Origin of the sequence: Streptomyces sp. NPDC050546 (assembly GCF_044457425.1) — a bacterium.
In the GTDB taxonomy this organism is placed as follows: Bacteria; Actinomycetota; Actinomycetes; order Streptomycetales; family Streptomycetaceae; genus Streptomyces.
Window position 1 is genome coordinate 168,934 of the sequence record NZ_JBITGX010000017.1, and the last position, 42,059, is coordinate 210,992.

The 42,059-nt window shown below is 69.8% G+C and carries 27 protein-coding genes and 6 pseudogenes (1 of these 33 running past the window's edge); 20 read left to right on the forward strand and 13 right to left on the reverse strand.

The annotated features are described in order from the left end of the window. The 8 genes from ACIBK5_RS34575 to ACIBK5_RS34610 all read left to right on the forward strand — a co-directional run. Positions 1–3,379, forward strand: the 3' portion of a protein-coding gene (locus ACIBK5_RS34575) for an amino acid adenylation domain-containing protein (RefSeq protein ID WP_399025889.1). The gene continues 125 nt to the left of window position 1, outside the view; the window shows 3,379 of its 3,504 coding nt (coding positions 126–3,504); its start codon lies beyond the left edge, outside the window; its stop codon occupies positions 3,377–3,379. After that, the gene (locus ACIBK5_RS34580; protein ID WP_399025891.1) at positions 3,372–6,185 is read left to right on the forward strand and encodes a beta-ketoacyl synthase N-terminal-like domain-containing protein; all 2,814 of its coding nucleotides are present in this window, start codon (positions 3,372–3,374) and stop codon (positions 6,183–6,185) included. The genes ACIBK5_RS34575 and ACIBK5_RS34580 overlap by 8 nt, the downstream gene beginning before the upstream one ends. Beyond that, a complete protein-coding gene (locus ACIBK5_RS34585; RefSeq protein ID WP_399025893.1) occupies positions 6,182–8,275 on the forward strand; it encodes an amino acid adenylation domain-containing protein in 2,094 nt (697 codons plus the stop codon). The genes ACIBK5_RS34580 and ACIBK5_RS34585 overlap by 4 nt, the downstream gene beginning before the upstream one ends. Then, entirely contained in the window at positions 8,272–9,054 is a 783-nt protein-coding gene (locus tag ACIBK5_RS34590) for a thioesterase II family protein (protein ID WP_399025895.1), read from the forward strand. The genes ACIBK5_RS34585 and ACIBK5_RS34590 overlap by 4 nt, the downstream gene beginning before the upstream one ends. Positions 9,055–9,070: 16 nt before the next feature. Further along, positions 9,071–12,784, forward strand: a complete 3,714-nt coding sequence (locus tag ACIBK5_RS34595) for an amino acid adenylation domain-containing protein (RefSeq protein WP_399025897.1) — start codon at positions 9,071–9,073, stop codon at positions 12,782–12,784. Positions 12,785–12,843: 59 nt separating this feature from the next. Next, positions 12,844–14,052, forward strand: coding sequence for an acyl-CoA dehydrogenase family protein (locus ACIBK5_RS34600; RefSeq protein WP_399025898.1), 1,209 nt, complete (start codon positions 12,844–12,846; stop codon positions 14,050–14,052). Positions 14,053–14,130: 78 nt separating this feature from the next. Continuing rightward, on the forward strand, positions 14,131–15,249 hold the full coding sequence (locus ACIBK5_RS34605) for a serine hydrolase domain-containing protein (RefSeq protein ID WP_399025900.1): 1,119 nt from the start codon (positions 14,131–14,133) through the stop codon (positions 15,247–15,249). Between the two features lie 185 nt (positions 15,250–15,434). Then, on the forward strand, positions 15,435–16,109 hold the full coding sequence (locus tag ACIBK5_RS34610) for a class I SAM-dependent methyltransferase (RefSeq protein ID WP_399025902.1): 675 nt from the start codon (positions 15,435–15,437) through the stop codon (positions 16,107–16,109). A gap of 93 nt (positions 16,110–16,202) precedes the next feature. Here the strand turns inward: ACIBK5_RS34610 and ACIBK5_RS34615 are convergent, their stop codons facing one another. Both ACIBK5_RS34615 and ACIBK5_RS34620 read right to left on the reverse strand, forming a co-directional pair. Continuing rightward, positions 16,203–17,243, reverse strand: coding sequence for a VWA domain-containing protein (locus tag ACIBK5_RS34615; RefSeq protein ID WP_399025904.1), 1,041 nt, complete (start codon positions 17,241–17,243; stop codon positions 16,203–16,205). 76 nt (positions 17,244–17,319) lie between these two features. Then, positions 17,320–17,691, reverse strand: coding sequence for a hypothetical protein (locus tag ACIBK5_RS34620; protein WP_399025906.1), 372 nt, complete (start codon positions 17,689–17,691; stop codon positions 17,320–17,322). A gap of 197 nt (positions 17,692–17,888) precedes the next feature. Between ACIBK5_RS34620 and ACIBK5_RS34625 the strand changes: the two genes are divergently transcribed. From ACIBK5_RS34625 to ACIBK5_RS34635, 3 genes and pseudogenes are all read left to right on the forward strand, one after another. Further along, on the forward strand, positions 17,889–18,167 hold the full coding sequence (locus tag ACIBK5_RS34625) for a hypothetical protein (RefSeq protein WP_399025908.1): 279 nt from the start codon (positions 17,889–17,891) through the stop codon (positions 18,165–18,167). A 93-nt stretch (positions 18,168–18,260) separates the two neighbouring features. Then, a complete protein-coding gene (locus ACIBK5_RS34630; RefSeq protein WP_399025910.1) occupies positions 18,261–19,583 on the forward strand; it encodes an aldehyde dehydrogenase family protein in 1,323 nt (440 codons plus the stop codon). Between the two features lie 180 nt (positions 19,584–19,763). Next, positions 19,764–21,088, forward strand: a pseudogene (locus ACIBK5_RS34635) (phytase). Positions 21,089–21,095: 7 nt separating this feature from the next. Here the strand turns inward: ACIBK5_RS34635 and ACIBK5_RS34640 are convergent. Further along, complete coding sequence (locus tag ACIBK5_RS34640; RefSeq protein ID WP_399025913.1) at positions 21,096–22,160, reverse strand: fatty acid desaturase family protein; 1,065 nt, start codon at positions 22,158–22,160, stop codon at positions 21,096–21,098. A 687-nt stretch (positions 22,161–22,847) separates the two neighbouring features. Between ACIBK5_RS34640 and ACIBK5_RS34645 the strand changes: the two genes are divergently transcribed. Together ACIBK5_RS34645 and ACIBK5_RS34650 are read left to right on the forward strand one after the other, a co-directional pair. Further along, on the forward strand, positions 22,848–24,026 hold the full coding sequence (locus ACIBK5_RS34645; RefSeq protein ID WP_399025914.1) for an NlpC/P60 family protein: 1,179 nt from the start codon (positions 22,848–22,850) through the stop codon (positions 24,024–24,026). A 241-nt stretch (positions 24,027–24,267) separates the two neighbouring features. Beyond that, positions 24,268–24,470 (forward strand): annotated as a pseudogene (locus tag ACIBK5_RS34650) (GNAT family N-acetyltransferase); the annotation flags it as partial. 41 nt (positions 24,471–24,511) lie between these two features. Here the strand turns inward: ACIBK5_RS34650 and ACIBK5_RS34655 are convergent. The 5 genes and pseudogenes from ACIBK5_RS34655 to ACIBK5_RS34675 form a co-directional block, all read right to left on the reverse strand. Continuing rightward, a pseudogene (locus ACIBK5_RS34655) lies at positions 24,512–24,772 on the reverse strand (transposase); the annotation flags it as partial. Positions 24,773–24,805: 33 nt separating this feature from the next. Continuing rightward, positions 24,806–25,390, reverse strand: coding sequence for a DinB family protein (locus ACIBK5_RS34660; RefSeq protein WP_399025916.1), 585 nt, complete (start codon positions 25,388–25,390; stop codon positions 24,806–24,808). A 407-nt stretch (positions 25,391–25,797) separates the two neighbouring features. Continuing rightward, positions 25,798–26,295: a peptidylprolyl isomerase gene (locus tag ACIBK5_RS34665; protein WP_399025918.1), complete on the reverse strand. Its 498-nt coding sequence runs from the start codon at positions 26,293–26,295 to the stop codon at positions 25,798–25,800. A gap of 881 nt (positions 26,296–27,176) precedes the next feature. After that, positions 27,177–28,358 (reverse strand): alpha/beta hydrolase family protein, encoded by a 1,182-nt coding sequence (locus ACIBK5_RS34670; protein ID WP_399025920.1) that lies wholly within the window; start codon positions 28,356–28,358, stop codon positions 27,177–27,179. A gap of 706 nt (positions 28,359–29,064) precedes the next feature. Next, positions 29,065–30,069, reverse strand: coding sequence for a ketopantoate reductase family protein (locus tag ACIBK5_RS34675; RefSeq protein WP_399025922.1), 1,005 nt, complete (start codon positions 30,067–30,069; stop codon positions 29,065–29,067). A 304-nt stretch (positions 30,070–30,373) separates the two neighbouring features. Between ACIBK5_RS34675 and ACIBK5_RS34680 the strand changes: the two are divergent. Next, positions 30,374–30,637 (forward strand): annotated as a pseudogene (locus ACIBK5_RS34680) (transcriptional regulator); the annotation flags it as partial. On the opposite strand, the pseudogene ACIBK5_RS34685 reads toward ACIBK5_RS34680, so the two are convergent. Together ACIBK5_RS34685 and ACIBK5_RS34690 are read right to left on the reverse strand one after the other, a co-directional pair. After that, positions 30,624–31,040: pseudogene (locus ACIBK5_RS34685) on the reverse strand (transposase family protein); the annotation flags it as partial. The pseudogenes ACIBK5_RS34680 and ACIBK5_RS34685 sit on opposite strands and share 14 nt — an antisense overlap. A gap of 43 nt (positions 31,041–31,083) precedes the next feature. Then, the gene (locus ACIBK5_RS34690) at positions 31,084–31,680 is read right to left on the reverse strand and encodes a hypothetical protein (RefSeq protein WP_399025924.1); all 597 of its coding nucleotides are present in this window, start codon (positions 31,678–31,680) and stop codon (positions 31,084–31,086) included. A 134-nt stretch (positions 31,681–31,814) separates the two neighbouring features. Between ACIBK5_RS34690 and ACIBK5_RS34695 the strand changes: the two genes are divergently transcribed. The 5 genes and pseudogenes from ACIBK5_RS34695 to ACIBK5_RS34715 all read left to right on the forward strand — a co-directional run bounded on the left by ACIBK5_RS34695 (position 31,815) and on the right by ACIBK5_RS34715 (position 36,320). Beyond that, entirely contained in the window at positions 31,815–32,645 is an 831-nt protein-coding gene (locus tag ACIBK5_RS34695) for a S1 RNA-binding domain-containing protein (protein WP_399025925.1), read from the forward strand. A gap of 150 nt (positions 32,646–32,795) precedes the next feature. Beyond that, positions 32,796–34,394 carry a TIGR03086 family metal-binding protein gene (locus ACIBK5_RS34700; RefSeq protein ID WP_399025927.1) on the forward strand — a complete coding sequence of 533 codons (1,599 nt, stop codon included), beginning with the start codon at positions 32,796–32,798 and terminating at the stop codon, positions 34,392–34,394. A gap of 245 nt (positions 34,395–34,639) precedes the next feature. Then, positions 34,640–34,848: pseudogene (locus ACIBK5_RS34705) on the forward strand (aldehyde dehydrogenase); the annotation flags it as partial. A gap of 238 nt (positions 34,849–35,086) precedes the next feature. Further along, positions 35,087–35,542 (forward strand): carboxypeptidase regulatory-like domain-containing protein, encoded by a 456-nt coding sequence (locus ACIBK5_RS34710; protein WP_399025929.1) that lies wholly within the window; start codon positions 35,087–35,089, stop codon positions 35,540–35,542. 55 nt (positions 35,543–35,597) lie between these two features. Then, positions 35,598–36,320: an N-acetylmuramoyl-L-alanine amidase gene (locus ACIBK5_RS34715; RefSeq protein ID WP_399025931.1), complete on the forward strand. Its 723-nt coding sequence runs from the start codon at positions 35,598–35,600 to the stop codon at positions 36,318–36,320. 1,385 nt (positions 36,321–37,705) lie between these two features. Here ACIBK5_RS34715 and ACIBK5_RS34720 read toward each other — a convergent pair. Then, positions 37,706–38,563, reverse strand: a complete 858-nt coding sequence (locus ACIBK5_RS34720; RefSeq protein WP_399025932.1) for a hypothetical protein — start codon at positions 38,561–38,563, stop codon at positions 37,706–37,708. A 491-nt stretch (positions 38,564–39,054) separates the two neighbouring features. On the opposite strand from ACIBK5_RS34720, the gene ACIBK5_RS34725 reads away from it, so the two are divergent. Beyond that, entirely contained in the window at positions 39,055–39,534 is a 480-nt protein-coding gene (locus ACIBK5_RS34725) for an HIT family protein (protein ID WP_399025933.1), read from the forward strand. Positions 39,535–40,033: 499 nt separating this feature from the next. Here the strand turns inward: ACIBK5_RS34725 and ACIBK5_RS34730 are convergent, their stop codons facing one another. Together ACIBK5_RS34730 and ACIBK5_RS34735 are read right to left on the reverse strand one after the other, a co-directional pair. Next, positions 40,034–40,639: a dihydrofolate reductase family protein gene (locus ACIBK5_RS34730; protein WP_399025934.1), complete on the reverse strand. Its 606-nt coding sequence runs from the start codon at positions 40,637–40,639 to the stop codon at positions 40,034–40,036. 346 nt (positions 40,640–40,985) lie between these two features. Then, positions 40,986–41,303, reverse strand: a complete 318-nt coding sequence (locus tag ACIBK5_RS34735) for a hypothetical protein (protein ID WP_399025936.1) — start codon at positions 41,301–41,303, stop codon at positions 40,986–40,988. Positions 41,304–42,059: the final 756 nt, after the last annotated feature.

A 42,059-nucleotide genomic window follows, 5' to 3' on the forward strand; every position in this document is an offset into this window, starting at 1 on the left:
CGGCTCATCGCTCCAGGCGTATCACCTGGTGGCGCTCGGCGAGCGGCGGCTCGGCCGGGCCCTGGACCTGAAGCTGCTGCTGAGCGGCGCCCCGCTGGGCGACGTACTCGCCTCCGCACGGCCGGTCGCCGGCCGGCCCGTGTCGGTGCCGCCTCCCGGTGACCGGCCCCTGCTGCCCGGCCAGTCGCAGATGCTGACGGCTCAGCTGGCGGGACGTGACGCGGCATACCGGCTGATGTTCTCCGTGGAGGCCCCGGACCTCGACGCCTCCAGGGTCGCCGCGGCGTTGCGGGCGATGGCCGCCCGGCACGAGTCCCTGCGGACACGGTTCGTCGCCCAGGGCGACGCGTTCGCCCGGCGGGTCCTTCCGCAGTGGCGGGTCCCGCTGCGCGAGTGGGAACTCCCGTCGAGCGGCGGCAGCCCAGCCGAGCGGATGGAGGCCCTGGTCGGACCGACCGCCGGACGGCTCCTGCGGCCCTTCGAACAGCCGCCCTGGTGCGCGTTCATCGGCCGCTCCGCCGACGCCGGCGACGTCCTCACCCTGGTGTTCCACCACGTGATCGTCGACGGATGGAGCATCGGTGTCCTCCTGCGCGAGTTCGCCGAGTGTTACGGCAAGGGCCGGATCGAGGACCCGAACACTCCCGCCCCCGACTCCTCGCTGACCCGGTACCAGGCCAGGGCGGACTCGGGCCGGCTGGCCGAAGACCTCGGCAGGGTCGCCGAGCGACTCTCGGGAGCGCCGAGCGACCTCCGGCTCCCTTGGGCGGCCGGGGAAGAGGACGGGTTGTTCGACCCCGACGGCGGTCGGCTGCCCTTCGTGTTGCCACCCGATGTGCGGGACGCGGTCGAGGCCGTGGCGCGACGGGCCGGTGTGCGCCGTCCGGTCGTCCTGCTGACGGCCTGGGCCCTGGTGCTGGGGCGCCGCGCAGGCGTCGAGGACCTCGTGCTGGGGATGCCCACGAGCGGCCGATTCCGCGCGGACCAGTTCGACGCGGTCGGTCTGCTGACCCGGGTGGCACCGGTCCGGCTCCGGCTGGAGCCGGAGCTGACGGTCGACGGCTGCATTCGCCGGGCGGCCGCCGACTACGACGCCGCGATCCGGGACTCGGAGGCCCCGTACGAGGACATCGTGCGCCACCTCGGCGCGCGCCCGGTCCGCGGCTCCAACGCGCTGACCCAGTTCGCGTTCGCCGCGCACGACGAACTCGTCCCGGCCGCCCTCGACCTCGCCGGAACACCGGCTGAGGTGGTCGAAGGGCACTGCCGCGGCGCGGTGTTCGACGCGATCCTCTACCACCGGCGCTGGGGGAGCGATCCGGCGTTCGCCCTGGAGTACTCGCACTCCCGGGTCGGCCCGCAGACCGCCACCGCGCTCGCCGGCGCCCTGCTGGCGACGCTGCTCGACTTCGAGCGGACCCCGGACGCACCGATCGGCCGACTCACCGGACTGTCCGCAGTCGAACGAGCCCGGATCGCCGCGCCGACGCACCACACCCCCGACACGGCGGACGGACCCGAGAGTCTGTGGGAGCGCTTCGTGTCGACAGCCCGGAGGAGTCCCGACGCCGTCGCCGTCACCGATTCCGCCGACGGTCACACGCTGACCTACGGCCGGCTCGAACGGGCCGCGGCGCGCTACGCGTCCGTTCTGCGGGAGGCGGGTGTCCGAGCCGGGGACCGGGTGATCATCCAGGTCGACCGCTCGGCCGCTGAGGTCGTCGCCGTGCTGGCCGTCCTGCGGACGGGAGCCTGCTACGTCCCGGTGCCACAGCAGACGGCCGGCACCTGGCGCGACGAGGTGCTCCGCGTCACCGGAGCCACCGTGGCCGTGGCCTTCGCCGCTCACCGCCGGGACTGGCCGCGGCAGGTGCGGCTGGTGGCACCGTGGTCCCCCGGGGCGGCCGAGCCAGAGGAGACCGGGGCGATCGCGGAACCGCACCCGCGTGCCGGGGACACCGCGGCCTACATCTCGTTCACCTCCGGCACCACGGGTACGCCCAAGGGAGTCGAGATACCCGACCGTGCGGTGATCCGCCTGGCCGCGGACACCGGCCTGCTGCGCCCGGCGGACGACGAGGACCCCGGTCGCCGACGCTCGATGCTCCGCATGGCCCCCCTGGCCTTCGACGCCTCGACCCTGGAGCTCTTCCACCCGCTCCTCAACGGGGACCGGATCGCGATCCTCCCACCCGGCCCCGCCTCGCCCCAGGCGATCCGAACCTTCCTGCGGGACGAACAGGTCACCCACGCCTGGCTCACCGCGGGGATCTTCCGCCTGGTGGCCCAGTACGACGCCGCTTCGCTCGGCTCGCTGCGCCAGCTGCTCACCGGCGGGGACGTGGTCTCACCGCACCATGTCCGGACCGTCCTGGAGGCCTCGCCCGGACTGTGGATCACCAACGGGTACGGCCCGACGGAGAACACGACGTTCACCACCGTCCACCATGTCACCTCCGCGGAGGAGGTCGGCGACACCGTTCCCATCGGCAGGCCCGTCGCCGGCACCGGGGTTCTCGTGCTCGACGAGAAGGGCCGACCGGTCCCGCCCGGGGCCGACGGCGAGCTGTACGCCACCGGCCTCGGCCTGGCCCACGGTTATGCCGGGGACGCCGAGCGGACCGCCGCGGCCTTCGCCCCCGTGCCCTGGCTCACGGGGACACGCGCCTACGCCACCGGGGACATCGTCTGCTGGAACGAGTCCGGAGAGCTGCTGTTCCGCGGCCGCCGTGACCGGCAGATCAAGGTCCGCGGCCACCGGGTCGAGCTGGCGGCGATCGAGTCTCGCATCAGATCCTGGCCGGGTGTCGTCGACGCGGACGTGAGCGCCGTCGGCGACGACCACACCGACCGGGCCGTCATCGCCTCGGTCGTCGGCCCCGACCGGCCCGCCCTCCAGCGGCTCATCCCTTCGCTGGCGGACACCTTCCCGGCGTACTCGCTGCCCGCCCTGTGGTGCCTCGTGCCGTCCCTGCCCCTGAGCCGCAACGGCAAGGTGGACACCGAGGCGCTGGCGGCCCGGGCGCTGACGACCGAGCGTTTCCTGGCCGAGAGCCCCGCACCGGCCGACCCGCCGGCACCGACCGCACACATGCCGGCCGAAGCCCCGACGGCACTCCGCCCGCCCTCCCCGGCCCCGGCCGAGGACGCTCTGGTGGAGCAGGTCGCAGACGTCTGGCGGGACCTCCTAGGCGGCGACGAATTCCACTATGACGAGGCGTTCTTCGACGCGGGCGGCGACTCGCTGCAACTGACCGAGATGCGCGACGCGCTGCGCAAGCGATTCCCGGGGGTCCGGATCACCTCGGTCGACATCTACCGGGCCCCGACGGTCAACAAGTTGGCGGCGCACATCAGGGAGGGCATGCGCGGTGCGTGAAGCGGAGACCGAACCGATCGCCGTCATCGGCGTGTACGCCCGTACCCCGGGCACGGGAGACGATCTCGAAGCCTTCTGGCACATGGTGGCCGAGGGCCAGGAGGCGGTGACCACCCTGTCCGGCACCGGGCCGACGGAGGAAGGGACAGCCGCCCCTGCCGACGGCAGCCGGCCCGGCCGGGTCACCCGGCGCGGAGTCCTGGCGGACATCGGGCAGTTCGACGCCGCGGCCTTCGGCATGCCGCCCCGGGAGGCCGAACTGACCGACCCTCAGCACCGGCTGCTGCTGGAGGCCGCCTGGGTGCTGCTGGAGCGGGCCGGGCACGGCACCGGCGGCGAGCGCGACGGCCGCGGCACCGGCGGACGCATCGGCGTCTTCGCCGGTGCGGGCCTGAACTACTACCTGCTGCGCCACATCCTCACCGATCCCTCGATCGAGCAGGCGGAGGGACTGCTGCCCCTCGTCCTGGCCAACGACCGGGACCATCTCGCCGCCAAGATCGCCTATCGGCTCGGTCTGACCGGCCCGGCGATGACCGTGCAGACCGCCTGCTCGTCGTCTCTGGTCGCCGTGCACCAGGGTGTTCGGGCGCTGCGCGGTGGGGACGCCGACCTGGTGCTGGCCGGTGGGGTGAGTGTCGAACTGCCGCAGGACGAGGGCTACTCGGTGACCTCGGGCAGTGTGCTCTCCCGCAGTGGACGCTGCCGCCCGTTCCAGACCGGCCGGGACGGCTCCGTGCCGGGCAACGGTCTCGGCCTGGTCGCCCTGCGGCGGCTCGGGGACGCGATCGCCGACAACGACACCGTCCTGGCCGTGATCCGCGGTTCGGCGGTGAACAACGACGGCGGCGACAAGGCCGGCTACACCGCTCCGGGGTTCGCGGGCCAGGTCGACGTGTTGCGCACGGCCTACCGGGACGCCGGAGTCGACCCCGCGACGGTCGGCTACCTGGAAGGCCACGGCACCGGCACCGAGGTCGGCGACGACATCGAACTCGCCGCACTCGCCGAGGTGTTCACACGCGGTGGGGAGGACGAACCGCTGCCGCTCGGCTCGGTCAAGGCCAACATCGGGAATCCGGGCGCGGCCGCCGGGGTGATCGGTCTGATCAAGACGGTGCTGGCCCTGCGCCACGGCGTTCTGCCGCCCCTGGTGGGCGCCGGCGACGACGCCGCGGCGGACGACCTGCCGGACGGCTTCGTGCTGGACCCCGTCGCACGGCCGTGGGCCCCACAGCCGGGTCCGCCGAGACGGGCCGGGGTCAGCTCGTACGGCATGGGCGGCACCAACAGCCATGTCGTGGTCGAGGAGTACCAGCCGTCCCGGCCCGCGCCGGAGCGGGACCTGACGGCGGCGCTGATCCCGCTCTCGGCGGGGGAACCGGAAGGCGTACTGCGCTACCGGGACGCCCTGGCGGACCACTGGGCGGCCGGTCCCGTCCGGGTCGGCGATGTCGCCCGCACCTTCACCTCCGGCCGGCGCCGCTTCCCCGTGCGCCTCGGCGCGGTGCTCACCCCGGACGGCCTTGCCCGCGAGTCCCTCCAGGACGTTCCCCGTCGGGCACCGAGGAAGGCACCCCCGATCGTGTGGGCCTTCGGCGGCCAGGAGTCCGACGTGCGCGGCACGCTGGCGGGCCTGTACTCCCGTTACGCGGTGGTGCGCGATCGAGTGGAGGAGGTCGTCGCCCACCTGGGTGAGGAGGACGGATCGAGGATCCGCGCCGTCCTGCTGGACGAGACCGACGCGACCGACGGGATCGACAGGACCGACAGGACCGACGCGACCGACAGGACCGACGCGACCGACAGGACCGACGCGACCGACAGGACCGACGGGACCGACGGGTCCGACAGCGCGGCACCTTCGGCCGAACTGGCCCAAGTCTGCCTGTATGTGACCCAGTTGGCCCTCGCCGATCTCCTGGCCTTCCTGGGCGTCGCGCCCGCCGCCGTACTGGGCCACGGCGTCGGGGAGTTCGCCGCGGCCTGCCTCGCCGGCGAGTTCTCGGCCGTAGCGGGCGCCGACCTGCTGGCGAAGCCCTTCCCGGAGGCTGCCGGGGGTGTCGCCCTCAAGCCGCCCGCCCTGCCCGTCGTCTCCACGTGCACCGGCGGGGCAGTGGATCAGCACAGCGGCCGCGACTCCCACTTCTGGGCCGCCGGGCCGCCGCGCCCCGTGCGCTTCCCGGACGCCGCACGCACGCTCACCGGCATGGTGAAGGGCGCGCTCGTCGTCGAGATCGGGCCCGGGCGGTCGCTGAGCGCCCTGCTGCGCCCGCACGTCCGGGACGACGGCCTCTGCGACGTGCTGCCGCTGCTGCCCGCCGCAGGCCTGGTGCCCTTCCTCACCCAGCTCGGCCGGCTGTGGTCGGCGGGGGCCGGGGTCGACCTGGAACGGGCCAACGGTGCCGAGGGCTACCGCCGGGTGCCCCTTCCCACCTACCCGTTCGACCGGCGGCGGCACTGGATCGAGGCGCCCCGCCCCGGGGCACCCGACACGACGGTCCGGCAGGGCGGGAACGACAACCTCGCGCCGCCGGAGGCCGAGGCAGCGGCCGGGACGCTGTCCGTGGTGCTCGGCGCCTGGGAGGAGACGCTCGGGTTCACGGACATCGAGCCGGACGCCGACCTCTACATGCTCGGCGGGGACTCTTTCACGCTGGTCCGGCTGGCCGTCCGGCTGTCGAAAAGCTGCGGCCTGGAGATCACGGCGAGGAACCTGCTCGGCGTCGACCTGACGCCCCGCGCCATGGCCGACCTGATCGACGAGATGACCGACGGTACGCAGGGAGAAGCGAGCCGACCGTGACGCAGCACGAAGTGATCGAAGCACAGCGCGTCACGGTGGAGGCCCCCGACCGGGCCTCGGCCGCCCTGGCGGCCGCCGCCGTGGCGGCGCGGGTCTGCCACACCGGGCACGTCACCGTCCGGGTCGGTTCGGACGCCTCGGCCAAGGGGGCGAACAGCGTGCCCCTGGCGGACGGCGGGCACGACGCGGTGACCCGGCTCGCCGAAGCGATCGACGAGTGGTGCCGACGTGGCACGGTCCGCCTCGACGTGCACTGCGACAGCTGCCGCGATGGCGCGGGAGACCACCGGCCCTGCCGACTGGAACTGCCGGACAGCGGGCAGGACGGACTGCCGACGGTCGTCCACGGGTGCGGCGGGACCTTCACCCGATGGGCGCCCGAGCGGACAAGGACCGTCCTGGAGCGACTCGCCGCCACTCCCGGGGCCGGTCTGGACCGCCTGGTGGTCGCCGGCCCGGAGGAGCGCCGGATGCTCCTGGCCCTCGGCGGAGCACGCGTGCCCCGCCCGCCGTCCTCGCTGCACGAACTGATCGTGCGCACGGCCGAGCTCCACCCCTCGCGGGTGGCGGTCACCGCCGGGGAACAGTCGCTCACCTACACCGAGCTCCTCGCCCAGGCCCGCGCGTTCGCCGGCCGGCTCCGGGCCGAGGGCGTCCGCCGGGGCGACGTGATCGCTGTGAGCACCTTGCGCCGCGTGGAACTGCCCGGGGTACTGCTGGGCATCCTCCTGGCCGGCGGCGCGTATCTGCCGCTCAGCCCCGAGGCACCGCCCGCCCGGCTCCGCACCATGATCGAAACGGCTGCGGCGCGGATCGTCGTATGCGCCGAAGAGGCCGTGGAAAAGGTGCGGCAGGCCGCGCCGGACGTGACCTCGCTGGCTCTTTCCGGCGTACGGCTGTCAGGGCCGCCCTCGGCCGGGCCGGTTCCCACAGCGGCGGACGGGCTCCGGGTCCGGTCGGACGACCCGGCGTACGTCCTGTTCACCTCCGGCTCGACCGGCCGCCCCAAGGGCGTCGTCGTGCCGCACGGCGCCATCGTCAACCGTCTGCTGTGGATGCAGGAGCACTTCCGTCTCGACGGATCGGACACCGTCCTGCAGAAGACCCCGTTCGACTTCGACGTGTCCGTGTGGGAGTTCTTCTGGCCGCTGCTCGCCGGGGCCCGCCTCGCGATGGCCCCGCCGCTGGCGCACCTCGATCCCGAGGAGATGGCCGAGACCGTCATCCGGGAGGAGGTCACGGTCGCCCACTTCGTGCCCTGCGTCCTGGAGCAGTTCCTGCGGGAGCCACGGGCGGGGGAGTGCGCCCGGCTGCGCCTGGTGGTGTGCAGCGGCGAGGTGCTCCCGCCCGCGCTGGCGAACCGGGCGGCCTCGACGCTGGGGGCCGGCGTGCACAACCTCTACGGACCCACGGAGGCGGCGGTCGACGTGACCGCCTGGGACTGCCGTACACCCGAGCCGGGACCCGCCGTACCGATCGGTGAGCCGATCGACAACGTCAGCGCCTACGTGCTGACTCCGCACGATGAACCCGTGCCCTTCGGAGCGGTCGGGGAACTCCATCTGGCCGGGGTCTGCCTCGCCTCGGGCTACGCCGGTGCTCCGGAGCTCACCCGCGAGCGATTCGTTCCCGACCCCTTCGCGACCGCTCCGGGCGACCGGATGTACCGCACGGGCGACCTCGTCCGATGGTCCACTTCGCTGTCGTCCGCCGACGGCCGCGCGGTCCTCGACTACCGGGGGCGGATCGACCAGCAGATCAAGATCCATGGGGTGCGGATCGAGGCGGGGGAGGTCGAGCACGTTCTCGACCAGCACCCGAAGGTGCGGTCGAGCGCCGTCGTGAAGATCGAGGAGCCCGGCGGGGACCGACTGGTCGCCTGGCTCGTCGCCGACCCCGACGACCCGCCCGGCCGGGCGGCGCTGCGCCGTCACGCGCTGGCCCATCTCACACCCGCCATGGTCCCGACCCGGTTCACCCTCCTGGACCGGTTCCCGATGACCGCCAGCGGCAAGATCGACCGCTCGAGGCTGGGCGAGCTCGGCCGGCAGGGCGGCTCCGAGGCACAGCAGGAGGCGTTCCCGGCATGAGTTCCGTTCTCTTCCCGCTCGACCCCGAACGCCGGGGGCAGGAGCCGCCGTCCGGACTCCCGCTCGTGGCCGTACCGCACGCGGGCGGGACCGCACACGCCTTCCGCGGCTGGACGGCACCGGCCCGGGCCCGAGGGCTCAAGATGATGGGCACCCGCACGGTGACGCCCGCCGCGGGGTCCCCGGCGCCGACCGTCCAGGACCGGGCACACAGGCTGGCCCGGTCCCTGGCCGAACTCGGCGAGCCCTACGTCCTGGTGGGCCACAGCCTCGGCGGACTCATCGCCGCGGAGGCGGTCCTGTATCTGGAGGAGCACCATCCCCAGGCGGCCCCCGCGCTGCTCGCCGTCTGCGCCACCAACCCGCCCCAGCTGCACCGGCCGTTGCCCGTGCCCAACGGGACCGAAGCGGAAGCGGTGGACTTCCTGCGCAGCGCCGGCGGCACACCGGCGGAGGTGCTCGAGGACCCCGGCATGCGCGAACTGGCCGTCGCGATGCTCCTGAACGACCTCGCGTCGCTGCGCGGCTTCGCGTGGGACGGCCGTCGTCTCACCACCCCCACCGCCGTGTACGCGGGCCGCACCGACCAGCTCGCCCCGCCCGAGTCACTCGCCCGCTGGACGGGCGCCGCCGAGTCGGTGACCACGCGGGACTTCGACAGCGGTCACTTCTTCCCGCACGACCGGACCGCGGAGGTGCTCGACGCGATCCGGCTCGATCTCGCCGGCCGCGACGCACCCCGGACCGTCGCTCGCCCCCACCACGCCCACCGGCCCTGACCTCTGGAGCTCGTGTATGTCCCGCATCGAGACGCCGCTGTCCTACGGCCAGCAGCGCATCTGGTTCGTCGAGCAGGTCGCGCCCGGGAACGTCGCCTACATCAACCCCGACGTCAGGATTCTGCGCGGTGCGCTCGTGGCCGACGCGCTCGGCGCCGCCGTCCGGACGGTCGTCGAGCGGCACGACGCCCTGCGTACCAGGATCACCCCCGCGACCGGCGCCCAGGAGCCCATGCAGTGGGTCGAGCCGGGGGCCGGACAACCGCTGGAAGTGGTGGAGATGTCCGCGGCGGACCTGTCCACCGACGCCCTGCGGCCGGACATCGAGGCCTTCGTCCGGGAAGCCGCCGCCCGGCCGTTCGACCTGGCGTCCGAGTCGCCGATGCGCACCTATCTGCTGCGCTGGAGCCCGACGCTGCACGCGCTGGTCGTGATCGGGCACCACATTGCGCTGGACGGCTGGTCCCTGACCAACGTCATCGAGGAGATCGCCCTCTTCTACAACCGCGAAGTCGGCGCCACGGACCGCAAACCCCGGGAAGTGACGGTCCAGTACCCCGAGTTCGCCGCGTGGCAGCGCGAGCACCTGGACGAGGACCGGGTCCGGGAGGAGGTCGAGTTCTGGCGAGGCTATCTGGAGGGGGCCCCCGCGGAGATCGAGCTGCCCTGGGACCGCCCGCGTCCCGAACGCCGCGACATGACCGGCTCCATGATCAACATCATGCTGCCCGACGAGATCCACGACGCGGCCCGGCAGCTCGCGTCCACGGCACGCTGCACCCTGTACATGGTTCTGGCGGCGGCGCTGTCCGTGGTGCTCACCAGGTACTCCGACCAGCGCGACGTCGTGCTGGGCACGCCGGTCGCCGGACGGACCCGGACGGAGTTCGAGTCCACCGTCGGACTCTTCCTGAACCTGATCTCGGTCCGGGTCCAGGTCGACGACGAGGCCTCCTTCCTGGACCTGCTCAAGTCCACCCGCGGCTCCAGCCTGAAGGCGATCCAGCACCAGGAACTCCCGTTCGACCAGATCCTCCAGGGCCTGTCGGTGCAGCGGCAGGAGAACGTCTCGCCGGTCTTCCAGGTCTCGCTGTCCGTCGCCAACCTGCCCGACCTGCCCTTCGAGCTGGCGGGTCTGGAGGCGACCGAGCACATCTGGGTCGAGCTGAGCGGCGCGCGATATGACCTCACGACGACGTTCGTGCCCGAGGCCGGGGGCCTGCGGCTGCGCCTCCAGTACGACACGGCCCGCTTCGACGAGAGCACCATGCGCACGCTGGTCTCCCACATCGGCCAGGTCCTGCTCCAGGCCGCCGGCACCCCGACGGTGCGGGTGGCGGACCTCGACCTCGCCTGCGAGGAGGAGAAGAACCGGGTCGGCGAGTTCTCCGGGCTGGGCACCGTCGAAGCCGCCGCCCGGCCCGTGCCGGACATCATGACGCGGTTCGCGGAGGCGGTGCGGAACTCGCCCGACCGGGTCGCCGCACGATCCTCGGACGACGCCCTGACCTTCCGTCAACTCGATGGCAGAGCCGACTCGTTCGCCGACGCCCTGGCCGCCGAGGGCATCGGCCGCGGCGATGTGGTCGCGGTCCGTCTGCCGCGCAACCTCGACTTCCTGGCCACCGTGCTCGGCGTCTGGAAGCTGGGCGCGGTCTTCCTCCCGCTCGACGCCACGCACCCCGCTCAGCGGATCGCGTTCATCCTCGACAACGCGAGCGCCCGGCTGGTGGTGACCGACGAGGACACCGAGGCCCTGTCCGGGGTCCGCACGGTGAGCCCGGCCGGCCTGCGGGATCGTACGGCCGAGCGGGCCGCCCGCCCGGAAACCGGGTCGGAGATGACCGCGTACATCATGTACACCTCGGGTTCCACGGGGGATCCGAAGGGCGTGGCCGTCGCCCGCACCGCGCTCTCCGCCTTCTGCGAGGCAGCCGTCGACCTCCTCGGGTTCACCTCCGACGACATCTCGCTGAGCCTGACCACCACCTCGTTCGACATCTCCCTGCTGGAGTACCTGGTGCCGCTGCTGGCAGGCGCCTCCGTCCACCTGCTCGAGGAGGGGGCGACCGACCCGGCGGCGGTCGGGCGGGCCCTGGCGGCGACTCCACCGGTGACGTACGTCGGTGGCACTCCCACCGTGTGGAAGTCCCTGCGCGAGGCGGGAGTCGAGGTCGCCGCCGATACCAGGCTGATGCTCGGCGGCGAGCCGCTGCCCGGCGAGTTCGCCGCCTACCTGGACGCGCGCGGTCTCACGTACTGGAACTTCTACGGACCGACCGAGGCCACGGTCTACTGCACCGTCCAGAGGTCCGGCGGGGACGGAAAGGCTCACGCCGCTCCGGTCGAGACGACCTCCTGCGTCGGCGCCCCCTTCGGCCTCAACCGGGCCTACGTCCTGGACGCGTCCTACCGTCCCTGCCCCGTCAACGTCCCCGGCGAGATCTTCCTGGCAGGCCCCCAAGTGGCCCAAGGGTATGTCGGGCAGCCGGAGCTCACGGCCAGCCGCTTCCCGCTCGACCGGATCGCGGCGGACGGCTACCGCCGCTACCGGACCGGGGACGCGGGGCGCTGGGACGCCCAGGGACGACTGCGCTTCCTGGGGCGGCTCGACACCCAGGTCAAGGTGCGCGGCTTCCGGGTCGAGCTGGAGGAGATCGAGAAACGGCTGGCGGAGTGCCCCGGCGTCGCCGACGCGGTCGTCGGCGTCGATCAGGAGAGCGCCGACCGGTTGATCGCCGGCATCATCCCCGACGGCGACGACCTGCCGGAGACGGCCGAACTGCGCGAGCAGCTCTCCCGGACGCTGCCCGCGTACATGATCCCGTCCCTCTACGTCAGGCTGGACGCGCTGCCGATGTCGGCCGCCGGTAAGCTCGACCGCCGCGGCCTGGCCGACACCACCAAGCCGGCGCCGGTCGCCGACCAGGACGGCGGCTCGCCCCACGAGCAGCTGATCCGCGGCGTGTTCCGGGACCTGCTGGGACGCGACGACATCGGACGCGACTCCAACTTCTTCGACCTGGGCGGGCATTCGCTGCTCGCCGTGCAGATGGTGCTGCGCTTCCAGGACATGTTCGGCGTCACCCTGGAGACGGCCGAGGTGTTCCGCTACCCGACCCCGCGGACCTTCGCCGAGCGGCTCGGGCGTCCGGAGTTCGTTCCGGAGCCGTCCGTCCCGCTGCGGACCGCGGGCGGCGAGCCGACGGTGATCTGCCTCCCGCCCGTCAGCGGCACGGCATGGAGCTTCGTGCAGCTGCTGCCGTATCTCCCGAAGCACATGCCCGTCCACGGTGTCCTGTCGCCGCTCCTCGAGGCGGACGGGCGATCCGCCGACCCGGCCGCCGTGCTGGAGGAGTTCGTCTCGGCCGTGGAGGACATCGACGTGCTGGGACCGGTCGTGCTGGTCGGCTGGTCCATCGGCGCGGCGCTGGCACCCGGCGTGGCGGCCGAACTCCAGGAGCGCGGCCATCAGATCGAGCACGTGGTGATGTTCGACGCCGCCGACCTCGACCTCGCCGGGCCGCCGCCGAAGGTGTCCTGCGGTCTCACCCACTTCCTGGCCGCCGACCGCACCTCCGTCCTCGACGGGCGGTACTGGGAGAGCCTCTTCGAGGGCGAGAAAGACACGATCGAGACCTCCGCACCGCACCTGCGCATGCTCGACCCGGACAAGCTGGCCGAATCCGGGCCCCGCCTGCGGAAGACGCTCATGGAGTTCGGTGACTGAGCCGACAGGGCCGACAGCCCCCGCCGAGCCGCTGACAGCACCCACGTACGGAAGAGGCCATGACTGAAGCCCTGGAAGGCACGCAGCACACCGACGACAGCGCGGACCTCCTGCCCCTGCGCGAACGGGTCGCCGCAGCCGTGGAGGCGGCCCGCACCCACGCCGAGGACGTGGACGCCGAGGGCCGCTTCCCGGCCGAGGCCGTCGCCGCGCTGAAGCAGCACCGGCTGCTGGCCCCCGAGCCCGTCCCGGGCCAGGGACTGTGGACCGCGCCGCAGGTCGTCGCGGTGGCCCACGCGCTCGGCCAGGCATGCGCCTCCACCGCCATGATCTGGGCGATGCACCAGGGGCAGATCCAGGCGGTCGCCCGCCAGCCCAAGACCAGTGACCCGGTGCGGGAGTTCCTCGACTCCGCGTGGGAGACCCAGCCACTGGTCGCGAGCCTGATGTCGGAGACCGGCGCCGCCAGTCCCCGCGAGAGCCGAGCCCACTGCCGCGAGGACCCGGACGGCAGCGGCGGGATCGTCATCGACAAGAACGTCTCGGTCTCCTCCTACCTCCAGCACGCCGACGCCGGACTGCTGGTCGCCAGGCGCTCGGCCGACGACGCGGTCACCGAGGGGGCGTTGGTGCTGGTGCACCGCGACGAACTGGTCATAACCCAATGGCGCGACTGGCAGGCGCTGGGCATGCGGGGCACGGGCAGCGGCGGCGGCCGGGTACGGGCCCGGACGCATCCCGACCGGATCCTCGAGGAGTCGTTCAGCGAGGCCTCGGCCCGCGTGATCATGCCCCTGTCGAACCTGGGCTGGGCCGCGTGCTGGCTGGGCATCGCCGAGTCCGCGTTCGCCACCGCACAGGACGCCTTCCGGCGCCAGCAGAGCAGGACCGCACCCGACGTCCTCACGGCCAGGACCATGCGGCTGGGCCGCGCGTCGGACACCATCGACGAACTCACCGAGCAGATCCACTCGCTCGCCGGCCGGTACGAGGAGCTGCGGGGCACCGCGAGCGACACCATGGTGCGCCGCTCGAACGCCCTGCGCCTGACGGCCGCCGCCCGGGCCAACGAGAGCGTGCTGGACTCCTTCCAGGTCATCGGAGTGGACGCCTACCGGGAGCCGACGGCGAGCAAATGGAGCCTGAGCCGTCAGATACGCGATGTGCTCTCCGCCCGGGTCATGATCAGCGAGGACCGGATCCGCCTCGGCAGCGGCCAGCTCGCCCAACTCCCGCGCAGAAGCAGCCTGCAGGACGCGATCGGCTGACCCGGCGGGACCGGACCGCCCGGCGTGCGGGGCGGCCGGACAGAGAACACATGTGCCGACAGGCGGCGGAGGACAGGCGTGGACGCAGTGACATCGCGATACGGCGGAGAGGTCCTGGAAACCGGCGAGCGGACCCTGGACCCCTGGGAGGGCGTGGACGCGGCGGCACTCGCGCGGGCCGTGCGCGAGCAGGCGGAGCGGGCGGTGGCGGGCATCGACGACATGGCGTCGTATCTCGCCCGCCAGGTGTCCGACACATCGCACCGTGAGGTCGTCGGCCCGCTCCTCGACGGACAGGGGGCGAGCGGTGTGGTGGTCCGGGCCGGCACGGTGCTCGCCTCATGGGGCGACCCCACGCGCGCCGAGATGGCCTACAGCGCCACGAAGAGCGTGCTGTCGCTGGTGGCGGGCATCGCCTACGACGACGGGGCGCTGCGTCTGGACGAACCAGTGTGCAAGACCGTGGACCTGCCCCAGTTCGACACACCCCACGGGCGGTCGATCACCTGGCGCCACCTGCTGGACCAGACCAGCCAGTGGGAGGGTGAGCTGTGGTCCAAGCCGACCTGGGTGGACGCGCAGAGCACCCGTGAGGGAACCGAGTCGGCGGGCGGACCGCCCGGCGCCGGCTGGGCGTACAACGACGTGCGCGTCAACCTGACCGCCCTGGCGCTCACGGCCCTGTTCCGCCGCCCCTTGCCGGACGTTCTCCGCGACCGCGTCATGACACCGGCCGGTGCCTCCGACGGCTGGTCCTGGCACGGCTACGACCACGCCGTGATCACCCTCGACGGCACCGAGGTGCCGGTGGTCTCCGGCGGCGCGCACTGGGGCGGCGGACTGTGGATCAGCGCCCTGGACCTGGCCCGCGTCGGCCTGCTCTGCCTGCGGGGCGGGAGGTGGGGCGGGCGGCGCGTCCTGTCGCGGCACTGGATCGAGGAGTTGTGGACGCCCTGCCCGGTCAAGCCCGAGTACGGCCTGTCCTGGTGGCTCAACGACCACGGAACGGTATGGCCCCGGGCCCCGCGCACCGGCCGCTGCGCCCGCGGCAACGGCGGCAACCACCTGCTGTGGGTGGACCCGGCACGCGACCTGGTGATCGCCTCACGCTGGGGGAGCGAGGTGGAGCAGTTCCTGACCGAGGTGTCGTCGGCGGTCCGGCCCTGTGCGCCTCACTCGGGGAGTACACCCGGGTGAACAGGGCCCGGGCCGGCAACGAGATCCGCTGGAAAGACGTTGATGTTAGGTTCCGTCAGGGAACCTTCCCCTGACCGTCGAGGGAGCCTGCCATCCCCACCGTCCCGCACATCGCACTCGACTCGGCCGGACCCGCGACCATCGACGGCCGCCACATCCGGGCACTGACCTTCCAGTCCGTACGGATGGAGTACCTGCGGCGCGTGCTCGAGGAGCTGAACCTCGCGGCGGCCGGCAGCCGGGCGCTCGTCGTCGGCAGCGGGCGCGGCCTCCTGGCCCGAGGCCTCGCCCGGCTCGGATTCGAGGTCGTAGCCGCCGATCCTTCCTCCGCCGCGACCGCCCTGGCCAGGGAAGCGGACGCCGGGCTGGGCGTCACATACCTGACGACGCCCGCCGAGGAACTCGACGTCCCCGACGACTCCTTCGACCTCGTGTACTGCGCCGACACCCTCGAGATCACCGAACGGCGGGACGCGGTCCTCCGCGAAGCGGCCCGTGTGCTGCGCCCCGGCGCGGCCTTCGTCTACGACACGGTGAACCGCACCCCCTTGTCCCGCCTCGTCTACCTAGGTGCCTTCCAAGCCTTCCCGGGCACACGGATCATGCCCCGGGGCCGATACGCCGCGCACCGGCTGCGCCGCCCGGCGGAACTTGCCGAGTCCCTCGACCGGGCAGGACTCGCCGCGAGGGACGTCTCGGCGTTCAAGCCGCGCGACGCACGCCGCCTGATGCGCGCGACGCGCGGGCGCAGGCGCGGCACGCTGACCGACGACCAGCTGCCGGAGCTCGTCGACATGGTGCTCGAACCGGAGGGCAGCCCGGTGGTGACGTACCTGGGATACGCGGTTCGCCGCGCATGAGCCACGGCCGGCCCCACGGACGGACGGCGTTGCGTCGGGTTCCGCGGGGTCGATCGCGAAGCAGCGCACCCGGTGCTGGGCCTCACATCGAAGTCAGATCATGAGCAGCAGCCGTGTATGCGCCACGAGTTTCCGGTTGACGCTGGTGCTCTGCACAAAGATGGTGAAGTGGTCGTTGTGGTCTGGCTTGACGCGAACTTCCGTGTCGGGCAGGCCGAGCAGAGCCCGGGCTTCGGGTCCCGTGTACACGCGGTCCGTCTTCTTCTCCAGGACCGCGATCTGCTTCTGCGCCTGGATCTTCTCCGATTTGCTCAGCTGGTAGAACGCCCCACCGGTCCGGTAGGCGTGTCCGCATTCGACGACCCATTCCTTGATGGCCGCGTCGCGAGAGACCGGGATCAATTGATACTTCGACGGATCGACCGGGCTGAGGCCGGCTGCCTTGATGGTGTTCTCGTTGACCGCTTCCGCGCCGGTGGAGAACACCGCGCGCGATCCCCGAATGCCCTGGGCGCGGCCCATCATGAAGTTCTCCGTGGCCTGCCGGATGACCTGCCCGGCCTCCTCCAGGCCCTGTGTGCTGGTGGCGTCCCATATGGCGATGTTGTCCTTGGGGAAACCGCACTGCATGGCCTCGCGCTTGCCCATCTGGTCGGGCACCAGGACGGCCAGCGTCCAGTTGTCCTGCTGCGTCGCGATCATCTCGGCCACGGCCTGGACCAGTTGGCGTGGGTTCTGGCCGGAGAAATCCCCGCAGCGGTGGCTCGCGTTCTCCTGACCGTCGGTGAGCACGAACGTCAAAAAGCTGTGGTCGCCATACAGTTGCGCGGTCTGCGCCAGCTCCCGCTGCGACTTCAGTGCGGCCGCCAGGAGCGCCGTCATTCCACCGGTACGGTACAGCTGCTTCAGCGACGGCATGCGCAGCACGTCCTTGTCGTAGATGACGCACTCCACCTTGTCGGCGAAGACGTACACCGTGACGCGGGTTTCCTGGTCCAATTCCCTCGAACGGCGGGCGAGATAGGCGATCTGCTGGTCGGCGACCTCGACGACCTTGCGGCTCAGGTGCGACATGGACGAGCTGGCATCCAGCACTAGAGCAACGTGGTTGATGTAATTCTGGCTTCCGGTCATCACAGCTCCCCCTTGTTCCGACTTGATGCTCCGATCCTCTCACCCACCACTGACAATCGATCTTGGTCCGCCGGCCTCAGGACAGCAGCATGCGCGTCCAGACCACGGCCAGCAGCGTGCCGACGAGGGTGAACAGGCTCTGCACGACGGCGGTGACGGGCATCCGCAGACGGGTGTGCACGACGGCGCTGGTCGCCGCCACGGCCGGAACACCCCAGACGACCAGCCACGTCAGGACCGGGACGTCCCGGGAGTGCGCGGGCTGCGCCGAGTACGGCGACTGCGCGCTCCCCATGCCGACCATGAAGAACAGCAGCGCGGCGGCGGCGACGATGACCGCGTCCGCGACCAGGAAGAGCAGGCCGACGGCGATGTCGATCAGCCGGGAAGGGCGTTCGCGTCCGGGAGGCGCATCGGAGGGAGGGTCGTCCGTGGACGGTGAGGCCATGGCCCGACTGCACCACGGAATGCCGCGTTCGGCACCGCCCGAGGCGTGAATGACCCCGACTGTGACCATCGGCCTCCTCAACGAGCGCCCGGCAGCGGATGCCTCTCTCCCTCGCCGAAGGCCGCCGAGTTCGCCGCAGTGACCAGCAAGGACAGCAAGGACAGCAAGGAAAGCAAGGAGCCGGCCGAGCGGACATCGTGGGACTCAAGCCCCGCGAAGGGCGCCGTGACGGCCTCCGGCAGAGGCGACGGCACCTTCAGCCGGCTCTCAAGGCATTCGGCCACGGCCGGCAGGTCGGCGGCTGGCTTGCCGAGAAGCACCCTCTGTTCCTCGCCGACGTCACCGGCGACGTCACCCCGGACATCGTCGGCGTCGGCGGCACGGGCGTATACGTGGCCCGCCCACCGCCCACCGCCCACCGCCCACCGCCCACCGCCCGCCGCGCGCCCTGCGGCGAGGCACTCGACCTGCTGTGACACACAGCACGGATGTGGTGCGGAACCGTTGGAATGCAGGAGAGCGGTCAGAAGGTTGGTATATACATCCGACTGTGAGCCTGTGAGGTACTCGTGAACCACTCCGCCCCTGAGCAGCCCGCCGACGTCGTCGCCCGACTGCGCGCCACCTTCCGCACCGGACGCACCAAGTCCGAGGAGTGGCGCACGGCCCAACTGCGACGACTGCGCGACATGCTCACGGAGAACGGCGCGGACATCGCCGCCGCTCTCCACGCCGACCTGGGCAAGAGCGCCACCGAGGCCTATCGCACCGAGATCGACTTCACCGTCCGGGAGATCGACCACACCCTCGACCACCTCGCCGGCTGGCTGCGCCCCGAGCCCGCCCCGAGCCCGGTCCACCTCGGTACGGACGTGACGGTCTGGACGCAGTACGACCCGCTCGGCGTCGTTCTCGTCATCGCGCCCTGGAACTACCCCGCCCAGCTCCTGCTCGCCCCCGTCGTCGGCGCCCTGGCCGCGGGCAACACGGTGGTCGCCAAGCCGAGCGAGCTGGCCCCCGCCACCTCCGCCGTCCTGGCCCGGCTGCTGCCGACGTACCTCGACACCGACGCCGTCGCCGTGGTGGAGGGAGGGGTTCCCGAGACCACAGCCCTGCTGGCTGAACGTTTCGACCACATCTTCTACACCGGCAACGGCACGGTCGGCCGTATCGTGCTGCGCGCCGCCGCCGAGCACCTCACCCCGGTCACCCTCGAACTCGGGGGAAAGTCACCTGCGTTCGTCGACCGCGACACCGACCTGGCCGTCGTCGCCGACCGGCTGGCCCGCGGCAAGTTCCTCAACGCCGGACAGACCTGCGTCGCCCCCGACTACGTCCTGACCGATCCGGAGACCGCGGCGGCTCTGGAACCACTGCTCGCGAACGCCGTGAAGGGGCTGTACGGCAGCGACCCGGCCGCCTCCGGCGAATACGGGCGGATCATCAACGAACGGCACTTCGACCGGCTCACCGGCCTGCTCGACTCCGGCCGCACCGTCGTGGGCGGCACGAGTGACCGGACGGCGAAGTACCTCGCGCCCACCGTCCTGGCCGACGTCGACCCCGACGCGCCCGTCATGCGGGAGGAGATCTTCGGCCCGATACTCCCGATCGTCACGGTCCCCGGTCTGGACGAGGCGATCGACTTCATCAACGACCGGGACAAGCCGCTCGCCCTGTACGTCTTCACCGAGTCCGAAGGGACGCGGCGCCGGTTCGCCGCCGAGACCTCCTCGGGCGGCCTGGGCCACGGCCTGCCGCTCGCCCATCTCACCGTCTCCGACCTGCCGTTCGGCGGGGTGGGGGAGAGCGGCATGGGCAACTACCACGGCCGCTACTCCCTCGAGACCTTCAGTCACCGCAAGGCGGTCCTGAACAAGCCCCTGCGCTGACGCATCCAGTGCGGCGCCGGTTCTCTTCACAACACCGCTCATGTCCGTACCGTTGGGCGTTGAACGGCAGTTGGCGTGCAGTCGGCTCTTCCGTGAGCACATGTACAGCACGCGGCCTCCCGCGCGCAAAGTTCTCCCCGCACCATCGGCATGTCCTCGACATCGACCAAGGAAGTGGCTGTGAGAACACACCGAACCCGGCGCAGAACCGCCGCCCTCGCCCTGTCCACCGCCGCGCTCTTCCTCCTGGCCCTGGCCCCCACCCGGGCCGGGGCCGTCGGCGGGGACCTGCCGATGGTGAAGCCCGTCGGCGAGACCCCCGCCCTCTACGACGACGAGGCGGGCGGCAACTCCGACGCCGACGATCCGGCGATCTGGCGCAACGCGGCCGACCCCGGCCGCAGCCTCGTCCTCGCGACCGCCAAGGAGGGCGGACTGAAGGTGTACGACCTGGACGCCCGCCTGGTGCAGTCGCTGCCCGCCCCCCGTCCGCCCGCCGAGGGCGACGCACCTGGCCGGTACAACAACGTCGACCTCGTCACCGGTCTGCGCACCTCCACCGGCCGGGTCGACGTGGCCGTGGTCAGCGACCGCGGCAACGACCGGCTGCGGATCTACCGCATCGACCCGTCCAGGTCCGGCGGCCCACTGACCGACATCACCGACCCCGCCGCCGCCCCGGTCTTCTCCACCGACCAGGCCGAGATCAACGACCAGCGCACCGCGTACGGCCTCGCCACCTGGCAGGACAAGTCCACCGGGCGTACCTACGCCCTGGTCAGCCGGCGAGAGCGGACCCGCCTCGCACTGGTCGAGCTGACGCCGACCGCGAGCGGGACGGTCACCTACCGCAAGGTCCGCGCTCTCGACCTGCCCGCGTCCTTCCGTCTGCCGAACGGCACGATGTGGTCCCCCTGCGCGGAGCCCGGCGAACTTCCACAGGTCGAGGGCATGGTGGTGGACCCCGCCACCGGCACGCTCTACGCCGGCCAGGAGGACATCGGCGTCTGGCGGATACGCGCCGACCTGACCACCGAGCCGGTCCTGGTGGACAAGGTCCGCGAGTACGGCGTCCCCGGCGTCTACGACGAGGCGACCGAGGAGTGCACGGCCGGCGCCGACCCCGGCTTCGGCGGCAAGCGGCTCTCCGCGGACGTCGAGGGCCTGACGCTGTTCCAGGAGCGGGACGGCGACGGCTACCTCTTCGCCTCCAGCCAGGGCGACGACACCTTCGCCCTCTACGACCGTGAGATCAGCGAGAACAACGAGTACGAGGGCGGCTTCCGCGTCGGCGCGGCCTCGCCGACCCTCGACGGGTCTGAGGAGTGCGACGGCGCCGCCGTACTGAACGCACCGCTCGGCAGTCGCTACCCGAACGGCCTGCTGGTCGTCCAGGACGGTCACGAGACCCCTGAAGTCCCCGCCGGAGAGGGCGGCTCGCGCACCGCGACCCCGGCTTCAAGTTCGTCGACCTGCGCGACGTGGTGGACGCCGCCGACCTGTAAACCGGGGTCAGCCCACGGCCGGGGTGCGCAGCGGTTCGCCGACACTCCTGAGGTGGCGCAGCGCCTCCCGGTACGAGGCGATCAGCCCGGTCCGGTGGTACGGGATCCCCAACTCCGCGCAGTACCGCTCGGTGATGACCTGCGCCCTGGCGAGTGCGGGTGTCGGCATACTGGGGAAGAGGTGGTGCTCGATCTGGTAGTTGAGCCCGCCCATGAAGGTGTCGACCAGCGCGCCGCCTTGGACATTGCGCGAGGTGAGGACCTGGCGACGCAGGAAGTCCAGCCGGGTCCCCTCTTCGATCATCGGCATCCCCTTGTGGTTGGGTGCGAACACCGAACCGAGGTAGATGCCGAACAGGCCCTGGTGGACTGCGAGGAAAAGGAGCGCCTTGGCGGGGGACAGGACGGTGAACAGGCCGCCGAAGTACACCACAAAATGAGCCACGAGCAGCGTTCCCTCGAGTGCGGGCCTTTTCACCGACGGACTCTTGAGAGCCCGGAAGCTGCTGAAGCTCAGATTCAGACCTTCCAGCGTCAGCAGCGGAAAGAAGAGCGCCGCCTGGTGCTTTCCGACGAAACGCGGCAGACCCCGGGCCCTGCGCGCCTGCCGACGCGACCAGACGAGAATGTCCGGCGAGACGTCCGGGTCCTTTCCCTCGTGATTGGGGTTCGCGTGATGCCGGGTGTGCTTGTTCATCCACCACCCGTAGCTCATGCCCAGCAACAGGTCGGCGACCAGCAGTCCCCCTGCCTCGCTGGGCCGCCGGCGGGAAAAGACCTGCCGGTGGGCGAGGTCGTGGGCGGCCAGTCCGAGTTGTCCGAAGACCACGGCCAGCGCGACGGCGACGAACAACTGGCCCCAGCTGTCCCCCAGTGTGAGAAACGCCCCGATACACGCCGCGAGAGCGAGGGCGACCAGTCCGAATCGGACCGTGTAATACAGCGGACGGCGCCGGAGAAGCCCGGCCTCGGCCATACGCCGAGACAATTCGGAGAAGTCGCTTCCCCTGTTCTGCTGCTGTCCATCTCCTCGCGTCGACGGGTCCACCGGAAGCGCCAATGATTTGGTCATGGGGCTCAGTATTCAGACCCTTCTCCTGCGGCAGAATGGCGTCCGCCCCCAGAACGAGGTGGAGTTAACGCCACCATCGTTCCGGGGGAAGACCGCAGCCAGGCCCCTTTCGCCGACACATCTCACCGTTGCCGACGGTGAGCGAGCGCGTCGCCTGGCGCGGGGCGCCGGGAGCGTCTCCTCTGGTGAGTCGAAGGTTTCTGACCCAGGGGGCCGTCGGGGACATCGACGCGTCCGTGTTCGCGCCGTGCCATCGATACTGGCGCCGTTCCGGGCACACAGCACGCCGGTGACGGGAACCACGGAGACACTTCTCGTTGCGGCTGCAGACGCACAGCTCTCCAGGGTCGACGCCCGGCCGGCGCGGTCGGCGACATCAGCTTGCGCAAGGGCGACCGCGTGGGATGAGGGTCGTGAACGGAGGGACCAAGATCACAGAAGCATTTCGGGCATTTGCGGCTTCGATCTTCACGGAAGGCTCACAAGTTGGCTAAGTTGACCACTGTCTGCACGAGTTCCACCGATTGGCTGGCGGTCTTGTGCACTCGGATGAAAGGAGCGCCCATTCCATGGCGCCGGAACGAACCTCGCGCCTCGGAGTGACCGGCATCGCGGACAAGGTGAACTCCCTTGCCTCGGTGGCCCTCACTGTCGAGGCCCGGCTCTCGCGATCTGGTGGTGCCCGCGTTGGCGACTGAGAGCGAGACGCCGAGCCCTGACGAGGTCCGGCGGTATGTCGACAGCCTCTACGACCGGGCCGAGAGCGACTCGGGCACGTTCAACGCGACCCGCGCTGCCTCGATCCCGCGCCAGCGGGGTCCGGCCGCCCGCGACGGTTCCCGTGAGGACGCGGAGCCCGCGTTCGGAGCGTTTGCCCGGCAATGGTTCGACGCCGCCCGTACCAAACTGGGCCCGACGGTACCGGCGTCGCTGCCGGACAAGAGGTTGCCGGCCCGTCCCGACCGCGCGCCCCAGGCAGCGCCATCTGCGCGCCCGGCGGAACGTCCCGCAAAGCCTCTCGCCCTCGAAGCGCCCAAGGCGTCCACCAACGGTGCGTGGGAGCTGACCGGCGGATCGGCTCAGGCACCGACGACTGCTGCCCTCCCGCAACTCTCCGGGCGGCCCGTCGCACCCGGTGCGGCAGACAATCCCCAGCAGGACGAGAGCGCCTGGCGTGTCGATGAGCGGTCGGCCCCCGGCAACAGCACGGCGGCGTGGCCGCGGTACGAGCCCGGAGCAGCGGCCTCCTCGGAGCACGGCCCGGTGCCCGCGCTGCAGCCCACTGCGGCGCTGCCCACCGGTCCCGTTCCTCTCGCGGCCTATGGCACCGGTCTGCCGGACATCCCTGAACCTGCCACGGCAGCGCTTGCTCCGGCGCTCCCCGCTGAGCCGACGACCACACCCGCCCCGACGACACAAGCCACGACTGCGGCATGGGAAGCCACCTCCACCACCGTCACATCAGCCACCTACGACGGATCCTGGCTGTCTCCGGCCACCCCCCACAGGACCCGGGCTGAGCGGGTGATCGCCTTCGCCCGAGCACAGATCGATCGGCCCTGCGTGTGGGGCGCTGTCGGGCCGGGATCGTACGACGCCCCCGGCCTCGCCCAGGCCGCGTGGAGGGCCGCCGACGTCACGCTTCCACGAACCACCGAGGCCCAGTGGAGAGCGGGAACGCAGATCTCGCTCGCTGATGCCCAGGTCGGAGACCTGGTCTTCTTTCACGACGACCTCAGCCACGTCGGCATCTGCAGCGGCGAAGGCACGATGATTCACGCCCCGGGTCCAGGAGCGCGCATCCGTGAGGAGTCGGTCTTCTTCGCCGGCCGGTCGGCGATCAAGGGCGCGATCCGCCCGGCGTGACGCCGACCCGCCAGCTGGGCGAACGCATGGTTGGTACGAAGCCGGGCATCTCCGAGCGGCAGGACCGAAGCGGCAGACGCCTCGGTTCGCCGCCTGGAAGTCGCTGGGTCTCCTCTGCATCGAGGGCGTCGAGCAGCTTGCTGGCCGCCTCGGCGACATCGGGGTCGATGGAGTTGGTCAGCCCCTCGACGACCTGACAGCCGGCTAGCACCGCCTCATGCGCCTTGACTTCCCACTGAACCTTACGCTGGTCCAGGAGTTCGATTCCATCTGCTTGGTGGCCCGAGCGATTGCCACGAGGGACGACGCCCGTGGCACCGGTCTCGGGCGTCGTCTGGTCACGGCGTTCGCCGAAGCAGCGCAACGTCACGGTGCACGACAGTTGAGGGCGATCACGTCATCGCGAACACCGGCTCAATCGCCTTCCACCACAGTCTCGGCTTCAACACCTCGAGTCCGCCCAGCACCGCTCGGTGCAGCCGACGCCACAGGCCGACCTCGGTCCATGCCGTGAAGCGGCGATGTGCGGTGGCGGGCAACGTGCCGAACGTCGGCGGCAGATGCCGCCAGGCACAGCAGTTGGTCAGCGCGTACACCACTGCCGTGAACACGGCCCGCTCGTCACACGGAGCGGTCCCACCACCTTGCGGACGTGCAGCGAACGACGGCAGCAACGGGGCGGCCAGCTCCCAGAGTTCATCAGGAACCAGACTCTTCGATAGATCAGCATCCATGACCGGCGTCATGCCGCACGAACATCAAGTCACGTGAGACAACCTCTAAGCCTTGATTGGTGCGGCCGCCCTGGCGGCCTGCTCGATCTTCGCGCAGTAGGCTGCACGAGCTTCTTCGTCGATCTGCTGCTCGTTTTCGGCGCGCACCCCGGTTCGGCCGTCGAGGCCCTCGCGCAGGATGTCGGCGTGCCCGGCATGCCGGATGGACTCGCCAAGGACATGGACCATGATGGCGAACAGGTTCGTGTTGGGATAAGGCTCCGGCCACCACGGCACGTGGCCGGGGGTGTCGAGGGAAAGCTCGTTGATCGTCGCGTCCGAGTGTTCCCACGTGCGCCGGTAGAACCCGATGATCTGATCGCGGGTCTCGTCCTCGGTCGCCCACAGATCGCTGCCGTTCGAGTCCTGCCACCGGGGCAGCGGTTCCGGGGAAGGGCGGTCGAAGACCTCCCCGAAGTACCTGGCCTCGACGGTGGCCACGTGTTTGACCAAGCCGAGGAGGTTGGTCCCGGTCGCTGTCAAAGGTCGGCGGGCGTCGTATTCGGACAAGCCGTCGAGTTTCCAGAGCAGCGCCTTGCGGTCCCGCCGCAGTCTCCCGTGCAGGTTGTCTTTCGCGACTTCATTGATCATGCGGCATGAGCCTGTCATGGGCCGCTCGTGGTCTCAAGATCCCGTTACGTGGCCCACAACGACTGGCAGAGCCGAGGCCTGGCGATGGCCGCCGCCCTGACCTGCTACAAGAAGCTCGCGGAACTTGCCACGTGAAGGCAGGCCCGTGACCGGTTCGGCGCTCGAGTGCCGACGATGTCGGCTGGTACGGGGGCCGCCTCTCGGCGACCCCCGCTTCGAGAAATGCGCGAAGACGTACTCGTGCTGGGGGAGGAGAACAAGGAGGACATGGACCTCCGGGCTACCACGGTCAAGGAAGCCGAGTTCAACGACCCGCGCAAGCCGCACCCTGGAGGAGCACCTCGGTCTCTATCCCGCGTACATCCGTCTCCAGGCCGCCAGCTCCCACCGAACAGCCGGGCGAAGTGTCAGAGAGCGCCGGAGTCGGCGATGGTGACGGTGGCCGAGGTACGGCCGGATCGCGAGCCGTAGCCCTCGATCTTCCGTACGAGCTCCATGCTGCTCTCGTCGGCGACCTCCCCGAACACGACGTGCTTGCCGTCAAGCCACGACGTCACGATCGTGGTGATGAAGAACTGAGAGCCATTGGTGTTCGGGCCGGCGTTGGCCATGGAGAGCTGGCCTGGCTTGGTGTGCTTGAGCGTGAAGTTCTCGTCGGCGAACTTCTCGCCGTAGATGCTCTTGCCACCCGTGCCGTCGCCGCGGGTGAAGTCACCGCCCTGGAGCATGAACTCCGGGATGACGCGGTGGAAGGAGGAGCCCTTGTAACCGAAGCCCTTCTCGCCGGTCGCCAGCGCGCGGAAGTTCTCCGCGGTCTTGGGGGCGACGTCGTCGAACAGGTTCATGTTGATCCGGCCGGCAGGAACATCGTCGATGGTGATGTCAAAGAACACCTTGATAGTCATGCCCCCATCCTGTCATCTGGCAGTCCGCATCTACCCAAGCACCCCGGGGTCCCTTCCGCCCACCCACAGACCGCGTGGCACCGAGCCGCGGGACCGCGCAGAGGCGGTACTCAATGTCGGCCACATCAGAACAGTCTGTCGACAATCCGCCGCCGTACGGCCTTCTCCTGATCGGGGTTCTTCCGCCCGCTCGTATTCGGTCAGCGCAATGCCGGCCAGGTGGCCTTCCCCTCCGAGGGCGGATGGGCGTACCGTGGTGCGCCTGTTGGGCCGAGATGCCTGCCGCGCGCGATGCTGGTGGGGCACAGAACGGGGGACAGAGTTCGGCTGCTTCCCGCGAGGCAGCTGAGCTGCTCCCGAGCAGTTCTCCACCGTCATCCCCGCGCAGGTCGGTGTGACACCTGGCAGCGGCCCGCGCCGATAGCCGAGGCCGCCCCGACAAACAGGCTGAGCCCGGGCCGCGCGCCGCCGACGTCGTCCAGGACGGCCCCCTCCCGACGCAGGCGCTGCTCCCCGACCGGCGCCGAAGCCCCGACAGGGACGCAGGGAATCAACTGACTCCCACCAGCCCGTCTCGGGCACGGTCAATCCTTTCCCCGACGGCTGTACCGGGTTTGCCCGGCCATGATCGTGGCACGCCTCGCTGCGTGAGGTCCGCGCTTTCTCGGCGGCCACCGCCGACGATCTTGCGCCCGGCTTCCCGGTACCCGTCGTTGCGCGCCGACGACAGCAGCCGGTCGGCACGCCCTTCGCCGCCGACCGGCGAACGGCACAACCGAGGGAGGTGGGTGATGCGAGCGAGGTGGACAGGGTCGCGGAGCCTCGGGGGGCAACGCTGACCACCCCGCTCGTCCGGCGAGGAGGGCTTACCGGGCGCTAGGTCACGGTTGCTGGAATGCGACCTCGGGATGCGTGGCCTTGGGGCCGTCGAGGAGCGGCTGCGACATGCCCCGCAGGTGAAGGTCGAAGAAGGCTGACACGTAGTCGCGGGTTATGCGCCACCCGCGTTCTCCCGACAGCGGTGTGGCAGGGTCCGGCAGGCCCAACTGCCCGGCCAGATACGGCAGGTCCGTGAAGGAGAAGTGTCCAGCGCCGGCCACGGTCAGCCAGCGTTTCCAGCCGTTCAGGTGATTCCACACGTTGGGCCAGTCGGTCGTCGGGCTGTTGGGGCTGTGAGTGGACTCGGCGCCGAGCATCATGAACGGGCGCCCGCCGGGATTTGCCGCCGCAGGGGGGAGAGAGAAGTTACCGTCCAGGTCGGCCCCCGCCCGCACACGACGGTCGGCGGCCATGGTTGCCGCCGCCGTTGCACCCCCGATCGAATGCCCCCCTATTCCGATCCGGCGCGGGTCGATCACATGGGACAGCGTCCCGGCCCGTCGGCCGTTGGTCAGCTCGCTGATCACGAAGGACATGTCCTTGGCCCGGCCGCGCACAACAGCCGCCCGCTCCTCCAGAGTGTCGTCCCGTTCGCAGGCCACACAGGTCAGCATCCGGCCCCCGGGGAAGGCGGTGCCGACGGATTCGTACGCGTGGTCCACCAAGGCGACGACGTAGCCGCGACTCGCTAGATCGTCGGCGATCGAAGTGAGTGTGGTACGAGGCATCGAGAAGCCCGGGGAGAGCAGCACCAGGGGGAAACGCCCCGGCGCCGGACGAGTGCCCACGTGCGCATGGGTACGCGCCCCGGCAACCGTTTCGTGGGGCACGCCGCCGCCGAGTCCCCTCGCCTCCAAGAGGAGCTGCGCCTCCTCGTCGGTCATATATGCCGCCGGCAGTCCACTCGCCGAGCGTGCCGGGTAGGACACCGTCACCATCAACTCCCGGTTACCGGCCGTCGGCACCCATGGATCGGTACGGTTCGGGTCGACCAGGTGCAGGGTGCGGCGGCCCACGGGGTACGGACCGGTGGGGGACGGTAATTCCAACTCTCTGCCATACGGGACTTGGGGCGCGGCCTGCGCGGCATTGACGGAGGCGGCCGGTGAGGCGCCCAACAGCGGCGCGGACAGAGCCAGGGTGAGCAGAGTGGCCACAGTGGCCCTGCGACGTCTGGAGATCATGCAGTCGAAGCTAGGCCCTGGTTCTCCACAACGCGTCCGGCTACAGGGGTAGTTGGTCGTAACCCTCTCGGCGGATCCCGTCAGACCCCGGTATCAGACAGACAAGGGCGCGGTCTGCACGGTGGAGACACGCTGATGAGGACATCACCGCCCATTCAACCGCCACGACCGCCAACCCGGCGAACCTATGCGGTCAGAGCGCTAGCCGATCCTCCACGCCATCGGCATGGAGGACCTTGCTCCGCTGGGCGCGGCCGCGGGCGATGGCAGTGCTGGTGCCCAGAGGCCTTTACCCCGGGACCCACACCGGAACGTACGGGTACCGTGAACTGCGGCACGCACTGCCGATGCTGCTGGCCGCCCTGCACGGCCGCCGGAGCCGGTAGCCCGGGGCCCGGCTGACAGCCCACCCCCGCACCGCTACGGACCCGTGGACCATGAACTCCTGCGCCGGGCCATCAGCCGCCTCGCCCGAGCACCTCGCCGGCATGCTGCTCACCGCCTCACCGCCTCACCGCCTCACCGCCTCACCGCCTCACTGCCGCAGTCGGCAACGCCGACGGAGTCGTCGTCGCCTGCGGCATGAACCGCGCATCCCGCTGGCGAGTGAACCTTGAACCCCTACCCGTGGTCAGGGCCCCACGGCGCGCCACACACGTCTTCCAGGTGTGGGACTCAGCCCCGGCCACCGCGATGACCCGCGACCTCAACCGGTACCGCCCTTCGTGATGCGCTTGCTCAGCTCCGCAGCCGTCAGGCTGCCCGGCTCCCGGCTCAGATGCACGCTCTCCCTGGCGGCGTGTTGCAGGGCCGCGTTCACCGGGGTGGGCACGCCGTGCTCCCGGCCGAGCAACACGATCTCGCCGTTGAGGTAGTCCGTCTCGATCGATCCCGCGCGCCGCGCCAGGCTCTGCCAGGACGAGCCGCGAGTGGGCTCGCCGGCGATCGGTTGCGGGTCGACCGTCCCGCTGCGCAGTTCAGTGATCTCGGCCCCACTCGCGTAGGCGATGCCCGCGGCATCGAGGGCTGCGGCACCCTCGGCCTGCGCCCGGGCCATCAGGTCCCGCTCCATGGCGGCCGAGGCAGTGCCGCACACGGCCTCGACCACGTTGGCGAGGTTGCCGAGGAGTTTGCCGTACTTCCAGCGCATCACATCCGTCGCTACCGGAGCCAGAAAGCGGGCCTTCTCCAGGTCGTCCGCGATCCGCCGGGCAGCGCCGTCCGTGCCCGTGCCGTACCGGCCGATGACCAGGGCGCCGGTGTACGGGCCGCAGGGCGCGACGACCTCACCCGGGTTCAGGTGCGTGCTGGGAAGGACGACGCACACGCCGTACACCTCGCGGAACCGGCGCAGCGCCAGGCGCTCGTTCTCCACTCCGTTCTGGGCGCACACCAGCGCCAGGCGTTCGCCGGCCGTGCCGCCACCCGCCACCGGACGCGCGGACCACGCGTCCAGGGCGGCCACGCTGTCCTGGGTCTTGACGGCGAGTACGAGCACATCGTCCGCGCGCAGTTCGACGTCCTGCGGCCGTGCCACCACCGGCACGTCGAGGTTGAGTGTGCCGGTAGGCACCATGAGCCGCAGCCCGTTGTCGCGCAGCGCTTCGTAGTGTGCGCCGCGGGCGACCAGGACGACTGACTGGCCGCTCTCGTGCAGCCGCCCCCCGATCGAACCGCCGACTGCTCCGGACCCGACGATGATGTAGCGCATACCGCTCCCTGGCTCTCCGCTTCCGGTGGCGTACGACTCGAAGCAGGTTTGATCCGCTGTCAGTTGACAGTCGCGCGGTCGTCCTCGCCACGGTGTTGGGTCCACCGAACACCTGCGGCGTACCACCGGGCGAGGTCCTGAGCCCGCCGCTCGACCTCCCGGTCGTCGGAGCCTGTCAGCACGTAACTCGTTACGTACACACTGGACTTCGATTCCCCGTGATACGCCGTGCCCACCGTACCCGCAAGCGTTCCTCCGGCACGAAGAAGAGCGGATTCACGCGCAGGCCCGCGAGCGTGTCCCGACCGGCCTGTACCCGCTGGCCGTGCTGTCCGACTGCGTCGCCTACGCCTCACCGGGCCAGAGCCCGCTGGAGTTCCGGCCGTACACGACCTCCGGGCAAGCCGCAGCCGGGCGGGATCCGTCTCGGGCTCACCCCTGGCCTGGCCAAGCTGGAGGGTGTCCAACCGATGCTGTGGGCGGTCGACCTGTTGGAAAGGGCCTCAACCCGGCCCGCCACATCAAGGGTGGCGACGCCGTCCTGGGCGAAGGCGCTCGGCGTCGATGATGACCTGATGGTTGGTCGAGTACCGGTAATTCTTCGACTGCTCGGCGATCTCGTGGTCGCGGGTGGGGATCAGTGTGCCGTCCGCGATCAGCACGCTCTCCTTGCGGAACCGCCTTGGCGGCTGGAGCGAAAGTAGGGGAGCGAGGTGGTTGACGATGCAGTTGGCCGCGGACTTCGAGATCCCGAGTAGCGGAGCGAGCCGCCGCAGCGTCAGGTTCGTGCGCCAGTAGGCAACGACGAGCAGCACCCGGTCCTCCAGCGGCAGACTCCACGGCCGGCCCTTGCGGACCGGGTCCGCACCCTCGCCCCGCAGCGCGATGACCAGCTTGCCGAACTGGCGCGGGCTCAGCCCGGTGAACGGGACGATCCAGGAAGGCTCCGACGCCGTGATCACACCAGCCACAACAAGATCGTCTCATGCGTGACCAGCGGTCTTTGCAGCAGTCTTAGCTGCTCAGAGGCGAGCCCCATGCGGGATCGTGCCACGACTTCCCGGTCAGGCCGGTGAGCAGATGCTCCGTCGTGATCAAGGCGAGGTCTTGCGCCACCCCAACTGCGGTCAGGGCAGCGCTGAGTCGTGCAGACGCCTCCTCCGGCACCTCCAGGTCGTTGAGAATGAGAAGGGGAAGAAGCAACAGAAGGCGGGCGGCAGGCTCGTCGACACCGTCGGCTTCTGGTGCGGGGTTCTCGGCGATGCGGACCAGTTCCCGCCACGCCAGCCCGGTCCCTGAGAGCTCCCCCTCCCAACTGGCGATCTGCTGGGCGTAGCTCTGATCTGGATGGATGAGCAGGAAGTCGATGCCGTAGTCGCCGACCAGGTTGCGGAAGACCACCACGACTCCGGAGCCGTCCGCACTGGGCACCCGGAGCACCGGCCAGCGTTCGGGATCGAAGAGGATTTCGGACAAGGAATCGACATCAGCGCCTTCCTCGCCGAACCACTCCGGAACGGGGCGCTCGGCATTGGCCCCACCAGCGCAGATCTCCGACAGGTAGTTCGACCAGAAGCCCGGGCGAGCCAGCAGTGACTCCCCTGCGTCCAATGGGCCCTCGTATCCCTCAATCAACACCCCGTAAGCCTGTCACCAGCCACTGACATGGCTCGTCCCGGGGGCACGGGGGGGCACAGGGGCACAGGGGTCCAGGCAGTTGCGGGACAGCCCTTAGGCTCGCCTCCATGTCCGAGCCAGCCCCTGACCCCCGCGTGCAGTCCTTGATCAACCACCTCCGGCCGGGGGCCGTGAGAACGGTGAAGGTCACTGGGTTCGACGGAGCGGACGTCCTGGTGCAGCTCGTAGATGCCGAAGGAGGGGCGACTGAGATCGGTCGGATTCCTCGGCACGAAGCGTCGATGCGTCGGGTGGAACATCCAGCGGAGCTGTTTGAGGTCGGCCAGGAGATCGAGGCCGAAGAGATCGGGCGGTGGCGCGAAAGTCAGCTTCATCTCTCCGCCAGGGCGTGCGAGATTCCGGCGCTGCGATCCTTCCTGCTCGCCTTTGAACGAGGGCAGGTCGTGGCTGGGACGGTCTCCGCGGTTCACAACTTCGGGGTCTTCGTCCACGTCGATGGCGAACCGGACGGCCTGTGCACCGGCTTCATCCGGGTGCCCGACCTGACGTGGGGCTGGATCAACCACCCCTCCGAGGCAGTCGAGGCCGGCCAGCGGATCACCGCTGAGGTGATCATTGCCGAGACTCGCTCCGGGCAGGTCACACTCTCGTTGAAGGCTCTGCAGGAAGATCCACTCATTCGGTTTGCGGATCAGGCCGGCCGAGTCCTCACAGGGCCGATCACCAAGATCGTCCCCTTTGGCGTATTCATGCGGCTTGCTCCCGACGTCATGGGGTTCCTCCACCTCTCAGAGCTGACTGACGAGCCGGTCGAGACCTCAGATCGGCTTGTCGATGAAGGCGAGCTGATCACGGTGAAGGTCGCCGAGGTCGATCTCCAGCGTCACCGGGTGCGTCTGTGCGCGGCCGGCGGAGCGGACACCTCCCACGAAGCGTGACCACTCGGTGCCAACAAGCATCTCCCGCTGACCAGAAACGCCAGCTCACCCAGTCCTGGTGATTCCAACTATCGCGTCCTGGCTCATCGGACTCGCGGCGCCGGTTCGGCGTGTACCGGACGGGCAACCGGGGGAGTTGACTCTCCCACCGTGGGAGAGTCGAAGCTGGGGCCCATGTGCGTCAGTGACGAGGTGCTGTGGAGCATCGGTGAGGTTGCGCGGAAGACCGGGATGTCCGTGAAGCTCATCCGGCACTGGTCCGAGATGGGGCTGGTGCCACCGACCGGGCGGACCGCCGCCGGTTACCGCGTCTTCGGCCCGGAGTCCCTGGCCCGTCTGGAGCTGGCGAGGACCCTGCGGGATCTCGGGCTCAGCCTCCCGGCGATCCGTGACGTTCTTGACCGCGAGCACACCTTGGTGGATGTGGCCGCGGCCCACGCCGACGCGCTGGAGACACAGATCCGCACGTTGCGGTCGCAACAGTCGGTCCTGCGCTCCGTCATCCGCCGCGGAACCACTGCCGAAGGACTCGCCCTCATGAGCCGAACAGCCCGCCTGACCGCGGCCGAACGCCGCACGATCATCCACGAGTTCGTGACGGAGACTCTCGGAGACCTGGACGTACCGACCTACCGCCGTGGCCTGTTGGCCGCCACCCCGGAGCTTCCCGACCATCCGTCGGACGAGCAGGTCGACGCATGGATCGAACTGAGCGAGCTGGTGACAGACCCCGCTCTGCGCTCCGGAATGCGCCGCATGGCGCAGTACGCCGCCGAACACGCCCCCGGCGAACATGACGACGACACGCTCCGGGCCGTGCAGCAGGTCACTGACGACTGGACGAAGCGTGTGGACAGTGCCATGCGAGAGGGGATCGCCCCGGACTCATCGGCGGCCGACCCTGTCGTCGAGGCCATCGTCGCGGTCTGGCTCCCCACACAGTCACGGACTCGTGACGAGGTGCTCACCGACGGCGCATCGGCCCGGCGCCTGCTGCTGGAACAGCTCGAAGTCGCTTCCGACGTGCGCGTCGAGAGGTACTGGCAGCTGTTGTGCATCATCAACGGCCAGCCTGTGCGGCCGAGCTTGGCAGCAGTCGGCAGCTGGCTGATGACCGCACTGCGAACGAACCCTGAGCCCGGGGCGCGCTCCGCGGAACTCGGCGCACTGTACGAGGCCGGGGCCGACGCCTGGGAACCGGAGGGCCTGCTCGATGCCTGCGAGCGCGTGCTGCGCACGGTGGGCGGCCTCGTCTCCGCCGTGGATTCGAGCATGCTCGCCCAGCCGACGCCGTGTGCCGACTGGGACGTGCGCCACCTGCTCAATCACCTGGTGTGGGAGAACCTCTTGTGGTCCGGCCTGGCCAACGGTTCCCCGCCCTCCGACTTCACCGCCGACCACATCGGCGAGGACCACGTCGAAGCGTTCTACACCGCCGCGCACAGCGCGCTCACCGCCTTCCGCCGTCCGGGGATGCTTGACCAGCGGTTTGGCCCGGCTCCTGGCCGGCGTCTCGTCGAACAGCTGGTCATCGAGATGCTGGTCCACGGCTGGGACCTGGCCAGTGCGATCGGACAGCCGCGCGACCTCGTACCGGACCTCGCGAAGGCCGCGCTCCCGGTGGTGCGGGAGATCTACGGCAGCTTGCCCCGCACTGCAGGCGGTTCCTTCGCGGCACCCCAGCCGGTTCCCCAGGACGCGACCGCACTTGACCGTCTTGCCGGCTACCTCGGCCGGACCATCACATGATCTCCGGCTCGACAGGCCGGACCCGCACACACTGAGCGGGGCCCGGATGCGGGCCCGTAGCGATGCGTGCCCCTCGCTTCCACCAAAACATCAATGTGCGAAGTCCGGATGCCCAGTCACCAGGCTCCTGCGAGTCGTCGTGGCGATCGATTCCCTCTCGGGCCGGGAGCGTGGCTCACAGAGTGGGCCGACCGAGAGGCGCAGCCGGGTTTCCGCTCGATCGCGTCCAGGAATCTGCGAACAGGGCCCTTCTGGAGCGTCTGCGGGAGGAGTACGGCCTGGGCGTTCCGGGTCTGTACGTCCCGCGCGACCCGGGCGGACCGGACGAGTCGGCCGAGCAGGGCATGCCGATGGTGTCGATCGGACGCATGTGCGAAATGGTCTGCGGATGGGGACGGAGCAAGGTCTCTCACACGAGCTGCCGCTCGACCAGGCGCCGACGGCACACGACAAAAGTCAAAGCGGGGGCCAACACCTCGCCGAGATGGCCGGGGCGGCCGCCATCGAACCCGCTGAAGTGGGTGGTGTGCGGCCGGAGGCGCTGCACAGCGTGGACGCACACGCCGACCGAATTGACAGGGTTTGCGTACAGGGCGAACCTGGAATCAGACACCCTGAACGGCCCCTCAGAAGTCTGTACTGCAACCAGACTTGCGTTTGTCGACTCCGGCCGCGTCCGAGAGGAGACTCGCATGCACGGGCATGTGCGAACCATCATCGGAGACGAGCCGATCTCCATGATCAAGGTCAGCGTCTACCGCCCCGACCTCACGCTCATCGACCACGCCTATACCAACGACGATGGTTCGTACAGCGTCGACGTGCCCGCCGGTGAGACGGTCACCGTCCGGTTCGACACCCATTACTCGCTCAACAACGCGGACAGTTGGCAGCCGTCGCTGGTCACCGAGGTGGTCGCCGACGACGCCGTCCCGCTCGACCGCCATCTGGTCCCCGTGGGCCAGTTCGCGCATACGGCGCACGGCATCGACATACTCGCCGCCAACCTCTTGGCCTCGGCCGTGGAAGGGCCGGAGTACGCCGCCCACGCCACGACCCGGTTGTCCCAGATCAAGCTGGACACGCTGTTCCTCCAGCGCATCCAGGTAGCCCTCCTGGAGCATTTCACGGAGCAGGCCGACGCCTGATGGGCCATACCTGACCCGCTGTTACGCGAAGTTGCGCAACTGAAAGGACGGCGTCATGCCCGAGAACAACGTCGACGACGAGGACGTCAAGGCGGCCATCGAGAGGCCCGACACCGGCGATGGACCCGGCACCGACAACCTTGACGACCTTCCGGAGAGCGACTTCGTCAGCTTCGCCGAGGACGACGCGGAAGCCGGCCCCCAAGCGACCCCCACCATCCCTTACGACTGTCCCGTCGCGAACTTCATCGACCAGCTCAGCGCGACAGGCCACGTCACCCACAAGTCGTACAGGAAGACGTCGGTCACGCTGCACCACAACGCCGGCCGACTTTCGCACCAGGGTGTGCTCGACCTCTGGAAGGTACGTCCGGCTTCGGCCCACTTCGACGTGGACGCCGCCGGCGCCGTCGCTCAGTACGTCAAGGTGAACGAGTACGCCTGGGCCGTCGGCAACACGGCCGGCAACCAGAGCTCGATCAGCATCGAAATGGCGAACGCAACGCTCGCGCCCAACTGGAGGGTCGGCGTGGCCACCTGGAGAAACGCCGCGCGTCTCGCTGCCTGGCTCTTCGCCGAGGTCATCGGCGAACGCCCCAGCAGAAGCAACCTTTTCTACCACCACCACTGGCGCTCGACCGTCTGCGCCGGCCCGTACATGGACCAGATCTACGACGAGGTCCTCGCCGCGACACAGGTGGCGTACGACCACTTCAAGGCTGCACACCCCACCCTCCGGCCGGATACCGAGCCGGTACCAGTCGAGCACCAACGCTGACCAGTCGGGACGAGCTCAAGGTCCGCCCACTCGAGCTCGGTGCTGAAAGCGGTGCTGGAGCGTCGGCGCGGCGCGGTTCTCATGGAGCCTGGCCTACCACTTCGCACGCTGCGCCCCGGCGGGTGAGGCGGGCCCGTCTGCGGACGAGACGTCCACCGACAGCCTGAGGCGGAGACCCGGCGACGATGCGCTCATTCGACGGCCGGTCCGGTCATCTGCGCGAGCCGGCCGCGTCGCAGGTTGATGCGGCCGGGCCGCGCCGTACGGGTTGGATCGCAGCTCGGCCGGAATGCGCAGATAGGTCTCGTCGGCCAGATCGGACAGCGGCATCCAGCGTCCTCCGCCACGATCGCTGCCCGGGCTGCGGCAGCCCCGGGGGACGGGCCCTGGCCACCCACGCGGCGAACCACGGAAGCAAGGGCGATCGGCGATTTCGCACATCCCCAGGAAGACGATGTACGTATGGACGTCCCTGGGCACGGCGCACGCCATGACGATGGCGTGCGCCGTGCTGCTGGACAGGCACCCGTTACCGGCCAGCCGTTCCATCTCATGGACCGAAAGGACGTCCGGATCGCCGGTACGCGTCGGGAGTTGCGCGGCTCGTTTCAAGGTCGCCTCGGAGCACAGCTGCACAGCGTGCGCTCGGCGAACTCGGCCCGTGCGACCCCGCACCTGACCGAGCCGTTCATCACTCGCTGACCCACCCGGCGGCCGAGGGGGCGAGTCGGAGCACGATCCAGTTCTTCAGATCGGTGACGTCGTGCTCGGCCCCGCACACGACGCGACGAACGCGCTGCGGAGTCCGCAGCCGAAGAGTGCGATTGCGGGCCCCAGCCCTGACCATGGACACAGAACTCACGGCTCTGCCACACGACTGCTCACGGCCCTGCTCGCCCGTTGCTGCAGGGTGCGGACGCCCCGCGAATGCCAAGTCCGGACGGGGTTGTAGTGGAGCCTGTCGCCCGAGCGCATGGTCGACCAGCGCGAACATGACGCCCGCGCAGGGTCTTCCGGCAGTCCCTCCAGCGCGTCGGCCGCCCGCCGGGCCTGCTCGCGTGCCAGCGCACGCGTCATGTCGAGCGATCCGCTGCCACGAACGACCGCGAATGCTTCCTCGACATCGTCCGCCATCAGGCGCCCATGACGAATACCGGCTGCGAGACGAATACCGGCTGCGACGAATACGGGCTGCGCCCATGTGTAATCGAGCCGAAGCTCGCTGATCTATCGCCCACCCGCCGCAACGGGTGTATCAACCACCGCGGCGGCTAGGCGGCCGACCGCCCGACACCGGCTCGCGCGAGCGAGCGCGTAGGAGTACGTGACACCAGGAATGCCGCGGTCCTCGGCGATGTCGACGGCCGACGTCTTGCGCCTGTCCGTCAGAGCGTGATCGGCAGATCCTTGCGCGCCTGCTCGAGATCGTCCTCCCAGATCCACAGCCGGTGCTGGGGTGGCACCTGGTGGTAGCCGTACAGGCCCACCTCGGTCAGGGTTCGCAGGTCCACGCACACCCGCTGGTAGGCCTGACCGATCGTCTTGGCCGGATCGTTCACCTCTCGGGCACCGAGCTTGATGCAGGCCCGGTATTCGTACCCCAGCAGGAGGTCCTGCCCGAACTGGGCCCAGACACCGAGCTGCTGGGTCCACGCCGACTCCGCTTCGTCCAGCAGGAGGTTCAGGTCGCCGGTGGGCGGGATGGAGGGGTAGATGAGGAAGGTCGCAGCCCAGCCGAGAGCCACCATGTCCAGGTTGAACGTGCGCCGACGCGGGTCGTCACGTGGCGGCAGCGGATCGGACGAACCGCCACTGAACCAGGGCGCGGTGTAGGCGAGCAGACGTCCGTTGCTCTCGACGAGCTCGCCGGTGGCGATCACGGCCAGTTTGCGCTGGGAGCCGTCGGGGCGGACCAGACGCGTGGCCACCATGTCCGAGTGCGCCTCGGCCGCCGCCTTGCCGGCTGCCTGATGTCGCTTCGCTGCGTCGGGAGTGATCCGGGAAACGAGATAGTCACGCAGGTCTTGCGGCAGTGCGTCAAAGGTGCCGTCCAGCAGTCGCTCCCTGGTGCGGTCCAGAGCGGCCTGGGCGGTGGCGGGGGCGCCGCCGAATTCGCTTTCCGGGGTGTCGATGGACACCATGCGAATCGCCATTGCGATGTTTGGAGTGTCGCCATCGGTAACACTCAGGAATCTGTAATCTTTGGCGGGCCGACTGGGGCCCACGAAGCCGAGATCGATCATGGTCTTGTTCCGGTCTCATGTGACTACGTATGTCAATGCGAGCAAGCTCCGGCGCCCGGGAATTGATTCGGCATTTAACCGCGACCGGCTTCGTCGGCTCTGACGCAAAACTGCCGGTTACGCCTGGGCTGTGCGACCTAAGCCGAGAAGTCCGTCACTCCGGCATCCATGAGTGAGATCGCTATATCCATTATGTGTCGCCAGTGAGGTCAACGCCACCGCTGTGTAACGGTTGGTAGTTCAATTAGCCCGGTCCTGCCGGCGGTTTTCCTCACCTGGCCGACCTTGCCGTCCTTGCGCGTGACGCCTGCGCGTTGCAGTGCTGCCCGAGCCCAGCGAGGAGGACCGGGCGCAGAACGCCGAATACCTCATCGAGGACGACTACCTGATGGCCGGAGTCGCTCCTTGCCTCACTTGGTTGGTCCCTGATGTGAGTGAGCAGGCAGGGGAGCGAAGAGCAGGTCTGGAACGACTGAGGTTAGGCTCGGGCCATGACCGGTGACTGGCGGATGGACCGGATCGGGGCTGCTCTGCGGGGCGAGAATCCGACCGTGCTGCGGCGGCTCGCGTCTGGCTTCGCGGTGATCGGCGACGTTCAGTTCCTGCCCGGGTACTCAGTTCTCCTCGCGGACAAGCCGGGTGTTCAACGGCTGTCTGACCTGCCGAGGGCCAAGCGGCTGTCGTTTCTCTCCGACATGGACCAACTCGGAGAAGCGGTTGAGCGGGCCTGTCGGCAACTGGACCCCGATTTCCGCCGGGTCAACCTGGAGATCCTCGGCAACACGGACCCGTTCCTGCATGCCCATGTCTGGCCGCGGTTCGAGTGGGAGCCGGCCGAGCTGGTGGGCAAGCCGGTGTGGCTGTATCCGCCTGACCGGTGGAGTAACGAGCTCTTCAAACTCGGCCCGCAGCACGATGTGCTGCGGGATGCCATCGGCAGCGAACTGGACAGGTTGCGTTCGATGACCTGACGGCGTGGGCCCGCCGTCACGCCGACGGGCCCAGTGATCAGTGACGGTCAGTGGACCTCACGGAGTCCTTCGCAGCGGCACGATGTCGGGGATGGCCGTGGCAACGGCGGGGCAGGCCGCTCCCGCCACCGGCCCGAATGCGCGAGCGCCCCGACCAGACGATGGGCATGCTCACCCATTCCCCACCGCTACGGCGCATCCGGCAGCTGCGGCCAGTCGAACTGGATCTCCTAGCCCGGCGGATGGGCGATCACCGCGACATTGCGGCCCGTGGAAGCATGACACGGCTCGCAGTGCGGGGACGGACCTGATACGGCGAAGCGCCCCGCGTGAAACACCTGGCAACGGACGCACTCGTGGACCTGACGCCGATCCTCTCCGACCTGACCACTAGCCCTGGAACGGGCGTCCTGACGTTGGCGGTTCACCCCCGACTAGGTCTTGCTCCGCACCCGCCGGCACTGGCCTGGTGGCCGTCCGGACCGGCGGACGGGCGACGTCACGCAGGGGCGCCGAGCGGTGGGTGATCGAGCACGCTGGGCTTGTACTCGACCAGCTGGATGCGGCCGTCGAAGGTGCGGTGCTCGATCATCTCGAGGGCGACGTCCGGATAGCCGTCGTAGATGCGTTCTTCGCCCGTGGCCCCGGTGATCACCGGGAACATCACGACCCGGAAGCGGTCGACGAGTCCGGCTCGTAGCAGGGACCGGCACAGGCTGAGGCTGCCGATCGTGCTGAGGAGCCCCGAGCCACTCGACTTCATGGCGCGGACCGCCTCGACGGCGTCGTCGCGGACGAGCGTGGAGTTGGCCCACGTCAGTGGCTCCTCCAGTGAGGAGGAGAACACCACCTTGGTCGCTTGCGTGAGCTCGTCGACGGACGCCTCTTCGTCGGGCCTGAACTCGTCCTGGCCCTTCGGGACCTCGCCCGCGGCGAAGCCCGACATCAGGCGGTAGGTGTTCGCTCCCATCAGGTAGGTGGCCTCGGGCTGCGCGCTGAGCCATGCGAGGTACTCCGGGCCCTCGAGGCCCCAGAACCCGGGCCACCCCTCTCCCGATGCGTAGCCGTCGAGGGAGGTGATGAAGTCGACGAGAAGCTCCGACATGGCGGTGTCCTTTCCTAGGGTGTCACGAGCTTGGACCGGCCCGGAGCCACAAACTCATCGGCCGCGCTGTGGCGTAACGAGAAAGCACCCATGACGCTGCAGCCGATCAGGGGGGGCGGGCCCGGGACGGTGGTTGAGCCTCTTGTGTGAGTGCCGTGGTCGTACCGGAGAAAGACACAGCAACGGCTCTGCGTGGGGCTTGGCGCGCTGTCTTCGGCGCGCCCGGACGGGCCCTGGCCGGTGTTCCTGACCGAACACGGCACCGTCGACGCCGGTACCGCGGTCAGCACGGCCTGCTCCCGCAGTTCGTCCTTGGAGCCCCTGGCGCTCGCGGATCAATGGCTGTTCAGGCTGTCCCGTGGTTCAAGTGGGTGAGCGCGTTGATAGAAGCCAGGCGGGCCTGGAGGACGGGGTCCGGGACAGGGGTGGTGGTGAGCAACAGCACCTGGACCGTGGGGTGTTCCGGAGCGTAGAGGTCTTCGTCGTCGCCGGGGATCGGATTGGGCTGGATCTCGATCTGTGCGTAGGGCCGTTCGGCGAGGTGGTAGACGCCCCGGTAGTCGCTCTCGCGCTCGGTGAAGACCAGCCCGAGGTGGGCGCTGACGAGCCGGACCAGTTCGCTGGGGGTGTGCGTGTGGGTGCCGTAGGTGTGGTGGTCGGTCATCTTGTGCCAGAGCCTAGGCTTCGAGGCTGGCTGAGCGCTGGACCGACGGGCCGCCGGGGCTGAGGGGGCGGTGCCAGCGTGTGGCAGGAGTTGGACGTCGATCTGCTCCAAGAGCTCGCACTGCTGTGATCAGGGCTGGGTGTTGCCCGGGACACGCTGTCTGTGGGCCGGCTACCAGGTGGGAGACAGGAACAAGCCAGCTGGCCGGGGGTGCCTGCTTGGCGGAACCTGGCCGGCTGGTGCTGAGCCAATGGCTTGAGAGAAGTCGACTCTGGCGCCGGTGAATCTCGCTCCGCTGGGGCTGACGGTGCCATCGGAGGACCTCACCTCGCGGAAGCAGACGGAGCCATAGGCAGACAGAGCCACTGGAGAACGTTGCTCCCGTGAAGTCGATGTCGCTGCCGGAGAGCGTTGCTGGCCCGGGGCAGCGGAAACACCCGCGCAGCCGACCAGTCCTGTAGGGGGGCCTCCAGCGAGGATGTTCATGTGGGCGCGGGCGAGCCGTCTCGGTTCTTTTCTGGCTCGGCCGCCAGACTCGGGGCATGATGCTGGCTGCCTGCTCATGGCGGAGCGACTGGCCGAGGTTTCTTCCCGGCTGGTTGGTCTTCCTGGCGACTCTGAGCACGTTGCTCTTCACGGCGTGGACCCGGCGCCACGTGGTGGCCCGCGGTTTAGCGCGAGTCCGGCGGACTCGGCCTGCTCGTCGACCCGGGCGAGTAGCAGCAGGTCCTCCACCAGGCCGGCCAGACGTGCCGC

Excerpts from the sequence above, each read along its gene's own strand:
- ACIBK5_RS34590 (WP_399025895.1), top strand. The coding sequence starts at position 8,272 with ATGAGTTCCGTTCTCTTCCCGCTCGACCCCGAACGCCGGGGGCAGGAG.
- ACIBK5_RS34595 (WP_399025897.1), top strand. The coding sequence starts at position 9,071 with ATGTCCCGCATCGAGACGCCGCTGTCCTACGGCCAGCAGCGCATCTGG.
- ACIBK5_RS34600 (WP_399025898.1), top strand. The coding sequence starts at position 12,844 with ATGACTGAAGCCCTGGAAGGCACGCAGCACACCGACGACAGCGCGGAC.
- ACIBK5_RS34610 (WP_399025902.1), top strand. The coding sequence starts at position 15,435 with ATGGAGTACCTGCGGCGCGTGCTCGAGGAGCTGAACCTCGCGGCGGCC.
- ACIBK5_RS34615 (WP_399025904.1), bottom strand. The coding sequence starts at position 17,243 with ATGACCGGAAGCCAGAATTACATCAACCACGTTGCTCTAGTGCTGGAT.
- ACIBK5_RS34620 (WP_399025906.1), bottom strand. The coding sequence starts at position 17,691 with ATGGCCTCACCGTCCACGGACGACCCTCCCTCCGATGCGCCTCCCGGA.
- ACIBK5_RS34640 (WP_399025913.1), bottom strand. The coding sequence starts at position 22,160 with ATGACCAAATCATTGGCGCTTCCGGTGGACCCGTCGACGCGAGGAGAT.
- ACIBK5_RS34660 (WP_399025916.1), bottom strand. The coding sequence starts at position 25,390 with ATGATCAATGAAGTCGCGAAAGACAACCTGCACGGGAGACTGCGGCGG.
- ACIBK5_RS34665 (WP_399025918.1), bottom strand. The coding sequence starts at position 26,295 with ATGACTATCAAGGTGTTCTTTGACATCACCATCGACGATGTTCCTGCC.
- ACIBK5_RS34670 (WP_399025920.1), bottom strand. The coding sequence starts at position 28,358 with ATGATCTCCAGACGTCGCAGGGCCACTGTGGCCACTCTGCTCACCCTG.
- ACIBK5_RS34675 (WP_399025922.1), bottom strand. The coding sequence starts at position 30,069 with ATGCGCTACATCATCGTCGGGTCCGGAGCAGTCGGCGGTTCGATCGGG.
- ACIBK5_RS34695 (WP_399025925.1), top strand. The coding sequence starts at position 31,815 with ATGTCCGAGCCAGCCCCTGACCCCCGCGTGCAGTCCTTGATCAACCAC.
- ACIBK5_RS34710 (WP_399025929.1), top strand. The coding sequence starts at position 35,087 with ATGCACGGGCATGTGCGAACCATCATCGGAGACGAGCCGATCTCCATG.
- ACIBK5_RS34715 (WP_399025931.1), top strand. The coding sequence starts at position 35,598 with ATGCCCGAGAACAACGTCGACGACGAGGACGTCAAGGCGGCCATCGAG.
- ACIBK5_RS34720 (WP_399025932.1), bottom strand. The coding sequence starts at position 38,563 with ATGATCGATCTCGGCTTCGTGGGCCCCAGTCGGCCCGCCAAAGATTAC.
- ACIBK5_RS34725 (WP_399025933.1), top strand. The coding sequence starts at position 39,055 with ATGACCGGTGACTGGCGGATGGACCGGATCGGGGCTGCTCTGCGGGGC.
- ACIBK5_RS34730 (WP_399025934.1), bottom strand. The coding sequence starts at position 40,639 with ATGTCGGAGCTTCTCGTCGACTTCATCACCTCCCTCGACGGCTACGCA.
- ACIBK5_RS34735 (WP_399025936.1), bottom strand. The coding sequence starts at position 41,303 with ATGACCGACCACCACACCTACGGCACCCACACGCACACCCCCAGCGAA.